The organism is Saccharothrix sabaoui (assembly GCF_051756985.1).
In the GTDB taxonomy this organism is placed as follows: Bacteria; Actinomycetota; Actinomycetes; order Mycobacteriales; family Pseudonocardiaceae; genus Actinosynnema.
Window position 1 is genome coordinate 1 of the sequence record NZ_JBPKJK010000045.1, and the last position, 57671, is coordinate 57671.

A 57671-nucleotide genomic window follows, 5' to 3' on the forward strand; every position below is an offset into this window, starting at 1 on the left:
GATGCGCAGCTCCTCGTCCCAGATCACGCCGGTGGTCCAGTCGGCGGAGGTCGGGTCGTCCTCGGCCTGGGCCAGGCGCATCCGCCACACGCCCCGCCACTCCTCGCCCGCGAAGGGCGGCGTCAGCGGCACGGGGCTCAGCGCGTTGGCCGCCTCCAGGTCGCCGTCCACGAGGGCGCGGAACACCGGCCCGCTCAGGTGCACGATCCGCACGTCAGCCACCGGACCAGCCTGGCACACCGCGCGCGGTGATCGCCCGACAGCGCCCGGTACCGGGTCGGTGGTACCGGGTCGGTGGTACCGGATCGGCGGTGTCGGATCGGCGGTGTCGGGTCAGCGGTACAGCCGGACGTCCGCGACGCTCCACCAGCTGCCGGACGCGGCGGTCGCGGTGACGCGCAGGTACCGGGCCCGGGTGGTCGGCACGTCCGCGGTCGTCAGCTGCCCGACGCCGGTCCCGGTGGCCAGGGTGCGCCACCTCGTGCCGTCGTCGCTGACCGACAGCTCGTAGCCGCGCGCGTAGTCGCCGAGGTTGCCGCCGCTGTCGATCGCCACCCGGCGGAACCTCTCCCGCTCCCCCAGGTCCACCTGGAGGTACTGGCCCGGGACCTGCGCGGCGCCGGTGCTCCAGCGGGTCGAGGCGTCGTCGTCCACCGCGAGGCGGGCGTCCGCGCCGGTCGACGCGGTGGCGGTGGCGCCGTCCAGCGGCACGGGGTCGTACCGGCCCGTGAGCGCGGGGCTGCGCGGCCAGGTGAAGGTCGCCAGCGCGCCGCCGGGCAGGGTGTGCTCGAACGTGCGGTCGCCGACGTTGACCGCGAACGTGCGCGGGTCGTCGTTCTGGTTGTGCACGACCAGGGCGGTGGAGCCGTCGGGGTTGCGGAAGGCCACGTCCATGACCTGCCCGTTCCAGCCGGTGGTGCCGAACGACGTGCTCGCGACGCGCTTCGCGCCGGGCTTCACGAACTTCGACAGGTGGCCGATCGTGTAGTACTCGGCGTCGGTGGTGACGCTGCCGTCCGGCTGGACCGTGACCAGGCCGGTGCAGGTGGCGCAGCCGCCGTTGTGCGGGCCGCCCGTGCTGTCCAGGGCGATGTTCCAGTTGACCGCGCTGCGCGCCCAGTTGCGGGTGGTGCCGAGCACGACGTTGCGGGCGTGCCAGGTGAGCGTGTCGCGGAAGACCTTGGCGGGCGGGTCGGTCTCGCCCTTCGAGCCGGAGCACTCGGTGAACCAGATGCCCTTGTCCGGGAACGCGTCGTGCAGCGCGGTCTGGGCGCTCGGGTCACCGTAGTAGCAGTGGTACGCGGTGCCGGCGACCCAGCGCGCGGCCCGGCTGCCCAGCACCTGGTACGGGTAGTCGGTCTCCGGGTCGGAGCCGGGTGGGGTGGTCGCGGCGTCGTTCGGATGGGTGGCCCAGTTGTGGTCGTAGGCCAGGATCTTCGTGCGCGGGCTGGCGAGCCTGAGCTTGGGCCCCAGCGCCTCGATCACCTCGAGCTGCTGCGCGACGGGCATGTCCGTGCCGGGGTAGGCGTCGGGCGTGCGGTTCTGCGGCTCGTTCTGCACGGACAGGAAGTCGATCGGCACGCCGGCCGCGGTGTACGCCTGGACGAACTTCACCAGGTACCGGGCGTAGGCGTCGTAGACGCGCGGGTCGTCCTTGAGCCGGCCGCCGACGAGCGAGTCGGTGGTCTTCATCCACGCGGGCGGGCTCCACGGGGTCGCCATGACCTTGAGCGCCGGGTTGAGGCGCTTGGCCTCGCGCAGCAGCGGCAGGACCACCGCCCGGTCGCGGTCGACGCTGAAGCGGCGCAGCCCGAAGTCCGTCTCGCCGGGCGGCACGTCGTCGTAGGTGTAGTGCTCGGCCTCGGCGGTGAAGTCCGAGGAGCCGACCGGCTGGCGCAGGAAGCTCACGCCGATGCCGTGCACCGGGTCGAACAGCTTGCGCATCGTCCCGGCCCGCACGTCGGGCGCGAGGCCGTGCAGCACGGCGGCGGACGAGTCGGTGATGGACGCGCCGAAGCCGTCCACGGCCTGGTACGTCCGGTCCGGGTCGACCACGATCGTCGGGTGGGTGGACGGCGTCGTGCCGAACGGGACGCGCGGGCGTTCGGCGAGCAGCTCGGCGCGGTCCGGCGTGGTCACCCACACCCGCGCCGCCACCCCGCGCTCACCGCCCTCCCGGTCCGCCTGCCCTGCCCGGTCCGCCCCGGCCGCCCGATCCGCCACGCCGGCCACGCCCGCCTGGCCGGACTGCGCCCCGGTCGCGGTCGCGGTCCCGGTCGCGGCCCCGGACGCCGCTCCGGTCGCGGTCGGCGTGATCGCCAGCGCAATCGTCAGCGCGACCGCCGCGACCCCGCGCACGGTTGTTCCCATAGCCACCCACCTCGGTGTGTAACACGTGATCAATCAGGGTGAAACACGTTGTTCCGGGATGGAACACGGTTGCCCGGTTCGACGTCAAGAGGCAGGTCACGCGTAGGGTGAGGGCGTGGAGACCGACCGGCGGCGCACCAGGGTCCGCGACATCGCCGCGGAGACCGGCGTCTCGATCGCCACGGTGTCCCGCGTGCTCAACGACCACGCCAACGTGTCGCCGCGGACCCGTGAGCTGGTGCTCCGGGCCGTCGAGCGCCGCAAGTCCCGCGAGGTCGGCCCGCGCACGGTCGCCGTGCGGTGCCCGTACGAGCTGACCGACTACTTCGGCCTGATCGTGTCGGCCGTCGCCGAGGCGCTGCGCCTGCACGGCTGCCGCGTGCTGCTCGACGCGGGCGAGGCGTCCCAGCACGACGCCGTGCTGCCCGGCCTGCCGGATGAACCGGGCGTGGGCGCGGCCGTCCTGGTCCTGCCGCCCGAGGACGGCGACGAGCTGGTGGCGCTGGCGCGGACGGGTTTCCCGTTCGTCGTGGTCGACCCCCGCACGCCCCCGCCGCCGGACGTCGCCGCCGTGTCGGCCGCGCACTTCTCCGGCGCCCGCGCCCTGGCCGCCCACCTGGTCGACCTCGGGCACCGGGACATCGGCGTCATCGCCGGCCCGGAGGAGTGGCTGGCGGGCGACGCGCGCACGGCGGGCCACCACGCCGCGCTCGCCAGGGTCGGCGTGCTGCCCGCCCCGCACCGCGTCCACCACGTGGAGCCGACCGCCGCGGAGGGCCTGCGCGCGGCGGGCGAGCTGCTCGACGGCCCCACCCGGCCGACCGCGATCGTCTGCTTCAACGACAAGCTGGCCGTGGGCGCCCTGCACGCAGCCCTGGACCGCGGGCTGCGGGTGCCGGAGGACCTGTCGGTCGCCGGTTTCGACGACATCGACCTCAGCCGCGCCACCCGCCCCGCCCTGACCACGGTCCGCCAGCCGCTGCGCGAGATGGGGCGCATCGCGGTGACCCAGCTCATGCGGGTCCTGGACGGCCAGCGTCCCGAGGCGCTGCACCTGGAGCTGTCGACCACCCTGGTGGTCCGCGACTCGACCGGCCCGGCGCCGGGCCGCTAGAAGGCGTACCGGACGCGCAGGTAGGGGGCGTGCTCGGCCACCACGGCGAGGAAGTCGTCCAGCAGGCGGCGCTTGAGGCCCGCGCGGTAGCGGACGTTGACGCCGCCGCCCTCGCTGCGCTTGGCCTCCTGGAGGTCGGGCCGCCACAGCAGCTCCTCGGCCTTCGGGTGCCAGCCCAGGTTGACCTCGTGCAGCGCCCGGTTGTGCGTGAGCATGATGACCTCGGCCGCCAGGCGGTCGCGGGTGGCCGGGCTGGTCGCGTCGCCCAGGGACACCAGCAGCTCGCGCCAGTCCTCCAGCCAGCCGTCGTGGACGACGACCGGGCTGAGGTTGACGTGCACCTCGTACCCGGCGGCGGCGAAGTCGTCCAGGGCGGCCAGCCGCTCGGCCACCGGGCTGGTGCGGATGTCGAGCAGCTTCGCGGTGCGCTCGGGCATGAGCGAGAACCGCACCCGGGTCCGCCCGCGCGGGTCCCAGGTGAGCAGGTCGCGGTTGACGTGCTTGGTGGCGAAGGACGCCTTGGCGGTCGGCAGGTCGCGGAACAGCTCGACCAGGTCGCGCACGTTGTCGCTGACCAGCGCGTCGACGGAGCAGTCCGAGTTCTCGCCGATGTCGTAGACCCACGCCGCGTCGTCGACCTGGTCCGGCGTGGTCATCGGCCCCTGCCGCCGCACGTGCCGGGCCAGGTAGCCGGTGATCTGCTCGATGTTGGCGAACACCGTGATCGGGTTGGAGTAGCCCTTGCGGCGGGGCACGTAGCAGTAGGCGCAGGCCATCGCGCAGCCGTTGGCGGTGGAGGGGGCGATGAAGTGCGCCGACCGGCCGTTGGGCCGCGCCGACAGGGACTTCTTCACGCCCAGGACCAGCGCCTCCCGCTTGATCCGCACCCACCGGCGCACGTTGGCCTCGTCACCGTGCAGCTCGGGGATCTGCCAGTGGCTCGCCACCTCGACCCGTTCCGCGTCCGGGAAGCGCTCCAGCACGGCCCGGCCGCGCGGCAGTTCGGCGGCGGCGGGCTCGACGTAGATGCGGGTGGGCCGCAGGAGCGGGAGGGTCTCGGCGTTCACCCCTCCAGTGTCCGGACGGGACCGACAAAACGCCGGACGAGCGCCCGCCCGGTCCACGTGCGTCGTCAGCGCGTGGGTGGGGTCCGCCGAGCACGTGAAGGCGTTCAGCCCAGGTGGACGATGTCGGGTGACGTCTGCCACCAGAACGCCCAGCCGCCGACCTTCGTCGCCTGGACGTCGGTCTGCCACCCGTTGGCGACCTCGTCCGTGACGTCACCGGGATCGACGACGGCCTCCGGCACCTCGCGCGGGCTCGGGTGCTGGACCACCTCGCACGGCACGAGCACGCACGGCCGCGGGGCGAACGCCGAGTCCGCCGGGCCGGGACGGCGAGCACGTCGACCGCGGTTCGCCGGCGGGCCACAGGAACGGGCCGCCGACGTGGCTGTCGCGCACCCCGGGCGCACCGGGCCGCGGTGGAGCGGGGTGGTGACGCGGGCCACCTCCCCGATGCCGGGGACGGCGCGCCCCGCGACCGTCGGCGGGGGTGTGCCGGTGAACCTCATGGCGCACAAGGAATCCGGGCCCACTGACAGCTCCGGTCCGAAGCGGACGGACGACGCCCCCGTCCGTTCCCGGTCACCGGCGCGGACCCCGTCGACCGCGGTCCGGGCGCGACGGCGCGCGGCCCGCCGGCCCCGCGGGCTCGGGCCGGCGGAACCACCGCACGCACCGCCCGGGGGCGATCCGCGGCTCGGGGACCGACGCGTGCGGGACCGGCGCGTGCGGGACCGGCGCGTGCGGGACCGCTTCGCCGGTGGTCGGGTGGTTCGGGTGGGCGTCCTGTGACCTCATGGCGGCAACGTATCGGCGACCACCGACAATCCCGATCTACGTCAACGTCCAACCAACTACCACGCCATGCTGTCAAGCATTGCCAAGGGCGGCGGGTTCGCGCTTGACTGGCCGCGTTGTCGTCCGGACGTCGAACTGGGGTGGGCATGGGGTCGTTCACGACGGGGCCGTTGAAGGTCGTGCTGACGATGGCGCTCGCGGTGGGGCTGGCGTCCCCCGCGAACGCCGCCCAGCAGGTCGGACAGGCAGGACAGGACGAACGGGGCGCACGGGTCGCGGCGGCGTCGGTCGACATGGAGGCCGTGCTGAAGGCCGCGCAGATCGACCCGAGGCGGGCGGACTCGGCGATCACGCCGGGCGCCGGGGCCGGCGTGCTGCTGGTCGAACGGGCGCTGGTCGCGAAGGGGCTGCTGGCCCCGACGTACGCCGACGGGCACTTCGGCACCAGGACGGTCGACGCCTACGCGGCCTACCAGCGGTCGCTCGGCTACACCGGGATCGACGCCTCCGGGTTCCCCGGCCCCACCTCGTTGCGCCTGCTCGGCGAGGTCGGGCCGACCTACACCGTGACGCGGTCGGTGTCCGCCGGGTCCCGGGTGACCTACCGGGGCGCCACGATGAACACGCGCACGAAGGCCATGCTGGTCGAGGCGGAACGGCTGCTCGGCCGCGCGCTCGGCATCACGCAGGGCTCGTACAACCCGGGCGGCGTGGGCGGGTCGGCCGGCACGCACGACGGCGGCGGCGCGCTCGACATCTCGGTGTCCGGCATGACCGCGACCACCCGCACGGCGGTGGCGAGGGCGTTGCGGCAGGTCGGTTTCGCGGCGTGGGTCCGCACCCCGGAGCAGGGCGACTGGGGTTATCACGTCCACGCCATCGCGATCAGCGACCCGGACCTGTCGAGCGGCGCGCAGCACCAGGCCGGCGACTACTACCTGGGCCTCAACGGCCTGGCCAACCGCGGCGCGGACGACGGCCCGGCCGTCCCCAAGGTGACGTGGGAGGAGTACCGGCGCGCCCTGTGAGGCCCCCTCGCACGACGCCTACCATGGGTCCCATGGTGGCCACCGCATGAGCAACGTCGAGGCCGACCCCGCCGCGCTGGTGTGCACCACCACGTCCGGCGGGGTCGAGGTGCTCCCGGCCCGGGAGGTCCCCCTGGGCGGCCCGCGCGCGATGACCGTGCGCCGCACGCTGCCCCAGCGGTCCCGGACCATGATCGGCGCGTGGTGCTTCGCCGACCACTACGGGCCCGACGACGTGTCGGTCAGCGGCGGCATGGACGTCGCGCCGCACCCGCACACCGGCCTCCAGACGGCGAGCTGGCTGTTCAGCGGCGAGATCGAGCACCGCGACAGCCTCGGCGTGCACGCGCTGGTGCGGCCGGGCGAGCTGAACCTGATGACGGCGGGCCGCGGCATCTGCCACTCCGAGGTGTCGACGCCGACGACGACCGTCCTGCACGGCGTCCAGCTGTGGGTGGCGCTGCCCGACGCGGACCGCGACGCGCCGCGCGACTTCCAGCACCACGTGCCCGAGCCGGTCGCGGTGGCCGGCGCCGTGGCGCGGGTGTTCCTCGGCACGCTGCTCGGCCGCACGTCCCCCGTGCGCACGTTCACCCCGCTGCTGGGCGCGGAACTCGTCCTGGAGCCGGGCGCGCGGCTGGAGCTCGACGTCGACCCGGGGCACGAGCACGGCGTGCTGGTCGACCTGGGCGCGGTGGAGGTGGCGGGCGCGGCGGTCGCGCGCGGCGACCTGGGCTACGTCGGCCCCGGTCCGCGCTCGCTGGTCGTGGCCAACCCGGGCGACGCCCCGGCCCGCGTCGTCCTGCTGGGCGGCGAGCCGTTCGGCGAGGAGCTGGTGATGTGGTGGAACTTCGTGGGCCGCACCCACGACGAGGTGGTCGCGTACCGCGAGGAGTGGCAGCGGGGCACCGAGCGGTTCGGCGAGGTCGTCGGCTACCCGGGCGACCGCCTGCCCGCGCCGCCGATGCCGACGGGCCGCCTCCGCCCCCGCGCCAACCCCCGCTAGCGCCCGCCCGCGCCCGGTCGAGGTCCAGGGCGCACGGGCGGCACGAGCCCCGCCGTGCCGCTGCCGGGCGGCCCGTCCTCCGTCGACGACCACCGCTCGACCTGCGCGGCGACCGGCCCGGGCAGGGCGGCGAGCCAGGACAACCCCGGTTCCCGCCGGTACGACGCCCGCAACCGCTCGGGCGCCTCCACCCGCGTCAGCCGCGCGGGGCGTACATGATCACGGCCACGCCGACCAGGCAGATCGCCGCGCCCAGGTAGTCCCAGCGATCCGGCCGGAACCGGTCCACCGCCACCGCCCAGGCGAGCGAACCGGCCACGAACACCCCGCCGTACGCGGCCAGGATGCGCCCGAAGTGCGCGTCGGGCTGGAGGGTCGCCACGAACCCGTACAGGCCGAGCGACACCACCCCCGCGCCGATCCACAACAACCCCCGGTGCTCGCGGACCCCCTGCCACACCAGCCAGGCCCCACCGATCTCCGCCAGCGCGGCCAGTGCGAACAGCGCCAACGAGCGAACCACCGACATGGCGACGACCCTACTGGCCGACCCGCGGGGACACCGGTGCCGGCACCTCAGTGGTGGGTCGCCAGGGCGCGGCCGATGAAGTGGGCGCTCAGGGTCGCGAAGATGTACGCCTGGAGCACCTGGATCAGGGCCTCCAGGCCGGTGAGCGCGATCGCCGGCGCGAACCCGAGCAGTGACAGCGGCTTCAGCAGCGGTGGGGCTTCGAGGAGCAGGTACTCGCCGCCCAGGGTGAACACCATCAGCAGCAGGTGGCCCGCGAACATCGCGGCGAACACCCGGATCGCCAGGTTCACGGGGTCGAAGAAGAACTTCAGGATCACCTCGGTGGGGATGAGCAGGCCCCACAGGACGGGTTTCGGCACGTCCGGGATGATGAACTGGTTGCGCAGGTACCCGCGCAGGCCGTGCCGCCGGATGCCGACGACGTGGTAGAGCGGGAACACCAGCAGCGCCAGGGCCGCCGGGAACCCGATGTGCGCCATGGTCGGGAACTGCACGAACGGCACGATGCCGAAGATGTTGTTCACCAGCACGAAGGTGAACAACGACAGGATGAACGGCACGAACGGTCGGAAGTCGGCCGCGCCGATCTGCTCGCGGGCGATCGTGTCGCGGCCCAGGTCGTACACCGACTCGGCGGCGAACTGGAGCCTGCTCGGCACGAGCTTGAGGTTCCGGGTCGCGACGAGGAAGAACGCCGCGATCACCACCACCGACAGCACGAGCACGACCATCGGTTTGGTGACCCACCCGATGATCGGCGGCGGGAACAGGTCCGCACCGCCCGGTGGAATGAACGTGTCGTCGGCCATGGGCGCCCCCCGTCCAAGGTCTTGGCCCGACCGTAGCGGAGCGGGGGGCGTCGGCGGAAAGCCTTATGCCGAAAGCGGAACGACACGCCGCCCGGTGCGCCCTCAGCCGGCCGGCTTGTCCAGTTCCCGGCGAACAGCGGCCATCAGCTGCGACTTGATCCTCTCCGGGCCGTACCAGGTGCCGTCCAGGTCGGCGGCGGAGACGGGCACGACCTGGTCGAGCAGGATCCAGTAGTCGCCCCAGAAGGTCCTCGCCTCGACGTGCCGGGTGCCGCGCCGCGGCCTGCTCCCGCTGAGCGGAGCGATGAGGAGGCCGTCGGCGTTCTCGCGAACGATCACGACCTTGGTGTTCTTGTGCTTCCGGACGGATCCGACGATCGCTGAAGACATCGGTGCGTGCTCCACGTGGTGGGACCGGAGGGGACGGCACCAGCCTCTCCGACACCCGCCCACCGGCGAAGGCCGCATCGGCGACCGGCCCACCACAGTCGCCGAGCGGCGACGCCCGGCGTTCAGGACCGCAGGGCCGCGCGCACCCCGCGCGCGATCTCCAGGTCCTCCCGGGCCGTGACCACGAGGGTCCGGGCGGACGCCGAGGGTGCCGTCAGCTCCTCGTCACCGCCCACCGGACCACCGCCCACCGGACCACCGCCCACCGACGCGTTGCGGTCCGCGTCGACCACCACGCCGAGGAACGCCAGCCGCGAGGCCGCGCGCCACCGCACCGTCGCCGAGTTCTCGCCCACCCCGCCGGTGAAGACCAGGGCGTCCAGGCCGCCCAGGGACGCGGTCATCGCCGCCACCCCCGCCACCAGCCGGTGCACGTAGACGTCCAGGGCGAGCGCCGCGTCCGGGTCGCCCGAGGCCGCGGCGGCGTCGATCTCGCGCAGGTCGCCGGTACCGGCGAGGGCGGTGAGGCCGGAGCGCTCCTCCAGCGCGCTGGCGACCTCGTGCGGCGACAGCCCCTCGTGCTCCTCCAGCCACAGCACCAGCCCGGGGTCCACGGTGCCCGACCGGGTGGCCATGACCAGGCCCTCCAGCGGGGTGAAGCCCATCGTGGTGTCGACGCCGCGCCCGTCGGCGACGGCGGCCAGGGACGCGCCCGCGCCCAGGTGGCACGTCACCACGCGCAGCCCCGGCCCGAACCGCTCGGCGACCCGGCGGGCGCTGTGGGCGTGCGACAGGCCGTGGAAGCCGTAGCGGCGGATCGCGTACCGCTCGCGCCACTCGCGGGGCACGGCGTAGGTCGACGCGGCGGCGGGGAGGCCGGCGTGGAACGCCGTGTCGAAGCACGCCACGGCGGGCACGTCGGGGTGCAGCTCCCCCACCGCGTCCAGGGCCGCCAGCGACTTCGGCTGGTGCAGGGGCGCGAGGGCGGTCAGCTCCCCCAGCTCCGCGCGCACGCCGCCGTCCACCACGACCGGCCCGGTGAACCGCGTGCCGCCGTGCACGACGCGGTGACCGACGGCGTCCGGCGCCGGCCAGCCCGCCAGCGCGGCAGCCAGCCGGGACGCGTCCGGCGGCACGTCCGCGGTCCGCTCGACCTCGTCACCGGGGCCGAGCAGCCGCAGCTTCAGGCTCGACGAGCCCGCGTTGACGACCAGGACCCGCACGTCAGCCCCACGTCCAGCCGGCGATGGCCGGGTCGTCCTCACCGTGCTCGCGGGTGTGCTCGCGGGCGGCCAGCCGGGCGTCGGCCATGCGCTGCCGCAGCACCGCCGCCCCGCCGCCCAGCGCCGGCACGCGGTCGATCACGTCCATCACCAGGTGGAAGCGGTCGAGGTCGTTGAGCATCACCATGTCGAACGGCGTGGTGGTGGTGCCCTCCTCCTTGAACCCCCGCACGTGCAGGTTGCGGTGGTTGGTGCGGCGGTAGGTGAGCCGGTGGATGAGCGCCGGGTAGCCGTGGAACGCGAAGACCACCGGCTTGTCGACGGTGAACAGGGCGTCGAACGCGCGGTCGGACAGGCCGTGCGGGTGCTCGGTGTCGGGTTGCAGCCGCATGAGGTCGACCACGTTGACCACGCGCACCTTCAGCTCCGGCAGGTGCTCGCGCAGCAGCTTGGCCGCGGCCAGCGCCTCCAGGGTCGGGATGTCGCCCGCGCAGGCCAGCACGACGTCCGGTTCGCCGTCGGTGGTGCCCGCCCAGTCCCAGATGCCCAGGCCGCGGGCGCAGTGCGCGACGGCCTCGTCCATGCTCAGGTAGGTCAGCGCGGGCTGCTTCCCGGCGACGACCACGTTCACGTAGTGCCTGCTGCGCAGGCAGTGGTCGGCCACCGACAGCAGCGTGTTGGTGTCCGGCGGCAGGTAGACGCGGACGATCTCGGCCTTCTTGTTCACCACGTGGTCGAGGAAACCCGGGTCCTGGTGCGAGAAGCCGTTGTGGTCCTGCCGCCACACGTGCGAGGACAGCAGGTAGTTGAGCGAGGCGATCGGCGCGCGCCACGGGATGCCGCGGGTGGTCTTGAGCCACTTGGCGTGCTGGTTGAGCATCGAGTCGACGATGTGGATGAACGCCTCGTAGCTGGTGAACAGGCCGTGCCGGCCGGTCAGCAGGTAGCCCTCCAGCCAGCCCTGGCACAGGTGCTCGGACAGCACCTCGAACACCCGGCCGTCCGGGGCGAGGTGCTCGTCGCCGGGTTCGGTGGCCGCGTTCCACGACCGGTCGGTGACGTCGAACAGCGCCTGCAACCGGTTGGACGCCACCTCGTCCGGGCCCATGACGAGGAAGTTCGTCGGGTTGCGGCGGGTGACCTCGCGGAGGAACTCCCCCAGCACCTTCGTCGCCTCGCTGCTGCCGACGCCGGGCCGGTCGACGGCGACGGCGTGGTCGCGGAAGTCGGGCATCCGCAGGTCGCGCAGCAGCCGGCCGCCGTTGGTGTGCGGGTTGGCGCTCATCCGCCGGTCGCCGACGGGCGCGAGCGCGCGCAGCTCGGGCACCAGCCGGCCGTTCTCGTCGAACAGCTCCTCGGGCCGGTAGGAGCGCATCCACTCCTCCAGCCGCGCCCGGTGGTCGGCGTTCTCGCGGGTGCCCGACAGCGGCACCTGGTGCGCGTGGAACGTGCCCTCGACGCGCACGCCGTCCACCTCGCGCGGCCCCGTCCAACCCTTGGGGGTGCGCAGCACGATCATCGGCCACGCGGGGCGCGTGCGGCTCTCCTTGCACTCGGCGATCCGGTCGAGCACGGTGTCCAGGGTGGCGGCGAGCTGCTCGTGCACGGCCTTCGGCTCGTCGCCCACGACGAAGTGCGGCTCGTGCCCGTACCCGCGCAGCAGCGAGGTCAGCTCGTCGTCCGGGATGCGCGCCAGCACGGTCGGGTTGGCGATCTTGTAGCCGTTGAGGTGCAGCACGGGCAGCACGACGCCGTCGCGCCGGGGGTCGAGGAACTTGTTCGAGTGCCAGCTCGCGGCCAGCGGGCCGGTCTCCGCCTCGCCGTCGCCGACCACGCACACCGCGAGCAGGTCCGGGTTGTCGAACACCGCGCCGTAGGCGTGCAGCAGCGCGTAGCCCAGCTCGCCGCCCTCGTGGATCGACCCGGGCGTCTCGGGCGCCACGTGGCTCGGGATGCCGCCCGGGAACGAGAACTGGCGGAACAGCGCGCGCAGGCCGTCCACGTCCTCGCCGACGTGCGAGTACACCTCGCTGTAGGTGCCCTCCAGGTAGGCGTTGGCGACGAGGCCGGGCCCGCCGTGCCCCGGACCGGTGACGTGGAGCGCGTTGAGGTCGCGCTGCCTGATCACCCGGTTCACGTGCGCGTAGACGAGGTTCAGGCCGGGCGTGGTGCCCCAGTGGCCGAGCAGCCTCGGCTTGACGTGCTCGGGGCGCAGCGGTTCGCGCAGCAGCGGGTTGTCGAGCAGGTAGATCTGCCCGACGGACAGGTAGTTGGCCGCACGCCAGTAGGCGTCCAGCAGGGTGAGGTCGTCATCCTCGGACGGCATGCGCCCGACGCTAGCCGCGATCACCCCGGCCCGAAACTCGAACGGCGGGAGCCTGCTCGCGGCCGGGGGCGGCCGGCCGCCGGCTCGGTGCGCCGGGAGTGCCGGACCAGCCTGAGCAGGGGCGGGTCGATCGGCTCGGTGGTCGCCCCGTCCTCACCCCGACGCGGGAGCCCGACCCCCGGGCCGGGAGTCGCGACTCCCGGGAGCCGGGCTCCCGGCTCAGGAGGCGGCGGACAGCGCTTCGTCGAGCGTGTCGTGCAGGTCCAGCACGTGCGCCAGGCCGACCGAGGTCAGGGTGCGGCGGATCAGGCGGGGCACGACCACGCGCAGCGCGCCGCCGCCCCGGCGGGTCGCCTCGTGCGCCCGGAGCAGCACGTCGATGCCGACCGACGCGAAGAAGTCGACGTCGCTGAGGTCCAGCACCACGGTGCCGTCGCCGTCGCCCACGGCGGCCGTCACGGGGTCACGCAACAGGTGCACGGTGGCGATGTCGAGCTGTCCTCGCGCGGACAGCACGACGGTGCCGCCGTCGGCGTCGCGCCGGGTCGTGGTCTCGAACGCTTCGGGAGGCATCGGTGTCCGTTCGTCACTTCGGGGCAGGGGTCGACCGCGAGTGCGCTGTGGGCTCAACGGCACCGCCGGACACCAGAAGATCACACCCCGCGCCTCGCGCGCGAACCCCCTCCCGACCTCGGCCGGACGGCGATCGGTGCCCGGTCGCGCGCCCGGCTAGCCTGGGTGCCCCCACCCCGAGGAGCGACGCATGGCGCGAGCGAGCGGACCGGAGCCCGGCGACCTGCCCGGCCTGGTCGGCGACCTGCCCGTCGTGGTGTGGGAGGGCGACCGCGCGACCAGGCGGCTCACGTTCGCCTCCCGCTACGCCGACGTGCTGCTGGGCGGCGTGCCGGACGACTGGGACGCGGTGGTGCACGCCGACGACCGGGCGTGGGTGCACCGCGAGCGCTGGTCGCGCGAGGAGGACTTCGAGCTGGTCTACCGGGTGGTCGCGGCCGACGGCCGGGTGCGGTGGGTGCAGGACCGGGTGCACGTCGGCGAACGGCTGCTGCGCGGCGCGCTGCTCGACGTCACCGAGGTCCGGCTGCGGGAGGAGCGCGAGCGCTTCCTCGGCGAGCTGGACCGCGAGCTGCAGCGGCTGGACGACGCCGAGGTCGTGATGACCGCCGCGACCCGGCTGCTGGGCGAGCACCTGGGCGTGAACCGGTGCGCCTATGCCGAGGCCGAGGCCGACGAGGACCACTTCGTGATGAGCGGCGACTACGCGAACGGCCTGCCGCCGCTGCCGGGCCGGTTCGCGATGTCGGCGTTCGGCGCGGGCGCGCTGCGCGCGATGCGGGCGGGCGAGCCGTGGGTGGTGCACGACAGCGCCGCCGACCCGCGCCTGGAGGACCTGGACGCCTACCTGGTCACCGGCATCCGGGCGGTGATCTGCCTGCCGCTGCTGCGCGGCGGCCGGTTCGTCGCGGCGATGGCCGTGCACCAGGCGACGCCGCGCCGGTGGACCGGCGCCGAGGTGGAGCTGGTGTCGGTGGTGGTGAACCGCTGCTGGGAGTCGGTGCAGCGCACGCACGCCGACCGGGCCGTCCGGGCGGGCGAGGAGCGCTACCGGCAGCTCGTGGAACGCGCCACCGACGCCATCTGGACCGTCGACCGCGACCTGCGGTTCGTCGACGTCAACCCGGCCGCCTGCGCGCTGCTCGGCCACGACCGCGCGGCCCTGGTGGGCACGCCGCTGACCGACCTGGTGGAGGAGGGGGCCGCGCGCCGGCTCGCCGCGCTCGTCGGCTCGACCGCGCCCGCCGTCACCGACGTGTGGGAGCTGCGGCGCGCGGACGGCACCACCGTGCCGGTCGAGCTGAGCGTCCAGGGCACGCCGCACGGCGTGCAGGCCATCGGCCGCGACGTCACCGAGCGGCGGCGCGCCGAGGCCGAGCGGGAGCTGCTGCTCCAGCGCGAGCGCGAGATCGCCGAGACCCTCCAGCGCAGCCTGCTGCCGCCCGAGCTGCCGGAGCTGGCCCGGGTCGCGGTGTCGGCCCGCTACCTGCCCGCGGCGGCGCACGGCCAGATCGGCGGCGACTGGTACGAGGTGCTGCCGGTCGGCGACACGGTCGTCGCGGTGTCCGTGGGCGACGTCGTCGGCAAGGGGCCGACGGCGGCGGCCGTGATGGGGCAGCTGCGCAGCGCCCTCGCCGGCTACCTGCTCGACCGCCACTCCCCCGCCGCGGCCCTGGACCGGCTGGACGCGTTCGCCCGCCGCACGCCCGGCGCGGTCGGCAGCACGTGCGCGTGCGTGACGGTCGACTGGAGCACCGGGCAGCTGTGCTGGGCCTCGGCCGGGCACCCGCCCGTGCTGGTGGTCCTGCCGGACGGCGCGGCGTTCGTCAGCGGCGTCGCGGGGGCCGTGCTGGGCGCCGACGACGGGATGCCGTACCGCGACCACGCCGTGCAGCTGCCGGTGGGCGCGTCCGCCGTGCTCTACACCGACGGCCTGGTGGAACGGCGGTCCGACGTGCTCGACGCGGGGCTGGAGCGGTTGGCCGAGGTGGCCTGGAAGGCGCACGCCGCGCCGCCCGGCGAGCTGGCGGACGAGGTGGTGGGCGCGCTGCTGGCCGACGGGCAGGACGACGACGTGGCGCTGGTCGTGCTGCGCCGCACGCCGGAACCGCTGCGCAGGCGCGGCGTGCCCGCCGTGCCCGAGGCGCTGGGCGGGATGCGCCGCGAAGTCCGCGAGTGGGCGGCGCTGGCCGGCCTCCCGCTGGACGCGCTGTGCGACCTCCAGCTCACGCTGGGCGAGGCCGCCGCGAACGCGGTCGACCACGCCTACCCCGAGGGGCCGGGTGACTTCGACTACGAGCTGGAGCGCACGGCGGCGGGCGACGTGCGCGTGGTGGTGCGCGACCGGGGCCGCTGGCGGCCGGCGCCGGCCGACAAGGGCAACCGCGGCCGGGGCATCGACATCATCCGCGAGCTGGGCGCCGACGTGGTCTTCGACCGCGGCGAGGGCGGGACGGTCGTCGACTTCCGCGTGCCGCTCGTCCCGGCACCGGTCGGCGAGCCGCCGGCCCGCGGACCCGCCGACGAGGCCGCCCCGCCCCACGACGACGGGGCGCACGTGGTGCGGCTGACCGGTGACCTCGACGCCACCGGGGCCGACGCGGTCCGGGCCGACCTGATGGCGCGGGTGGGCACGCGGCCGGTGGACCTCGACCTGACCGACGTGGACTACCTCAGCAGCTCGGGTGTCGCGCTGCTGCTCACGGCCGCGCTCGCGGCCCGCCGCGCGGGCCTGCCGATGACGTGGACGCTGCGCGCCGGGTCCGCGCCCGCCCGGATCGTGGCGCTGTCCGGCCTCGCGACCACGCCCGGGCTCACGATCCGCTCGACGTGAGCCCCCGGCCCGGCTCCAGGTGGTCGCGGCGGAACGCGAACAGCGCGATGTCGTCCTTCTTGTCCCGCCCGAACTCGTCGAGCAGGCGGTCGCACAGCTCGTCCATGTCGTCGTCGTGCGACACGGCGGCCCGCAGGCTCTCCATGCCCTCGTCGAGGTCCGCGCCGGAGTGCTCGACCAGGCCGTCCGTGGTGAGCAGCACCATCGAGCCCACCGGCAGGGCGAACCGGGTCGCCGGGGGCCGGTTCAGGCCGATGCCCAGCAGCGGGCCGCGCACGTCCAGGTAGCGGGCGCCGTCGGCGTCGGCGATCAGCGGCGGGATGTGCCCGCCGTTGGCCACCAGCACCGTCTCCTCGGCCGGGTCGACCAGCATCAGGCACATCGTGGTGAGCCCCCGCACGCCGTGGAACTTCTCGATCATGGCGTCGATGCGCCGCAGGATCACCACCGGGTCGGTCTCGTCCACCGCGTAGGCGCGCAGGGCGTGCCGCACCTCGCCCATGACGATCGCCGCCGCCAGCGAGTGCCCGGTGACGTCGCCGATCGCGATCAGCAGCTGGTCGCCCAGCTCGGTGACTTCGTAGAAGTCGCCGCCGATCTCGGCGTGCGCGGACGCGGGCTCGTAGCGGGCGGTCATCGGCAGGCAGGGCAGCGTCGGCAGCCGGCGCGGCAGCAGGCTGTTCTGGAGCGTGAGGGCCAGCGTGTGCTCCTCGGCGTAGGCGCGCAGGCCCTCCGCGGCGAGGGCGGTCGTCTGCGCCAGCTGGAGCAGCAGGTTGCGGTCCTCGTCGGTGGCGACCGCCTCGGGCGGCACGGCCACCCGGATCGGGGCGCTGCGCGGGTTGCCGCGCGCCACCACGACCGCCGCCGGCACGCCCGGCGCCCACGGCGGGTCGAGCACGCTGGCGGTGTTCCCGGGCAGGCCGTCGAGCAGCGACGTCGGCTCGCTGCGCACCGGGGTGCCCGTGCGGCCGACCAGCAGCGGGCCGCCCGGCGGTGCGAGGAGCACGGTCGCGGGCGAGCCGCACACCGACGCCGCGCCCTCCGCGGCGGCCTCGGCCAGGGCGTGGAACGTGGTGGCCGAGTTGATGCGCAGCGTGGCGGAGGTGAGCTTGGCGAGCCGGTCGGCCAGCCGCTCGGCCAGCGCGCGGGCCCGGTAGTAGCGCAGCGCCGCCTCGACGGTGGCCAGCAGCTCGCGCGGCTCGATCGGCTCGGTCAGGTAGGCGTCCGCGCCCCGGTTGAGGCCGGTGATGCGGTCCTCGGTCTCCCGGAACGCCGCCGAGACGTGCACCACGGGCACGGCGGCGGTGCGCGGGTCGCTCTTGATCCGCTCCGCGACGTCGTAGCCGCTCATGTCGGGCAGGTCCACGTCGAGCAGCACGAGGTCGAACTCGTGCTCGGCGAGCATGGTCAGCGCCTCGCCGCCGGTGACGGCCTCGGACACGTCGTGCCCGCCGCGGCGCAGCCAGCTCACCCGCACGTAGCGGCTGGCCACGGTGTCGTCCACGACGAGGATGCGCGCCTCCGCGGTGGTGGGGGTGGTCATCCGTTCTCCCTGGTGCGGGCCGCGGTGCGGGCGCTGCGGACCGAGTCGCGCACCGTGCCGGGGGCGATCGCGGCGATCGGCATGACGGCGGCGCCGAGGGTCGCGGCGGTGCGCTCCAGGCCGCTGTCCACGTCGTGGCTCACCACCAGCACCGGCACCGACCGCGACTCGTCCGCCGCGCGCAGCACGGACAGGATCTCCGTGCCGCTGACCTGCGGCACGTCCGCGGCCAGCACGACCAGGTCCGGGCGGTCGCGGCGGGCGGCCTCCAGCGCCTCGCGGCCGTCGACGACCTGCACCACGGTCCGGGCCAGCCCGTCCAGGGCGGCCACCAGGCGGGCGCGCACGGCGTCGTCGGGCACGACGACCAGCGCGAGCGCGGCCGTCGAGTCGTCGGTCTCCTGGAGCGGCAGGGTCACGGTCACCTCGGTGCCCTCGCCGGGCGTGCTGCGCAGCACGAGGTCGCCGCCGAGGAGGACGGCGAGCCGCCGCGCGTAGGGCAGGCCGAGGCCGGTGCCGCCCGCGCCGATCTGGAGCCGGCCCGGCACCTGGTAGAAGTCCTCGAACACGCGGGCCTGCTCGTCGGGCGGGATGCCGATGCCGGTGTCGGTGACGACGAACCGCAGCAGCGGGCCCTCGACCCGCACGTCGAGCCGCACGCTGCCGCGCTCGGTGAACTTCAGCGCGTTGGACAGCAGGTTGCGCAGGACCCGCAGCAGCATCACCTCGTCGGTGACCGGGGTCGGCAGGTCCGGCCGGTGCGCCACGACCAGCTCCACGTCCGCGCTGCGCGCCAGCGCGTCGACCGTGCCGTGCAGCCGGGCCAGCAGCAGCGGCAGGTCGACCGGCGCGAACCGGGGCCGAAGGCTGCCCGACTCGGCCTTGGCGGTGTCCAGCAGCTCGTTGATCAGCGCCAGCAGGATCGAGCCCGCGTCGTTGATCAGCTCCACCTGGTGGCGCTGCTCGGCGGTCAGCGGGTCGCCGTTCGGGTCGGCGAGCAGGCGGGCCAGGCCCACCACGGAGTTCACCGGGGACCGCAGCTCGTGGCTGATGTTGGACCAGAACCGGGTGCGCGCCTCGCCGGCCTCGCGCAGCTGGGTGGTCTTCTCCTCCAGCTCGGCGTAGAGCGCGACGACGCCCTGGTTGGTCTGCTCCAGCTCGTCGGACAGCTCCTTGTGCAGGGCGATGATGCCCTGGTTGGTCTCCTCCAGCTCGTCGTTGAGGCGCAGCAGCTCGCGCTGCTTGGCCTCCAGGTCCTCCAGCGTCTGCACGAGGTCCTGGTTCTGCGCCCGCAGCTCGTCCACCGAGTCGGACGGGTTCGCGGCGGTGGACGCGCGGCGGCGCAGCCGGGCCACCTCGTCGGCCGTCGGCGGCACCTGGCTGGCGGGGAGCGCCTTGGTCACGACGACCGCGCCGCCGTCGACCGCGACCTCGTCCATCAGCCTGCGCGCGGTCGCCCAGCCGGGTCCGGAGGTGTCGGTGGTGTAGACGCGGATCAGCAGGGCGGGCGACGGGTCGCGGCGCAGCAGGAACGCCACCGTGGTCGGCCCCGGAAGGCGGACCAGCTCGCGGCCGAGGTCGCTCAGCGTGGTGGCGACCCGGATCTGGTTCTGCCCGTCCAGGCCGACGACGGTCGCCGCGTCCCGGCCGTGCTGGCGCAGCGGGAAGACGTCGGCCTCCCGCTGCACCGTCACGTGCAGCAGCACCAGCGGCGCGGTCACCGCGCCACCGCCACGAGCACCCCCGCGTCGTCGCGGCGCACGCCCGCGTCGCGCACCAGCCTGGCCGCGATCACCGGGGGCGCCTGCTCGGCGAGGTCCTCGTCGGGCGACCAGCGCTCGGTCAGGCCGTCGGAGTGCAGCACGACCAGCGCGCCCGGCGGCAGGTCGTAGTCGAACGCGCGGATGGTCCGCGCCTGGAACCCGGCGACCCCCGGCACGGACACCATGCCGCGCTTGCGGCCGTCCGCGACCACCGAGGCGCCGATGTTGCCGACCCCGGCGAAGCGGACCCGGCGGGTGACCAGGTCGAGGTCGGCGACCGCCACCGCGCCGCCGCGGGTGCCGCGCAGGGCCTGGTGCAGGCGGGCCACGACCTCCTCCGGCGGGAGGCCCGGCAGGTCGCAGAACACCCGCACCGCCTCCCGCGACGCCGAGGCCGCCAGCGGGCCGTGCCCGGAGCCGTCGCACACCAGCAGGGTGAGCCGGCCCGGCGACCGGCGCACGGCGTGGGCGTCGCCGCACACGTCCTCGCCGGCGATCGGCCTGGTCAGCCCGGCGGTCATGCCGTCGTCGAGGTCGGAGTCACCGCGGTGCGCCTGGAACCGGGCGGCCAGCACGGTGCCCCGGCCGGGGGTCGAGGACAGCTCGAACCCGTCCGCCGCCCTGGCCACCGCGCCCAGGCCGAGCCCGAGGGTGCCGGTGGTCGACTTGCCGTCGGACATGGCCCACCGGACGTCGGGGATGCCGGGCCCCCGGTCGATCGCCAGCACCTCGACCGCGGCCCGCTGCTCGCCGCGCACCGAGCGCAGCACCACCTGGCCCTCGACGGCGTGCTTGACCAGGTTGGTGCCGATCTCGGTGACCGCCAGCCCGATCTCGGCGACCCGCGAACCGGGGAACGCGAGCCGCTCGGCGAGGCCGGTCGCGGCGCGGCGCACCCGGCCGACCTCGGCCGCCTCGTCGACCCGCAGCCAGGCGACGTCCTCGGTCACGGGCAGGCAGGTGCTCACCTCTTCCACTTCACCACCGTCACCGTGGTGCCCCGACCGACCTCGGTGTCCAGGTCGAAGTCGTCCACCAGGCGCCGCGAGCCGCTCAGGCCGAGGCCCATGCCCTTGCCGCTGCTCCAGCCGTCGGCCAGGGCCAGCGCGATGTCCGGGATGCCCGGACCCTCGTCCTGGAACGAGGCCCGCACGCCCTGCCTCCGGCCGTCCCCGACCACCTCGACGTGAGCCGTGCCGCCGCCGCCGTAGATCAACGTGTTGCGGGCCAGCTCGCTGGTCGCGGTCACCAGCTTGGTCTGGTCCACGAGCGAGAGCTTGACGCGCTGGGCGTACACGCGCACCAGCTGCCGGACCCGCACCACGTCGTCGTCGCCGGCGATGGGGAGGACCTCGTGCTCACCGCCGGCGGCGGTCACAGGGCCCCTCGTCGCCGTTCGCCCAGCTCGCGGAGGATCTTCATGCCGCGCTCCAGGTTGAGGGCGGTGCGCACACCGCCCAGGGTCAGGCCCAGCTCGACCAGCGTGATCGCGACCGCGGGCCGCATGCCGACCACGACGGTGTCGGCGTCGAACAGCTTCGACAGCGAGGCGATCGTGGCGAACATCCGGCCGATGAACGAGTCGACGATCTCCACCGCGGAGATGTCGATCACCACGCCGTGCGCGCCGCTGCTGGAGATCCGCTCCGCCAGGTCCTCCTGGAGCGCGAGCACGCTCTGGTCCTGGAGGTCGATCTGGATGGACACCAGCAGGATGCCCTCGATCTGGAGGATCGGCACCCGCTCCATCAACGCCCCACCCGCACGATGTCGGCACCCTCCTTGCGCAGGGCGTGCCGCAGCGCGTCGGCCAGCGAAGCCTTGGTGGTGATGTCGCCGAACTCGATGCCCAGCTCCACGATCGTCTGGGCGATCTGCGGCCGGATGCCCGAAATGGTGCACTCGGCGCCCATCAGGCGGGCCGCGACGACGGTCTTGAGCAGGTGCTGGGCGACCTGGGTGTCCACCGCGAGCACACCGGTGATGTCGATGATGGCCTGCTCGGAACCGGTCTCGACCAGGGTCTCCAGCAGCTTCTCCATCACGACCTGGGTGCGCGCCGAGTCCAGCGTGCCCACCAGCGGCACGGCCAGCACGCCCTCCCAGAGCTTGACCACCGGCGTGGTCAGCTCCAGCAGCTGCTCCGACTGCTCCTTGATGATCTCCTCGCGGGCGCGGGCGTAGGTCTCGAACGTGACCAGGCCCAGCGCGTCCACCAGCTCGGAGAACCTCAGGATCTGCTTGAACAGCTCCGGGTCCTCGTCGGCCTCGGTGAACTCGAACACCACGCGCTTGAGCGCGAAGATGCTCGCCGCGGTCTCCGACGGCGTGTAGCCGGTGCGGGCCCGGCCGCGGGACGTCTCCTCCAGCACGGACCGCAGCTCCGCGTACCGCCCGGAGGCCAGGTCGCGCCCGTCGCCGTCCGCCACGGGCAGCAGCGCGCCCAGGAGGTCGCGGAAGTCGCGCTCCAGCTCGGCGGCGGTCGCCCGACCGCGCACGGTCGACGCCACGGCCGCGACCCACCGCTCCACCAGGAGCTCCGCGTTGTCGCGCAGCAACCCGGTCAGGCGGTGTTCGTGCCCAGCTTCCCCAACCACTCGTGCCTCCTCGTGAACCTGCTCCCTTCGAGACAGTAGACCGCTCGCCCCGGTCGTTCAGAACGCGACTCTCCCGGCGGCGCGCGGATCAGTCGTGCGTAGACCCGGCGGTGGGTCGTTCGGCCTATGGTGACCGGCTGTGGACCCGGTGGTGCCCCGGTACGGGGCCGGCTCGTTGGCGGACGTGGTGCCCTCCCTGCTGGCCGGCCTGGGCGTGCCCGGCGCGGTGGACGTGCTGGGCCTGGCCGGCCCGCCGCGGGTGTGCGTGCTGCTGGTCGACGGGCTCGGCTGGGAGCTGCTGCGCGAGCACGAGGCCGACGCGCCGTTCCTCGCGTCCCTGCCCGGACCGCCGATCACGGCCGGTTTCCCCGCGACCACGGCCACCGGCCTCGCCTCGCTGGGCACGGGGCTGCCGGCCGGCGAGCACGGGTTCGTGGGGTACTCGTTCGAGGCGGGCGGCGAGGTGCTCAACGCGCTGCGCTGGAGCCGCTGCGGGGTGCCCGACCACGTCGACCTGCGGTCCTCGCTGGTGCCGGAGGAGGTGCAGCCCCGGACGACGGTGTTCGAGCGGGCCGCGGCGGCCGGGGTGGCGGTGCACCAGGTGCTGCCGCGCGACCAGCGGGGCAGCGGGCTGTCGCGCGCGGTGCTGCGCGGCGGGTCGTTCGACGGCGTGCTCGGGTTCGGCGACCTCGTGGCGCGGGTGTCGGCGGCGCTGTGGTCGGCCGACCGGGTGCTCTGCTACGCCTACCACGGGAACCTGGACGCGCTGGGCCACGTGTACGGGCCGGGCAGCGCGCCCTGGCGGTGGCAGCTGCGGTTCGTGGACCAGGTGGCCGCGGGCATCGCGGACGGCCTGCCGCCCGGCGGCGCGCTGGTGGTGACCGCCGACCACGGCATGGTGCCCGTCACGGACCCGGTGGACCTGGACGAGGTGGCCGCCCTGCGCGAGGGGGTGCGGGCGTTCGGCGGCGAGGCCAGGGTGCGGCACGTCTACACGGCGTCGGCGGGGGCGGTGCGGTCGCGCTGGGAGTCCGTGCTCGGCGACCGGGCGTGGGTCGTGACGAGGGACGAGGCGGTGGCCGCGGGCTGGTTCGGGCCCCGGGTGGACGACCGGGTGCTGCCGCGCGTCGGCGACCTGGTGGTGGCCGCGCGGGGGTCGCTCGGCCTGGTGCGGACCCGGGCGGAACCGGTGGTGAGCGGGTTCACCGGGCAGCACGGCTCGCTGACGGCGGCCGAGCAGCACGTCCCGCTGCTGGTGGCGTCCGGCGGCGGCTGAGCGTTCTCGCATAGCATCGCTTGTCGGCCGCGGGGCCGGGACGGAGGCGGTGGGTGGAGAGCGCGGTGGACACGTCGGTCCCCGGGGTCGTGCAGGCCCGGTGGGGCGTCCGGCCGGAGCCCGCCATCGCCCGGTACGCCGAGCCCGGCTGGCAGCTCTCGCCCCTGCCGGTCGACCGCCGGTGCCCCCGCTGCGGCGGCGAGCTGCACGGCCTGTACCGCGCCCACCCCGACCGGGGGCGGCAGCAGTTGCAGGCGGCGGTGGCGTGCCCCGCGTGCCCCGCGACGTTCACGCTGCGCGAGCTGAAGCTGGCGCAGAAGTCGGTGCTGGGCGAGCTGCGGCCGGAGGCCGTGACGCGCCGCCTGGCGGAGGACGCGCAGCTCGAAGCCCTGGCCCGCACCACCCGGCGGCCCGAGCCCCGGCCGGCCGCCGAACCGGGACCGCCGGCACCCCGACGGCCGGCGGCGGTCCCGGCCGCGGTCCCGGCGGCCGAGGACGGGCCCCCGGACGACGCCGAGCTGCCGAACGTGGACTTCGCCGCCCTGGCCAGGGCGGAGGCCGCGGGCGCGGTCGACCCGGAACCTCCGGGCGAGGCGGAACCCGAGGGCGAGGCGGACCGCGAGGCCGCCGGGGCGGGACCGGCGGTCGCTCCCGGGACGGGCGGGGCGGAGCCCGGCGCGGACCCGGTCCGCCCCGCCCGGCGCGTGTCGACCGTCGCCATGGCGGCCCGCATCCGGTCCATCCTCAGCGGCTCGGACGTGGCGCCCACCGCCCGCTCCGGCGAGGTCCCCGTGCTGCCGACGACGGCGGCCGAGGTCCGGCGGCCGGTGTGGTGGGTCAAGACGGTCGACCCGGCGATGGAGGTGCCCCGCGTGCCGCCCGGCGTGGACACCCGCGTCGTGCTGCCCGACCGGCCCGAGTTCGCCGGCCTGCGCGCCCGCCTGGCCGACGCCGGCGTGCCGTTCCGCGCGGTCGGGCACTGGCTGGAGCAGGAGGACGTGACGACCGGGTCGGCGTCCGCGTGGCTGTCCGAGGTCGGCGGCGTGGTGCCGGAGCGGTGCGAACCGGTGACCGGCGAGGCGGCGCGGGCCGCGCGGCTGGCCTTCGAGGTGCTGTGGGACCTGCACGAACCGGCGGGCGAGGTGCCCGACCCGGTGCCGGCGGACAGCCTGGTGCCCGCCGAGTGGACGAAGTTCCTGCCGTTCCCGGTGCTCAACCCCGCCCAGACGCAGGCCGCGCCCCACTTGGTGGACAGCGACTCCCACCTGCTGATCGCCGCGCCGACCGGGGCGGGCAAGACGGCGATGGGCATGCTCGCCGCGCTCAAGGCCATCCTGGAGGAGGGCCGCAAGGCCGCCTGGCTCGTGCCGCAGCGCTCGCTGACCGACGAGCTGGACCGCGAGCTGGAGACGTGGCGGGCGCAGGGCCTGCGGGTCGAGCGCCTGTCCGGCGAGTACGCGGTGGACGTGGAGGCGGTCAAGGCCGCCGACCTGTGGGTGGCGACGACGGAGAAGTTCGAGGCGATCTGCCGGGCCGGGTCGCTCCAGGCGGCGCTCGGCGAGGTCGGCTGCCTGGTCGTGGACGAGATCCACCTGCTGGGCAGCCCGGGGCGCGGGGCGCTGCTGGAGGCGCTGCTGGCCCGGGTGCGCGGCGCGGACTCGCCGGTCCGCATCGTGGGCCTGTCGGCGACCGTGTCCAACGCGGCCGAGGTCGCCGAGTGGCTCGAAGCGGAGCTGGTGGCCACCACCTGGCGGCCGTCCCGGGTGACGTGGCAGCTGCCGACCATCCCCGCCGCGTCCGGGTTCGCCGCGAACAACCGGCTGCGCGAGCAGGTCGTGCTCGACCTGACGCACCGGCACACCGCCGAGGGCGGCAGCGTGCTGGTGTTCTGCGGCTCCAAGCGCAACGTCCGCTCGACCGCCATGGCCATCGCCGCCGACCGGGGCGCGCCCGTGCACACCGTGGCCGCCGACGACGTCGACGGCCTCACGGCGGTGTGCGCGCAGGTCGGCGTGCGGATGCACTACTCGGACCACGAGCACAAGCACGCGGCCGAGCGGGCGTTCCGGGCGCGCGAGGCGGACGTGCTGGTGGCGACCTCGACGGTGGCGGCGGGCGTGAACCTGCCCGCGCGGGCGGTCGTGGTGCGGGACGTGTCGATCGGCGGCGAGCCGATGGACACCTCGACGGTGCTCCAGATGTTCGGCCGGGCCGGGCGGATCGGCGCCGGGGAGACCGAGGGCTGGTCGTACCTGGTGGTGGACGAGACGCAGCGCGCCGACTGGCAGACCAGGCTGGTGGCCGGGTACTCGGTGTACTCGCGCATCCGCGAGTCGCTGCCCGACCACGTGCTGGCCGAGGTGCTCCAGGGCCGCATCCAGACCGCGGACGACGCGCGGGCGTGGTGGGTGGAGACGCTGGCGCACGCGCAGGGCGACGACGACGACGAACCGGTGCGGGAGGCCGTCCGCTTCCTGGTCGACGAGGGGCACCTGACCTCGGACGACGGCCGGTTGGCGATCACCGAGCTGGGCCGGCTGACCGCGCGGATGATGGTGTCCACGCACACCGGGCACCGGCTGCGCCGCACGCTGGGCCTGCTGCCCGTGCCGCGCGACGCGGACTCGGCCGAGCTGGCGCTGAGCCTGGTGCTGTCGGTGGCGGTGCGGGACCTGGCGGGCATCCCGGTGCCGGAGCCGGTGCGCCCGGCCGTGGCGACGGTGATCAAGGCGGGCGGCCGGACGTCGCAGATCACCAACACCACGTCGGTCAAGGGCCTGGGCTCGCAGACCACCACCGCGCCCGGCGACCTGGCGTGGGCGGGCCTGCTGCTGGTGTCCCGCTCACCGCACCTGTTCGACGCCTCCCGCCCCGCGCGCCGGGTCGCGGGCGGCATCCCGCTGGTGTCGCTGCACGCGGTGTTCGAGCAGGCACCGAGGTTCCTGGCGTGGCTCGCCGCGCAGGGCGTGCTGGGCACCGTGCACCCGTGGATCGCGATCGTCGCGGCGGACCTGGACCACCGCGTCCGCTGGCGGTCGCTGGCCCCGGCGCGCGGCGCGGGCCGCCTGCTGTGGATGTGCGAGGAGATGGCGACCAGGCCGCACCTGCGCGAGGTCGTCCCCGACCTGTTCCGCACGGCGGTGGCGCGCGGCGTGCGCTCGCCGGACTGGCCGCCCGGCCGCTCCCCCGCGGGCTGCGTCCTGGACCACGCGGGCTACACCGCGCTGCTGCGCGAGCGCACCACGACCTACGCCCTGGCCGCGCACGCCACCGGGGCGACGGTGACCGGGGGCACGGGCGGCACGGCCATCGCCTGGCGCGGTCGCTCCTGCACCCCGCCCACGACGTCCGCCTCGACCCTCGCCTACCCGGACTCCGACGACGACACCCCGGACACGGGCGTGGCCGTCTTCACCCGCCGGGGCGACCACCGGGCGACCGGCTGGTTGGCCGCGTACAGCGCGATCACCCCGCCGGAGGACACCCCGGAACCCCCGCGCGCCCGCCGCACCCGGGGCCTCGGCAAGCTCTGACCCACCCACCACTGCTGCGATTGGCCGTCGTTGTTACACGTTTTCCTCAGCTACAGCCGCAGGCAGCGGTCGTACGCCCGCGAGCTGGCCCGCCACCTCGACGAGCAGGGCGTGCCCGTGTGGATGGACGACGAGATCCTCACGGGCGAACGCTGGGAGCACGTGATCCGCACGAGGATCGACACGTGCGCGGCGGTCGTCGTGGTGATGAGCCCCGACGCGGAGGCGTCCGCGTGGGTGACCCGCGAACTCGCGCGGGCGGAGAGCCGGGGCAAGCCGGTGTTCCCGGTGCTGCACGACGGCGAGGTGTTCTTCCGGCTGGCCGACGTCCACTACGAGGACGTGCGCGGCGGCCGGTTGCCGGGCGAGCGGTTCACCGCCGCCCTGCGGGCGCTGACGAACGCCCCGCCGCCGACGCCGGCGGTCCCCATCCCGCCGGCCCCCATCCCGCCGACCCCGACCCCGGCGGCCCCGATCCTGGCGCCTCCGCCGGCCGGGAAGCCCGGCGCGCGGCTGCGCCGCCTCGTGCCGGCCCTCGTCGCGGCGGCGGTCCTGGTGCCGGTCGGCATCAGCGCGGCGGACTGGCTGACCCCCGACGACACCGGCGCGGCCCCGTCAGGGGGGTCGACCACGTCCACGACCTCGACCACCGCGGCGAGCACCGCGACGTCAACCACCACGGCCCCGCCCACCACGACGTCGACACCGACCACCGGGGCCACGACCACGTCGCAGCGCCGCCACACCGTCCGGGTCTACAACAACACCACGATCGCCGACCTGAACGCCGCGGTGGTGGACGACGTGCGCGAACTCGGGTGGACGGTGACCGAGAGCGGGAACTACTCACAGGGCTTGATCCCCACGAGCACGGTGTACTTCCACCCCGACCTGGACGAGGAGGCCGAGGCCCGTGCCCTGGCCGCGGCGCTCGGGATGCGGGCCGAGCCGGGGTTCGAGGGCATCCGGTCCGCCCCGGCGGGTCTGATCGTCATCATCGCGCGGGACTACCGCGCCCCGGCGTGAGACCGGGGCGCGGTCAGCCGGCGTCGATCGCCCGACCCAGCACCGGCGCGAGGCTGCGGCTGAACTCCGAGTTCATGTGGTCGGCGTCGTAGTACACGGCCAGCCCGCCCACCGCGGCGTAGCACCGGTCGGCGTCGCAGAAGTGCTCGGTGAGGTCGACCAGCGACACGTCCGGGTTGGGGCTGGTGCGCGCCACCTCGGCCAGCGGGTCCGGCGGCTGGGCCGTGGTCCGGTCGACGGCGCACGCGGTCGGGTCGCCCTGGTTGAGCACCACGCAGTTCGGGTCGCGCACCTCGCCGTTGAGCGGCGGGTCGCCGAGGACGACCACCCGCGCGCCCACCTCGGTGAAGCGCTCCCACCGGGGCTCCAGGCCGTCGCGGTACTGCTCGACCTCCGACCGGCCGGTGCCGTCGTCCACCTTCTCGCGCCGCGAGAAGAACGAGGTGAGCACGACGTCCGGGGCGTCCCCGACGATCGTCCGGGTGGTGCGCTCGTTCCAGTCGGCGCACGACGCCGCGCGGTCCGGGGTGACGGGGCCCTGGTAGTCCTTGAACCGCACCTGCGCGAACGGGCAGCCGCCGACGTAGACGTACTTGAGCACCCAGCCCCGCTCACGGGCCAGGTCGGCGACGGGCGGCTGCCAGTGCTGGGCGTGCGAGTCGCCGACCAGCCACACCACCTGCGGCGACTCGGCGCCGTCGCTGAAGTCGCAGACCACCACGTCGTCCTGCGGCACCCGGTGGCGCTCGGCGGCGACGCAGTCGGACGGCTTCTTCCAGTACTCGTTGGCCGGGCCCATGAGGACGTTGCGCGCCGGGCCCAGCGGGTCGCGGCACCCGTTCTCGGGCAGCAGGGCCGAGCCGCCGACGCACGGCCCGACCACCGGGGTGGCGGCGACGTCCCGCTCGGCCTGGGCGACGTGCCGGTCGTAGGTCCAGTTCAGCCCGTAGGCCGCCGCGGACACCACGAGCATCCCCGCGACCATCCCGGTGAACGACAGGCCCGTGCTCCGGGTGATCCGGATACCCCGGTCCTCCACCAGCAGCTTGGTCAGCCAGGACAGCAGCACCGCCACCGCGAGCACGCCCAGCAGGTGGAGCGTCCCGGGCTTGTCGCCGGCGAGGACGCCGCTCAGCGCGAAGGGCGCGATCATGATCAGCGGCCAGTGCCACAGGTACAGCGAGTAGCTGATGCCGCCGAGGAACTGCACGGGCGCGGACGCCGTGACGGGCCGGTGCCAGCGGCTGCCCTCGGAGGCGATGACCAGCACCGTGCCGACGGTCGGGACCAGCGCGAGGTAGCCGGGGAACTGCGTGTCGTGGTCGAAGGCGAACGCCGACCACGCGATGAGGGCCAGACCGGCGAACGACGCCGCCTCCACCACCCGCGCGGGCAGCCGGACGGCGGTGAGCGCCACGAGGGCGCCCAGCCCGAACTCCCAGACGCGGACCGGGGTGACGAAGTACGCCTGGTTCGGCTCGACCTGCGTGTAGTAGACGCTGAAGGCGAGCGAGGCGGCGCTGACGGCCGCGACGCCGACGACCTGCGCCGTCCGCCGCCGGATCGCGAACAGCAGCACCATCAGCAGCGGCCACACGAGGTAGAACTGCTCCTCGACCGACAGCGACCAGTAGTGCTGCACGAGGCTCGCCGCGGCGCTGGACGCCGAGTAGTCCACCGACTTGGCCGCGAGCAGCCAGTTCTCCCAGTAGGTGGCGGACGCGAACGCCTCGGTGGCGGTCGCCTTCCAGCGCGGGTAGGGCAGCAGGAGGTACGCGGCGACCAGGCTCACACCGAGCACGAGGAACGCGGCGGGCAGCAGGCGGCGCACGCGGCGGGCGTAGAAGCGGCCGAGCCGGACGCGGCCGGTGGTGTCGATCTCGCGCGCGAGGTGCGAGCTGATCAGGAAGCCGGAGATCACGAAGAAGACGTCGACGCCGACGTACCCGCCGGTGAGGCTGTGCGGCCAGAGGTGGTTGACGACCACGGCGGACACGGCGATCGCGCGCAGCGCCTGGATGTCGGCGCGGAACTTGCGCCCGTCCCCGGCGGGGGCGGCGGTGGCGCGTTGTTCGACGACAGCACTCACGGCAATCCCCCCATCGTGGTCGCTCGACCGGCGGGACAGTACCGGATGCGAACGACACCGCCGGGAGACGCCTCTCCCGGCGGGAGTCGCGGATCACGGTGCCGGGCGGGCTCCCGCACGCCGATCGGCGGTCCTCCCGGTGAGGGGTGTCACAACCGGGGCCGCTGCCTCGTCACTGTCGGTGTGGACCGGGACGAGGCGGGGGACGTGGGCATGACCGATCGGGAACGACTGCTCGACGAGCTGCGGCCGAGGGCGTTCGCGATCGCCTACCGGATGCTCGGCAGCTCCTCCGAGGCCGAGGACGTGGTGCAGGAGGCGCTGCTGCGGGTGCACCAGGCGCTGGAGGCGGGCGAGCGCATCGAGTCGCCGCGCGCGTTCACCACCACGGTGACCACCAGGTTGGCGATCAACGAGCTGCGCTCCGCCCGCGCCCGCCGCGAGCGCTACGTCGGCGAGTGGCTGCCGGAGCCGATCATCACCGACGGCCGCGACGACCCGGCCCGGCGCGCCGAGACGTCCGACTCGCTGTCGCTGGCGGTGCTGGTGCTGCTGGAGAGCCTCTCGCCGGAGCAGCGGGCCGTGCTGCTGCTGCACGACGTGTTCGCCTACGGCTACCCGGAGATCGCGGGGATCGTCGGCAAGAGCGAGGACAACGTGCGCCAGCTCGCCACCCGCGCCCGGCGGCACGTCCGGGAGCGCCGACCCCGCTTCCGCACGACGCGCGAGCAGCGCGACGAGCTGGCCCGGCGGTTCTTCGCGGCCGTCGAGCGGGGCGACCTGGCCGGGCTCGAAGCGCTGCTCGCCCACGACGTGGAGCTGACCGGCGACGGCGGCGGCAAGGCGCCGGCCCTGGCGCGGGTGCTGCGCGGGCGCTCCCGCGTGGCGAACACGCTGATCAGGGGCCTGCGGGTGATCGACCGCATCCCCGGCGCGACACTGCGCCCGGTGGAGGTCAACGGCGAGCCGGGGGCGCTGCTCCTCGACGCGGGGCAGCGGCTGATCGGCGTGCTCGCGCTCGACATCGCGGGTGAGCACGTCATCGGCGTCAGCTCGGTCGTCAACCCCGACAAGCTGGCGCACCTCGGGCCGGTGGCCGACGCCGCCGCGCTGCTGCGGTCCCTCGGGGAACCGCAGGCCGGCCGCTGACGTCCGACGAACAGGCAGGGGTCAGGTGGACGGGCAGGCGCGCAGCTCAGGCCCGACCTGAGCCGGGAATCGCTCGGCGTCGGGCCCGCCTTCCCGGGCGTCGCCCCGAACCCGCTCCTGAGCGGTGACGCGCGGAAGCGCAACGCGGAACTGCGCACGGGGGCGCTCGCGCTCGGCGTTCTCGTCGACTGGCGGGAGGTCAACAGCGGCGGCAGTCCACGCGTGGTCCTGGTGTTCGACGTGGAGACCGCCGACGGCATCTCGTTCCGCGGTGTCGCGGACGAAGACCTCACGATCACCGAGCTCACCCGACTCGCCCCGGGGCAGACGTCGCCCGTGCGCTACCGGCCGGCCGTCATGGACCACTACGTCTCCCTCGCCCGGGACGCGGACCCCGCCCACGTGCGGCGGCTCTCCGACGAGATCGCGCGCCGCAAGCGGACCTGACCCGCGCGGTCGATGGTCGAGCAGATCATCCACCGCTGTCGGCGCGGGACCGCGTGGCGTGGTCTTCCCGGGTCGTCCGGGCCGCGGCCCACGCGGCGCCAGGACCGTTCCGACCTCGACCACCACCGGGCTACACCGCACGCCGGCGGCGGCCGTAGTCGCCGGGGGTCGTGCCGCGCCAGCGCCGGAACGCGTGGATGAAGCTCGCCGACTCGGCGTAGCCCAGCTCCCGCGCGATCCGCTCGACGGACAGCGCCGTGGTGGTCAGCAGCACGTCGGCGCGCGCGGCGCGGGCCTCGTCGAGCAGCTCGTGGAAGCTCGTGCCCGACGCGGCGAGCCTGCGGCGCAGGGTGCGCGGGCTGACCGCCAGCTCCTCGGCGACCTCGGTGAGGGACGCGGCCGACCGCTCCAGCCTGGCCCGCACGGTGCGCGCGGTGCCGTCCCGGTCGCGGCGGCGGCCGGCCAGGTCGCGGCACTGCGCCTGGCACACCGCGCCTGCCTCCGGGCTCGCCAGCGGCAGGGCCCGGCCGAGGAAGGCGGCGTCGAACGACGAGCCGGTGCGGTCCGCGCCGAACACCGGCCGCACGCCGAAGTCGTGGCCCGAGGTGTCGGCGGGCTCCGGGAAGCGGAAGTCCACGCCCAGCACGGGGACGCCGCCGGGCAGCAGCTCGTCGATCACGGCGTGGATCGCGGCGAGGTCGCGCTCGGCGAGGAACCGGGCGACGTCGGCGGGCAGCGACCCGTCGTCCAGGGTGATCACCACCCGGTCGCCCTCCACCGCCGCCGTCGGGTCGGTGAACGCGAAGCTCAGGTCGAGGTAGCGCAGCGCGGTGTCGACGGCGTCGCGCACGGTCGCGCAGCTGAGGAACGCGAACCCGAGCACGCCGAACGTCGTGGCCCGGTAGCGGCGGCCGACCTCGGCGCCGCTGTCCGGCAGCACGGCCGCGAGGTTGCGCACCACCCGCAGCTCCTGGCGCGCCTCGACCTCGGCGCCCGGTTCGGCCAGGTGCGCGGCGGTCAGGCCGCTGCCCGCGAGCAGCCGGTCCGGGGGCACGCCGCGGTCCGCGCCGAAGCGCACCAGCAGGGCCGCGCTCGCGACGCCGCGCCGGAAGTCCCACGGTTGCGCCATGGCCACGATTGTCAACTACGCGGCCCGTGATGTCCTGGTGCGTTCGGGGGGTCCTCCCTAGCGTCGGACGGCATGAGGGTGGTCGTCGTCGGGGCCGGGTTCAGCGGGATCGGGGTGGCGCTCGCGCTGCGGCGCGCGGGCGTCGGCGACGTCGTCGTGCTGGAGCGCGCCGACGACGTGGGCGGGGTGTGGCGGGACAACACCTACCCGGGGGCCGCGTGCGACGTGCCGTCGTCGCTGTACTCGTTCTCCTTCGCGCGGCAGCGGTGGTGGCCGCGCAGGTACGCCGGGCAGCCGGACCTCCTGGCGCACCTGCGGCGGCTGGCAGGACCGGTGCGCCACCTCGTCCGGACCGGCTGCGAGGTGGTCGGCGCGGCGCACGGCCCCGGCGGGTGGCGGGTGCGGCTGGCGGACGGCTCGGTCGTCGAGGCCGACGCGCTGATCAGCGCGGTGGGCCAGCTCTCGCGGCCGGCGCTGCCCGACCTGCCCGGCCGGTTCGGCGGGGTCGCGTTCCACAGCGCGCGCTGGCGGCACGACGTGGACCTGACCGGGCGGCGGGTCGCGGTCATCGGCACGGGCGCGAGCGCGGTGCAGTTCGTGCCGCACCTGCGGCGGGTCGCGGCGCACGTCGCGGTGTTCCAGCGGACCGCGCCGCACGTGCTGCCGAAACCGGACGCGGTGAAGCGCCGGGCCGGGCCGCTGGGCGGGCGCGCGGGGCGGCTCGGCACCTGGCTGGCGGGCGAGGCGCTGACGTTCGCGCTGACCCGCGGCCCGTGGACGCGGTCGGTGGTGGCGGCGGCGACCGCGCTGCACCGGTTCTGGCGGGTGCGCGACCCCGCGCTGCGGCGGAAGCTCGCGCCGGACGCGCCGGCGGGCTGCCGGCGGCTGCTGTTCTCCAACGACTGGTACCCGGCGCTGGCCTCGCCGAACGTGGACGTGGTGACCGAGCGCGTCACCGGGCTCGCCGAACGCGGCGTGCGCACCGCGGACGGCGTCGTGCACGAGGCGGACGTGCTGGTCTACGGCACGGGGTTCGCCGCGACGGACTTCCTGGCCCCGGTGGAGGTCCGGGGCCGGGACGGGCGGCTGCTGTCCGACGAGTGGGCGGGCGGCGCGCGGGCGCACCTGGGCATCACCGTGCCCGGCTTCCCGCACCTGTACCTGCTCTACGGGCCGAACACGAACCTGGGCGGCAACTCGGTGCTCACCATGGTCGAGGCGCAGATCCGGTACGTGGTGCGGGTGCTGCGGCACTTCGGCGCGCGGCCGGTGGAGGTGCGGCGCGAGGTGGCGGAGGCGTTCGACGCGGAGGTGCAGCGGCGGTTGCGGCACAGCGTGTGGAGCCTGTGCCGCAGCTGGTACCGCGACGGCGAGCGGGTGACGACGAACTGGCCGGGCCAGGTCGCCGAGTACCGGTCGCGCACCGCGCGGGCGGACCTGGACGACCTGCGACCGGTGGAGGGGTGAGCGTGGACCGCGGGGGGTTCGACCACGACGTGCTGGTGATCGGCTCGGGGTTCGGCGGCGCCACGACCGCGCTGCGGCTGACCGAGAAGGGCTACCGGGTGGGCGTGCTGGAGGCCGGGCGGCGGTTCGCCGACGAGGACTTCGCGCGCACCTCGTGGCGGCTGCGCCGGTACCTGTTCGCGCCGTGGCTGCGCTGCTTCGGCGTCCAGCGGGTCGACCTGCTGCGCGACGTGCTGGTGCTCAGCGGCGCGGGCGTCGGCGGCGGGTCCCTGGTGTACGCCAACACGCTGTGGGAGCCGCCGGAGGCGTTCTACCGCGACCGGCAGTGGGCGCACGTCACCGACTGGCGGGCCGAGCTGGCGCCGCACTACGACCAGGCGTCGCGGATGCTCGGCGTGGTGCCGAACCCGCGCACGTCGGCCGCCGACCGCGTGCTGCGGGACGTGGCCCGGGACATGGGCGTCGGCGGCACGTACCGGACCTCGCACGTGGGCGTCCACTTCGGACCGCCGGGCGACCCGTCGTTCGGCGGGCTCGGGCCGGTGCGGTCGCCGTGCACGCACTGCGGCCAGTGCATGGTCGGCTGCCGGGTGGGCGCGAAGAACACCCTGGTGAAGAACTACCTGCACCTGGCCGAACGGGCGGGCGCGGTCGTGCACCCGCTGACCACGGTGGTGGACGTGCGGCCGTGCGGCGACGGGTACGAGGTGACGGCGCGGCGCACCGGCTCGTGGCGGCGCCGGCGGTTCACCGCGCGGCAGGTGGTGTTCGCGGCGGCGTCGCTGGGCACCCAGCGGCTGCTGCACCGGCTGCGGCGCGGCAGCCTGCCCGGCGTCTCACCGCGCCTGGGGTCGTTGTGCCGCACCAACTCCGAGGCCGTGCTGGGCGTTCGGGTGCGGTCGGCGGAGGTGGACCACTCGGTCGGCGTGGCGATCACCTCGTCGTTCCACCCCGACCCGGACACGCACGTCGAACCGGTCCGCTACGGGCGCGGCAGCAACCTGATGGGGCTGCTGATGACCGTGCTCGTGGACGGCGGCCCGCGGCGGCTGCGGCGGGGCCTCGCCGAGCTGGCGCGCGGGTGGCGCGACCAGGGGTGGCTGCACGACCCGCGCCGGTGGTCCGAGCGCACGATCGCGCTGCTCGTGATGCAGGGCCTGGACAACTCGCTGACCACGGTGGAGCGGCGCGGGCCGTTCGGGCGGCGGGTGACGACCCGGCAGGGCGAGGGCGAGCCCAACCCGACGTGGGTGCCGGTCGGGCACGAGGTCGCGCGGCGGGTCGCGGACCGGGCAGGCGGGGTGGCGCGCGGCTCGTGGGCGGACCTCGCGGACGTGCCGCTGACGGGTCACCTGATCGGCGGGTGCGTGATCGGCGACGCGCCGTCCACCGGCGTGGTCGACCCCTACCACCGGCTGTACGGTCATCCCGGGCTGCACGTGGTGGACGGCTCGACGATCCCGGCGAACCTCGGCGTGAACCCGGCGCTGACCATCACCGCGCTCGCCGAGCGGGCGATGTCGCTGTGGCCCAACAACGGCGACCGCGACCCGCGGCCCCCGGTCGGCGACGGGTACGAGCGGCTGGCGCCCGTGCCGCCGAGGTCGCCCGTCGTGCCGCCCGACGCGCCCGGCGCGCTGCGCTGGGCCCACCGGAAGTGAGGACCTGACGTGGTGGACTACCCCCCGGAGCCGTGGCTGCTGCACGGCCGGGCGTGCGTGACGACGTGGCTGGTGCCCGCCCCGGCGCTGCCGGACCTCCCCGTGCCGCCGCTGGTGGTGGGCGGGCGCGCGGTGGTCGGCACGGCGTTCGTCGAGTACACCCCGCCGGGTATGGCGTACCGGGAGCTGCTGGCGGCCGTGGTGGTGCGCCGCCCCGGCGTGTCGATCACGCACATCTGGGTCGACAGCGAGGCGTCCCGCGCGGGCGGCCGGGAGCTGTGGGGCATCCCGAAGGAGATGGCCGAGTTCCCGGCCCGGTCGAGGGCGCGGACCGCCGACGGCCCGATCGCCTCGGTGACCTGCTCCCCCGCCGGTGTCGGCCTGCGCCTGCCCGCCGCCGCGACGGCGTGGCAGTTCCTGGACGGCGCGGTGGCCCGGACCCCGCTGCGCGCCGCGGCCCGCGTCACCCCGGCGCGGGCCGCGTGGGACATCGCCCCGGACGGGCCGCTGGGCTGGTTGGCGCCGCACCGGGCCGTGGCGAGCGTCGTGGTGAGCGGGCTGCGGCTGCGCTTCGGGCCGCGGCGGCGGTAGCCCCGTCAGTTGCTCCAGGTGTAGCCGTTCGTGCCGACACCCGCGTCGGCGTCGGCGAGCACGGTGGAGTTGCTCCAGGTGAAGCCGTCGGTGGCGGACGGGCCGAGGGCGAGCGTGCCGAGCGCGAGGGCGAGGACGGGCAGCAACCGCGCGATGCGGGTCATGGCGTTCCTTCCGGTGCGGCGGGCGGGAAACGTCCAGTGTGCCGGCGGACGGGCATGATCGGCGGGTTCCGGGTCACCCCAGCCCGCTTCCCCCAGCCCGCTTCCCCCGGCCCGCCTCCCTCAGCCCACCTCCCGCAGCGCTGCCGCGCTCGCCCGCACGATCGCCACCTGCGCCGCCGCGCGGGAGGTCGTCGGCGTGCCGTCGCCCGGCTGGTCGCCGTAGTCGCCGAAGTGGGCGTGCACCGCGCCCGGCACCACCTCGTACCGCGTGCCGGGCGGCAGCAGCGACCGCGACGCCTCGACGTCGGCCGGGGTGGTGAAGCCGTCGCGCTCGCCCGAGACCGACCACGCGGCGAGGCCGGTCCGCGCCGACAGGTCGTCCACCGGGTACGACGCCCACAGCAGCAGGCCGCGCACCCGGTCGTCCGACAGCGCGTACCGGGCCGCCGCGACGCCGCCCAGCGAGTGACCGCCCACGGCCCACGCGGGCACGTCCGGGTGGGCGTCGAGCACGTCCCGCGCCGCGTCGACCGACAGCAGCGGCACGTCCAGCAGCGGTTTCACGACCACGACGAGGGTCCCGTCGCGCGCCAGCGGTGCCAGCAGCGGCAGGTAGGCGCGGTGGTCGACGCGCGCGCCGGGCCAGAAGACGAGTCCCGCGCGCGGCGTCCCCGGCGGCACGAGGGCGACCGACGTGGTGCCGTCCACCACGTCCGCCGGCACCCGTCCGGCCGGGAACGGGTGCAGGTACGCCAACGGCGCCACCAGCAGCACGGCCAGCGGGACGCTCACCCACGCCCGCCGCCGCGCCCGCGCGACCAGCGGCGCGCCCGCCACCGCCACCGCGCAGGCGAGGACCAGGTAGGCGGGGTGCGCGGCCGACACCGCCGACCAGCGCGACGCCACCAGCCACACCGGCACCGCCAGGCAGGCGAGCACGGGCAGGTACCGGATCGCGGGCAGGTACCGGATCACCGGCGGACCGCGCGCGCCAGCCGCAGCGGCGCCCAGACGAGCAGCGCCAGCACCGCCACCAGCAGGTACTCGATCGCGGGGATGCGCACCACCTCGTCGACCCGGTCGAACCCGCGCCACGAGTAGACCCCGAGGACCGCCACGAGGACCACGCCGCCGATCCACCACCGGGCCGCCGCGCTCAGCCCGACGCCGTGCGCCTGGGTGATCACGAAGATGCCGACGAAGCCGAACAGGAACATCGGCCAGATGCCGTCCGGCCCGGAGTTCATCACGGCCACCAGCGTGCCGTGCAGGGCGACCATGACCTCCAGCCCGAGCGTCCACCACCTGTTGGTGTGGGCCGCGGTGAACATCAGGCTGCTCTGGAACAGCAGCAGGAACATGTAGAAGAACCCGATCAGGTGGCCGCTGGTGCTCTCCATCGGGTGGTACCAGAACGTGTAGACGGCGGCCCAGCTGAACAGGTAGCCGTGGTAGCGCCGCACGAACGCCACGACGTCGGCCGCGATCGGCGCCGGCCGCCCGAAGAACAGGCCGCGCCTGCGGTTCTCCATCAGCAGCACGGCCACGAGCAGCAGCACGACCGAGCCCTGCGAGCTGAAGATCGACACGTCCTGCGCGGTGCCGTCGTAGAACACCTGCGTCTGCACGGCGTGCAGGCCGATGAACCCGGCGTTGGCGGCGAGCGCGACGACGTTCACCGGGTGCAGGCCGGCGGTGTACCGGCGCACGCGGGTCTGCGCGTAGTAGATGAGGCCCCACGACACGACCTGGTGCGCGGCGTACCCGACCCACGCCGACGCGCGGGTCCACCACGTCGGGTCGGGCAGCTGCCAGTAGTACCAGGAGGCGCCCTGGTCGGGCAGCAGCTCGACCCCGTGCAGCCGTTGCCCGAGCAGCCACACCACCCCGGTCAGCACCGCGCTCGCGGCCACCCCGACCACCGGCAGGCGGTTCCGTCCCCGCACGTCGTTCAGCACGCTGAGCATCATGCCAAACGTTCAGCTTGCTGAACAATCGGCCACCGACCCCCGCTCTGCGAAGATGGCGCAATGGGCCGAGGGGACGAGCGGGAGGTGGCGCACCAGCCTGACCGGGTGCGCGCCGACGTCGACTCCTGGCCGACCGGCCGCCTGCTGTCGGTGGCCGCGCGGGTCGTGGAGAGCCGGTTCGACGAGGTGCTGGCCGGGCTCGACCTGACCCACGCGGGCCTGATCGCCCTGCACCACCTCGCCGACGGCCCGATGGCGCAGCGCGAGCTGGCGGGCCTGTGCCGGGTCACCGACCAGACCATGAGCCGCACCATCGAGCGCCTGGACCGCTCCGGCCACGTGGCCCGCGCCGCCGACGCCCGCGACCGCCGCCGCGTGCTGGTCGAGATCACCCCCACCGGCCGCGAGGTCCTGACCGCAGCCCGCCGCGAGGAGCAGGAGTCCGAGTCGCTGCTGGGCGCGGTGGACGACTACGACCACTTCCGCCGCCAGCTGATCACCCTGATCGCCGCAGCGGCCCGCCCCCGCTGACCCGCGCCGGGCTCAGCCCGGTTCGCAGGTCGCGAACCGCTCCAGCCCCTCGGGCCGGTCGCCCACCCGGTCGATGGCGATGGCGATCCGGTCCAGCGCCGCCGCCCGCTTGCTCGCCAACGGCCCCAGGATCGCGTTCCGCACGAAGTCCGGACCGCCCTGGCCGCGCGTGCCGACCAGCCGCTCGGTGGCCTCCGCGACCTGCTCGTCGAGGTTCGCCAGCTCCTTCGCCACCTCGGCCCGAGCCGCCTCGGGCACCTCGACCAGGGCCACGACCGGTGACGGGCACTCGATCACCCGCTCCGGGTCCGAGCCGGACGCGGCCAGCGCCGCGACCGCCGTGACGACCATCGCCGCCACGCCGACCGAGCCGACCACGACCGCCCGTCTCCTGCCCGGCTGAGCGTCCTTGTGCCTCATGAGCCACCTTCCTGTCGTCGTGACGCGAGTGCACCCGCACGGCGGTGGTGACCCGTCCTCGACCGGGGTTACGGGCGCCAGCGGGTGCGGTGTTCACCGACCCGCCCGACATTGCGCCGTACGCGCCACGACAGAGGGGTTCCGCTACGCCGTCCGGACGAACCGGTCCAGCCCGTCGAGCAGGCGGGCCACGTCGTCGTCGGTCGAGTACGGCGCCAGGCCGACGCGCAGCCCGCCGACGTCGCCCAGGCCGAGCCACCGGGACGTCTCGATCGCGTAGAACGACCCGGCGGGCGCGTTGACGCCCAGCCCGGCCAGGAACCGGTACGCGTCGGCGGCGGGCCGGTCGGCGAACGTGACGAGCAGGGTGGGCGTGCGGTGCCCGGCGCGCGAGCGCACGGTCACGCCCGGCAGCGCGGCCAGGCCCTCCTCCGCGACGGCGCGCAGCCGGTCCTCGTGCGCCTCGACGGCCGCGAACGACCGCGCGATCCGCGTGCGGCGGTCCCCACCGGACGGCACCAGCCCGGCGATCACGTCGACCGCCGCCGTGCAGCCGACCAGCAGCTCGTAGGGCAGCGTGCCCAGCTCGAACCGCTCGGGCACGGAGTCCGACGACGGCAGCAGCTTGTCCGGCCGCAGCCCCGACAGCAGTTCCGGGTCCGCCGCCAGCACGCCGACGTGCGGCCCGAAGAACTTGTACGGCGAGCAGGTGAAGAAGTCCGCGCCGATGTCGACGACGTCGACGAACGCGTGCGCGGCCAGGTGCACACCGTCCACGGCGAACAGCGCGCCGCCGTCGTGCGCCAGCGCGCCGATCGCCTTGAGGTCCGGCCGGGTGCCGATCAGGTTGGACGCGCCGGTCACCGCGACCAGCCGGGTGCGCGGCGACAGCACGGCGGCGACGTCGTCGGGGGTCAACTCGCCGGTGCGCGGGTCGAACGCGGCGAACCGGGCGTGCGCGCCGACCGCCTCGGCCGCCTGCACCCACGGCCGCACGTTGGCGTCGTGGTCCAGGCGCGTCACCACCACCTCGTCGCCCGGTCCCCAGCCCTTGGCGAGGGTGCGGGCGAGGTCGTAGGTCAGCTGGGTCGTCGAGCGCCCGAAGACGACGCCCCGGGGCGTCGCGCCCAGCAGGTCGGCCAGCGCCCGCCGGGCGTCGAGCACGACGGCGTCGGCCGCCCGCTCGGCGTCGGTGACCACGCCGCGGTTGGCCAGCGGCGAGGTCAGGAAGGCGTGCACCGCGTCGGCCACGGCGGCGGGCACCTGGGAGCCGCCGGGGCCGTCGAAGTGGGCGGTCCCGGCGGCGAGCGAGGGGAACTGGGCGCGCACGGCGTCGACGTCGTAGGTCATGCCGCCCACTCTGCCCCGCGCCTCCCGCTATTGACAGGGCTCACATTCGCGCACAACCATGGAAGCGCTCTCACGAATCGGTCTGGACCAGTTCACACACCGGTCCGCGCCGGTTCGCGGGGGCGGAGACCGCCCCACCGCCCTGAAACCGGTCGGGCGTCTGCCGACAGCACCCTGCACGAGGAGTCAACGATGCGCACTCGAACGAAGTGGTTGAGCGCGCTCGCCGCACTGGCGGCGACCGCGTCGGCGGCTATCGCGATCACACCGGCACAGGCGATCGGCCCCGACCTGCTGCCGCTGACCGTCACCAACAACAGCGGCCGGTCCGAGGCGGTGCACCTGTACGTCCTGGGCACCGACATCCGCAGCGGGCGGCTCGGGTACGTCAACCAGGCGGGCGGGTTCACCCCCTGGTCGCCGGGCGGGAACCCGCCCACGCCGGCCCCCGACGTGTCCATCGCGGGCCCCGGGCTCGGCGGCAGCACGACGTTGCGCGTGCCGCGCTTCATCTCCGGCCGCGTCTACATGTCGTTCGGCGAGAAGCTGAAGTTCTTCCTGACGCCCGACGGCCTGGTGCAGCCCGCGCCGTGGGCGTCCGGCGACCCCAACAGCGGCATCCTGTTCGACTGGAGCGAGTTCACCTACAACGACGCCGGCCTGTGGCTGAACAGCTCCCAGGTGGACATGTTCGCCGTGCCGCACGCGGTGTCGGTGACGGGCGCGAGCGGCGTCACCAAGAAGACCGGTGAGCTGAAGCCCGGCGGGCGGGACGCCATCATCAACGGCATCCGCAACCAGGCCGGCTGGGCGGGGTCGATCATGTCCCGTTCGGACGGCACGGTGCTGCGCGTGCTCGCGCCGGGCAAGGCCGCCGACGTCGGCCAGTTCGACCGCAACTACCTGGACTCGTACATCACCCAGGCGTGGAACGCGTACACGACCAAGACGCTGACCGTGCAGCCGTTCGGCGACCGGCCGGACGTGAAGTACTTCGGCCGCACCTCCGGCACCACGATGAACTTCACCAACCCCGCCGGTCAGCAGGTGGCGTCGTTCGCGAAGCCCTCGACGTCGAACGTGTGGGGCTGCGACGGGGCGCTGGGCGCGCCCAACGACCAGGTGGTCGGCCCGATCGCGCGCACCCTGTGCGCCGCGCTGCACCGCTCCACCCTCGGTCGGATCGACGTCCAGCCCGGCGGCGGCCCGGCCGACTTCTACCAGGGCGCGATCACCAACCACTACTCCCGGTTGGTGCACGCGAACATGGTGGACGGCAAGGCGTACGGCTTCGCGTTCGACGACGTGCAGGCGCAGGAGTCCCTGGTGCACGACGGCGACCCGCGCTCGGCCGGGATCGCGCTGACCCCGTTCACCGGCGGCGGCGTCACTCCCCCGCCCGCCGGCAGCAGCATCGTCAGCAACTGGCACGGCAAGTGCGTCGACGTGCCGAACGGCAACTTCGCCGACGGCCAGCGCCTGGTCGTGCGGGACTGCACGGGTGGCACGAGCCAGAAGTTCGAGTTCGTCGGCGGCACGTTGCGCTCGCAGAACAACAAGTGCGTGGACGTGGCGTGGGGTTCGACGGCCAACGGCGCGGCCGTGCAGCTCGCGACCTGCTCCGGCAACCCGGCCCAGCAGTTCGTCCTGTCCGCCGCGGGCGACCTGGTGAACCCGCAGGCGAACAAGTGCGTGGACATCGCGGAGTGGAACCCGAACAACGACGCGGTCCTGCACACCTGGGACTGCGTCGGCGGCGCGAACCAGAAGTGGCGCCGCGCCTGACGCACGACGACCGACCGACGCCGGGGTGCCTCGCGCACCCCGGCGTCTTCGCGTCGTGACGCCGTCGCGTCCGGCGTCCGGGCGTCGCGGCGTGCCCGTCCACCGGGTGATCAACACCCGGCCGGGGGATGCTCGATCGTGGGGGGCACCGGCTCCCTACCCTGCGCGCCATGGCGGAGAAACCCGACACGGCGGTCGCGCTCACGCACCGGGCCATCGCACTGCGCACCGACGACCCGGAGGGCGCGCGGGCACTGCTCGGCGCGGCGCTGGCGACGGACGCCGAGTACGAACCGGCGTGGCGCTGGCTCGCCGAGCTCGCCACCGACGACGGCGAACGCCTCTTCTGCCTCGACCGGGCGTTCGCGCTCAAGCCCGACCCCGGCACGGACCGGGCTCGGCGGGCGCTGCGCGGCGCGGCGGCCACCGCGCCGCACGAGGTGCACGACGTCGTCGAGCCGCCCCGCCCCGCCGACCCCGAACACCGCCGCTCCCGGACCGCGTGGGTGGCGGCGGGCGCGGTGGTCGCCGTGCTGCTGACCGCGGTCGGCGTGTGGACGGCCACCGGAACCACGGCGAACGACCCGGTGCGCGTCGCCCTCGTCGTCGGCCTCACCGGGGGCGACCCGGCGGCCGCGGCGGACGTCGAACGCGGCGTGCGCCTGCACCTGGACTCGGTCAACGACGCGGGCGGCGTGGCCGGCCACCCGGTCGAGCTGACCGTCCACGACGACGCCGACCGGCCCGAGCGGGCGCGGGAGATCGCCGAGGGGATCGTGCGCGAGGGCCGCGTGCACTACGTCGTCGGGCACGGCGTGAGCGAGACCGCGCTGGCCGCCTCGCCGGTGTACCGCGCGGCGGGCGTCCCGGCCATCACGCCGACCGCCAGTTCCAGCCGCGTCACCGACGAGAGCGACTGGTACTTCCGCAGCACCTACGGCGACCGCACGCAGGGCGACTTCCTCGCCGGGTACGCCGCCGAGGTGCTCGGCGCGCGGGAGGTCGCGGTCGTGCACGACGAGGACGAGAGCGGCCGGTCCGCGAACGCCGCGTTCGCCGACTCGTTCGGCCGGTTCGGCTCGGTCACCTCCCACCCGCTCGACGACGTGGACGCGGTCGTGGCCGCGGTGGCCGCGCGGGACCGGCCGGTCGTGCTGGCCACCGGTCCGGCCAACGGCGCGGAGGTCGTGAAGCGGTTGCGCGCCGGCGGTTTCGAGGCCCCGGTCCTGGGCACCGCCGGACTGGGCACGAAGGCGTTCCACGACTCGCTCGGCGGCGCGACCCGCAACCTCTACCTGGGCACGCCGCTGGCGCACGACGCGCTGCCCGGCCCCGCGCTGGCGTGGGCGGAGGACTTCGAGCAGCGGTACGGGCAGCGGCCGGGGTGGCACGCGGCCACCGGCAGGCAGGCGTTCAACGTGGGCCTGCACGCGATGACCGCCGGCGGCGCGGACTTCCGGCCCGAGCACGTCACCGAGGACCGCAAGCGGTTGCGCGACGCGCTCGCGTCGTTGAAGGACCGGCGCAACGCGTTCCCGGCGCTGCTCGGACCGCTGTACTTCACCGGGAGCGGTTCGGCGCAGATGTCCGTGTCGTTCGTGACGAGCGACGGCACGCGCCTGGTGTCCGCGCCCGTGCAGCTCACGATCTACGAGCCGCCGTCGGCGGACGCGCTGCGCGCCGGGCTGGCGGCCGGGTCGGTCATCGCGGTCGGCGACCGGTACCTGGCGCGGCGGCAGGTGGTGGCCACCGGCATCAACCTCAACGAGGTCCGCGACCTCGACACCCGGGACGGCACCTACTTCGTCGACTTCTTCCTGTGGCTCAAGTACACCGGCGAGCACGCCGCGTCGGACGTGCAGTTCGTCAACTCCGTCAAGCCGGACCTGGGGCTCGGGAAGCCGTTGCGCGACGCCACCGGGCCGGACGGGGCCACCTACCGGCTCTACCGGGTGGCCGACCGGTTCAAGAACGGCTTCGAGTTCCGCAGCTTCCCGTTCGACCGGCAGCAGCTCAGGGTCGTGCTCCAGAACCGCACGCAGACCGCCGACCAGGTGGTGTACGTGACCGACAAGGAGATCCTCGACCAGCCGGCGGAGCACCACCTGCGCAGCGGCGCGGACGCGGACGCCACCATCAACCAGGTGCCGAACTGGGTGGCGCTGTCGGCGCGGTTCTTCCAGCGCACGGTCGGCAGCAGCGACGCCCTCGGCGACGCGTCGGCGGGCGCCGGGGCCAACGGCATCTACTACAGCCAGTACGCGGGGGAGGTCGTGATCGCCCGCGACACCCTGCCGTTCCTGGTGAAGAACCTGCTGCCGCTCGTGCTGCTGGTGTGCGTGACGTACCTGTCGCTGTACTTCAAGGCGTCCGACGGCGCGGCGCCGGTGTCGATGGGCGTCACCGCGATCCTGAGCACCGCCGTGCTGCTGAACAACGTCACGTCCCAGCTGCCGTCGGTCAGCTACACGGTGGCGCTGGAGTGGGGCTACTACGCGTTCATCCTGCTGGCGGCCGGGTGCGTGCTGGTGGCCATGCTGCGCAAGCGCCTGGCCACCCTGAAGCGCGACGACGACGAGCGCCGCCTCACCCGTGCCGCGAGGATCGGCTACCCCACCTACCTCCTGGCCACCGTCCTCGCCTACACCCTCCTCTACGCCTGACCCCGCGAGAGTCCAACCCCCAGGCCCCGAGAGTCCAACCCCCAGGTCGCGAGAGTCGTACCTCCAGGACCCCTGAGTTCTACGTCCGGAACGTAGAACTCAGGAGTCCTGAGCGTTGGACTCTCGAGGCCCGAGCGTTGGACTCTCGCGGTCAGGCGGACTTGTGGAGGGGGACCTCGGGGAAGTCGAGCGGGACGGAGAGGGCGACGTTGACGTAGTTGGTGAAGAGGTTGAGCGCGACGTGCGCCACCAGCTCCACCACCTCCTCGTCGTCGAAACCGGCCTCGCGCAATGCCTCCACGTCGGCGTCGGTCACCTGCGCGCGGTCCTCCACCAGCTTGGCCGCGAAGGTGAGCGCGGCGGCGGCGCGCGGGTCGTGCGAGTGGCCCGCCTGGGCCTGCCCCATGTCCTCGGCGGACACACCCGCCTTGCGCCCCAGGGCGGTGTGGGCGGCCAGGCAGTACTCGCAACTGTTGCGGTCGGCGACGAGCACCGCGACCTGCTCGCCGAGCTTCGCCCCCAGCCGCCCGCCGCCGAGGGCCCCGAAGCCGGCCCACATCATCTTCAGCGCGGCGGGCGAGTTCGCGACGGCCTTGAACATGGCCGGCGTGGCGCCGAACGCGGCGGTGATCTCGTCCAGCAGGGGCTTGGCCTCGCCGGTGGCCGCCTGGGCGTCGATCAGTTCGACTCGGGACATCAGGTGGTGCTCCTGTCATGCGTCGGAAGAACCGTTAGTACTACTATCAATAACGCTAGTAGTACTATCAATGTCACAGGTCCACGTCAAGAGATCGCTAGGAGTGCGAACAGTGGATGTGAGCTTCGACGCGATCAGCGAGCCGGTCCCCAACCGGGTCACCAGCGGGCTCGCCAAGATCGGCGCGGTGCTCCAGAGCCGGGCGTGGAAGGGTGCCGGCCCCGCCGGGGTGACCCCGACGCAGGCGCGGGCACTGGAGCTGCTGCGCGGGCGACCGGCGAGCCTGGGCGGCCTCGCGGCCCTCCTCGGCGTCTCGACCGCGACCGCGAGCACCGCCGTGGGCACCCTGGTCACCAAGGGGCTCGTGGTGAAGGAACCCGGGCCGGACAAGCGGTCCGTGACGCTGCGCCTCACCGGGGCGGGCGAGGCGGTGGCGGACCGCGCGAGCGCGTGGCCCGACTTCCTGAGCCGGGCCGTCGACACCTTCGGCGACGCCGAGCAGGCCGACCTGCTGCTCCTGCTGGTCAAGCTGATCCGCACGTTGCAGCTCAACGGCGACATCCCGCCGCAGCGCACCTGCGTGACCTGCCGCTACTTCCGGCCGCGCGTCCACGAGGGCACCGAGAACCCCCACCACTGCGCCTACCTGGACGCGCCGTTCGGCGACCGGCACCTGCGCCTGGACTGCCCCGAGCAGGCCGACGCCGCGCCCGAGGAGCAGCAACGCGCCTGGGAGCGCTTCGTGGGCGCCTGACCCGGCTGCCCGGGGCCCAGCTGTCCGGGACCTAGCTGTCCGGGGTCCAGCGACCGGGGCTCAGCTGTCCGGGGCGTCGTCCTCCGGGGCGGTCCGGGCCAGCGAGGCCAGCACGTCGAGTGCCTGCACGAGGGTGTCCCGGTCGGTCGAGGCGAGGGCCAGCCGGACGGCGTTCGGGGCGTGCCCGGGCACCACGGCGAACGCGGCGGCCGGGGTGACGGCGATGCCGCGCCGGCTCGCGGCGGCCGTGAAGGTCTCGGCGCGCCAGCGGTCCGGCAGGCGCCACCAGCAGTGGAACGCGCCGGGGTCACCGCGCACGTCGAACCCGGCCAGGTGGGCGCGGGCCAGGGCCTGCCGCTCACGGGCCAGGGCGCGCTTGCGCTCCACGACGGTGTGCACGGTACCGTCGGCGAGCCAGCGGCCGGCGGCGGCGAGCGCGAAGCGGCCCGCCGCCCACCCGCCGGACCGCGCGGTGGCCGCCACCCGGTCCACCAGCTCCGCGGGCGGTACGACGAACCCCAGGGTCAGGCCCGGGGCGAGGCGCTTGGACAGGCTGTCCACGACGGTGGTGCGCTCCGGCGCGAGCGGCGGCACGTCGGGGCCGAGGAACGCGTAGACGGCGTCCTCCACCACCTGCGCGTCCAGCTCGCGCACGACGGACGCCAGCTCGGCGCGCCGCTCGGGCGGCGCGGTCGTGCCGAGCGGGTTGTGCAGGACCGGCTGGAGGTAGAGCGCCCGCACGCCGGCGGCCCGCAGCGCGCCCGGCACGACACCCGCCTCGTCCACGGCCAGCGGCACGAGCGTGATGCCCAGGCGGGTCGCGAGCGCCTTCACCACGGGGTAGGTGACGGCCTCCACGCCGAGCCGCCCGCCCACCGGCACCAGCGCGGCGAGGGCGGCGGCGAGGGCCTGGCGGCCGTTGCCGGTGAACAGCACCCGCCGCGGGTCCGGCGCCCACCCGCCGCGGGCGAGCAGGGCGGCGGTCGCGGCCCGGACCGCGGGCGTGCCGGTGACGCCGGCCGGGGTCATCGCCCCGGCCAGGTCGTCGTCGACGAGCCCGCGCAGGGCGGGCGCCAGCAGCTCGGCCTGGTCGGGCAGCAGGCAGAAGTTGAACTCCAGGTCGACGCGCGCGCCGCCGGGTTCGGCGAGCGCCGGTTCGGCCGGGCGGGTGCGGACGAACGTGCCGCGCCCGACCTCGCCCGTGGTCAGGCCGCGCCGGGCCAGCTCGCCGTAGGCGCGGGCCGCGGTGGACGCGGCGATGCCGTGCCGCCGGGCGAGGCGGCGCTGCGGCGGCAGCCGGTCACCCGGCTTGAGCCTGCCCGCCGCGATGTCGGCGGCGATCCGGTCGGCGATCACCCGGTGGTCCACGCGCACCCCGATTGCACCGAGAGCATTGTCGTCATTGCACCGAGATGGTGCCGCTTCCTAGGCTCGTCGTCAAAGGGGGTGCGCATGAGGAACGCGTACGACGACGAGGGTGACGGCCCGCCGCTGCTGCTGGTGCACGGGCACCCGTTCGACCGGTCGATGTGGCGACCGCAGTTCGAGCACTTCCGCTCCCGGTACCGGGTGGTCGTCCCCGACCTGCGCGGGTACGGCGACGCGCCGGCGGCGACCGGCACCACGCCGCTGAGCGCGTTCGCGGCCGACCTGGTCGCGCTGCTCGACGACCTCGGCATCGACCGGGCCGTGGTGTGCGGGCTGTCGATGGGCGGTCAGATCACCATGGAACTGCACCGGTCGCACCCGGAGCGCGTCCGGGCGCTGGTGCTCGCCGACACCACCCCGGAGCCGGACGACCCCGCCGCCGCGCGGGCCCGGCACGAGGCGGCGGACCGCGTCGAGCGCGAGGGCATCGGCCCCTACGCCGACGAGCTGATGCGGCGGATGATCTCCCCGCGCACGGTGGCCGAACGGCCCGACGTGGCCGACCACGTGCGGCGGATGATGCACGGCGCGCCGCCGTCCGGTGCCGCCGCGGCCCTGCGCGGCCGGGCCGCCCGCCCCGACTACGCGCCCTCGCTGGCCGCGGCCCGGGTGCCCGCCCTGGTCGTCGTCGGCGAGGAGGACGAGTACACGCCGGTCGCCACGGCCCGGCGGCTGCACGAGACCCTCCCCGGCTCGGCGTTCGCCGTGGTGCCGGGCGCCGGGCACCTGCCGAACCTGGAACGGCCGGCGCTGTTCGACGAGGTCGTCGGGCGGTTCCTGGACGAGCTGCCGGACCGCTAGGGGGTGGCCCGGATGGCGTCGATCGGCACCGCGCCACCGGGCCCCACCGGCTGCTCGACCTGCCGGTCCACCCGCTGGTCGGCGCCCGGCCCCTCGACCCGGTCGGCCGCCACCCACGCCCCGCCGACCGCGCACGCCACGGCGGCGGTGGCGATCAGCAGCTTGGTCCGGCCCTTCGGCACGACCGGGAGCACCTCGGTGCGCGCCTCGTCGTCGCGCGGCGGGGGCACCGGCGCGGGCCGGGGCCGCCTGCGCAGCCGCGCCGCGCACTGGGCCGCGGTCGGCCGGCGCTCCGGCGACGTCGACGTCATCGCGGTGAGCAGGCGGTGCAGCTCCGGGGGCAGGGCGGGCGGCACGGCGGGCGGGCGGCGCAGCCTCGCGACCGCCGCCTCCACCCGGCTGCCCTGGTACTCGCGCCGGCCGGTCAGGCACTCCAGCAGCACCAGCCCGAGCGCGTAGACGTCCGCCGCCGGTCCCACCGCCTCGCCGCGCACCTGCTCGGGGGCCAGGTAGGCGGCGGTGCCGATGACCTGGCCGTGGTTCGTGAGCTGCGGCGACCAGGCCGACCTGGCCAGGCCGAAGTCGGCGAGGTGGGGCGCGCCGGACGCGTCGAGCAGGATGTTCGACGGCTTGACGTCCCTGTGCACGACGCCCTGCTCGTGCACGTGCGCCAGCGCGTCGGCCAGCCGCAGGCCCAGCCGCCGGACCTGCGGCAGCGGCAGCGGGCCCCCGGCCAGCCGGTCGCGCAGCGTCGGGCCCTCGACCAGCTGGAGCACCACGAACGAGGTGCGCCCGCAGCGACCGACGTCGTAGACCGACACCAGGCCGGGGTGCGACAGCGCGGCCATCGTCCGCACCTCGTGGTCGAACCGGGTGCTCGCGACCGCGCCGGCGGCGTCGTCGGGGGCGTCGAACAGCTTCACCGCCACGTGGCGGCGCAGCAGCAGGTCCCACCCGCGGTGCACCTCGGCCATGCCGCCGGAGCCGAGCTTGCCCACCAACCGGTAACGGCCGGCGAGCACCCGGTCCTGGGTGGTCAGCGACACGGCTCAGCCCTTCCCGTCGTGGTGCGATCGGCACCGGGTTCCCGGTATCCCGGGGGGCAAACCGGGACGGGGCCGCGGACCGCGCGCCGGTACCCGACCGTGACCACGAAGGGCCCGGCGGTCACCGGGCGCCGGCACAGCGCTCCTGCCCCGGGCAGCTGCGCAGCACCCTGACCAGCGGCGGGGCGGTGACCACGGCGGGTGCCCGGTCGGCGCCGCCCGGCCAGCGCAGCGAGATCGCCATCGAGGAGGCGTTGTTGCCGTAGGACTCCTCGACCAGCGTGCGGTCGCTGTTGACCACGTTGACGACGTCGTAGGTGCCCGACGGCACGCCGGTCAGGTCGAGCCACTGGAAGTCGACGGTGTGCTTGTAGTCGTCGCCGAAGCCCACCGAGATGCCCTCGGCGACCTCCAGCGCCTCCGGGGCGTGGTGGCCGCAGCGGTTCAGCCTCAGGTAGGCGGCGAGCCTGCCCTCCGGCGACGCCCGGTCGACCGGGCGGCGGGCCAGCTCGTCGTCGAGCTCGTAGCGGTCGCCGAGGCAGAAGCCGGTCTTGCGGTCGAGCACGACGGCGTCGCCGGCCGGCGTGCGGAGCTGGAAGTGCTCGAAGCCGAGCAGGTGCCAGTGCGTGTGCGCCGGCGCGGGCTCGTAGTACAGGGTCGCGGGCACGTCGTGCTGCGCCTCGGCGTACGAGCCGGGGATCGAACCGTCCACAGCGGACTGGAACGCCTGCCGCGCGGTCATCGTCGGTTGCGCCGCACTACCGCGGTTGCCGTAGATCAGCAACGGGCCGTCACCCACGTTGTCCGCCGATGTGGTGAACCTGAGCCGCACGGCGCGGCCCGGTTCGCCGAGTCCGAGGCACCTCCCGTTCGGGGCGTCGGGGTCGGCGACCACGCACACGTCCCAGTCGGCGCACCACGCCGGGTTGCCGGCGAACCCGCCGGCGCAGCCGATGGGCGCCTGTCTCAGGTCCGGCAGCAGGACCGAGTCGACGGCCTGCGCGTCCGACGGCCCGACGGCAGCCGCCACCAGCACCGCGGTGGCGGCCAGGGCCGCATACCTGCGCACGTTCTTCTCCCGGGTTGTCGGTCGGGCACGAGTGGTCCACGCGAAACCTAATGAGGTACCCGACCGGAAACCGAACCACACCCGGGAAGTTCACTCGATCGACTGAGGCACAAGGAAAAGCGGCCACCGGGACCCTAACCTTCTCCGCGTTCGCGCGCCGGGTGCGCGCGAGGACGTCCGCGAACCGGAGGTGGGTCAGATCGACGCAGGAGCTCTCGGCACGGTGACGATGGTGTGCGGCACGAGGCCGGAGCTGATCAAGCTGGCCCCGTTGATCCGCCTGATCGGCACCCGCGCCACCGTCGTCTACACCGGCCAGCACTACGACGCCTCGATGTACCACCGCATCCGGCGCGACATCGGCAGCCCCGGCCGGTTCCACGAGCTGGCGGTCGGCGGCGCGCGGCGCGGCACGCAGCTCGGCTCGGCCGTGGCCGCGGTGGACGAACTGCTGGCCGAGCACCCGACCGCGGCGGTGATCGTGCAGGGCGACACGACGTCCGCGCTCGCCGGCGCGCTGGCGGCCAACGCCAACGACGTGCCGCTGGTGCACGTCGAGGCGGGGTTGCGCAGCTACGACCGGGCGATGCCCGAGGAGCACAACCGGGTGGCGATCGACCACCTCGCCGACCTGTGCTGCGCGCCGACCGAGCTGAACCGCGCCAACCTGCTGCACGAGGGCGTGCCGGACGAGCGCATCGCGATCACCGGCAACACCGTGGTGGAGGCGCTGGCGACCGCGCTGCCCGGCCACGACGAGGAGGCCGTGGTGCTGGCCTCGCACGAGCTGCGGCAGGACGGGTACGTGCTGGCCACGATCCACCGGCCGGAGAACGTGGACGACCCGGCGAACCTGGAGTCGATCCTGCGCGAGCTGGCGCGCCTGCCGCTGCCGGTGGTCCTGCCGCTGCACCCGCGCACGGCCAAGCGCGTGGCGGGCTTCGGCCTGACCGGCCTGCTGGCGAACCTGAGGGTGGTGGAACCGCAGGCGTACCCGGCGTTCCTGGCGCTGGCGCGCTGCGCCGCCGTCGTCGTCTCCGACTCGGGCGGCATCCAGGAGGAGGTCAGCGTCCTCAAGCGGCCGGTGGTCGTGGTGCGCCGCAGCACCGAGCGCCCCGAGATCGAGGGCACGTTCGGCACGCTCGTGCCGCCGGGGCAGCGGGTGCGCACCGAGGTGCTGCGCTGGCTGGACGACGTGCCGGGCCACCGGGAGCGGCTGGGGCGCATCCCGTCGCCGTACGGCAGCGGCTCGCCGTCGGCCGTGATCGCCGACGCGCTGCGGCGACTGGTCCGCGGCGAGCCGCCCCTGCTCACCCCGGAACGGGTTGTGGTGCCCCCGCCAGCGTCCCGACCGCTGAGTTCGCCAGGCCCACGCTCGAGTTCCAGCTCGTGACGTCCGGGTAGGCGTGGGCGGTGGTCGCCAGCACCAGCGGGGTGCCGGCGACCACCATCGGCGGCCGGCGCGCCAGGTAGCCCAGCGGGTGCACCGGTTCCACGTACGGGGCCTTGAACACGCGCACGTCGTCCACGTCCGCCCGGTTGAGGTCGGGGTGCAGGCCGAGCAGCTGCGAGGTCCAGCGCGAGGCGATCGAGGCGTCGTCCTCGCGGAACAGCGCCGAGCCCCGGTCGGTGTAGTGCATGGCGTACACCAGGTGCCGGCCGCCGTACGGCTCGACGCCCGCGAGCGGCGTCATCTCGACCACGCCGTCGAACTCCGTGCCGGAGGCGACCACCGGCGTCCAGTAGTGCCCGGACAGCGGTCGCTTGAGGAAGAACAGCGCGTTCACCACGCCCTGGTAGGGCAGGTCGAGGTCGGGCAGGCGCGCGGCCAGGTCGTCGTCGGCGAGCTGCCGCAGCAGCGGCAGGGGCAGCGTGGACACCGCGCGGTCGGCGGTCACCACGTCGTCGGGCAGCTCCAGCCGCACGCCGTCGGCCGTGCCGATCCGCCGCACGGGGGCGTTGAGCCGCACCTCGCCGCCGCCGGCCTCGATCGACGCCCTCAGCGCCTCGATGACCGACCGGTAGCCGCCGTCGGGGTACCCGCGCACCGACACGGCACCCTCGCGCCCCAGCCGCTGCCACAGGTACAGCGCGGGCACGTCGCCGAAGCGCGCGCCGAACTTCGCGCCGAACAGGGGCGCGAGCAGCAGCTCCCACACCCGGTCGCCGTACAGGCCGCGCAACCAGTCCTCGGTGCGCGTGGTGTCCAGCTCCCTGCCCTCGCCGAGCCGGCGCAGCAGCAGCGACACGACGCCGAACCGCACCCGGTCGCGCAGCCCCAACGGGGTGAACCTGAGCAGGTCCAGGGCGTTGTTGAACGGGTAGCCGCGCCCGTTGACGACCATGCCCATCCGGGTGCGCCGCCACCTGACGGAGTCGCGCAGGCCGAGTTCGCCGAGCAGGCCGAGCAGGTGGTCGTCGGACGGCATCACGCAGTGGTAGAAGCGCTCCACCCACCGGTCGCGCCACGGGAAGAACGTGCCGAGGCCGCCGAGCTGGTCGCCGCCCTCCAGCAGGGTGACCCGCGCGCCGGAGCGCACCAGGCGGTGCGCGGTGGCCAGGCCGCAGATGCCGCCGCCGACCACGGCGACGTGCCGCCCGCCCAGGCCCGGTGCCGCGGGGCGGGGCGCCCCCGGGGCCGGCGCCGCCATCACAGCGCCCGGTGCGGCGCGGGCGAGAGCCGGTCGCGGACCAGCAGCTTCGCGTACTGGCCGACCGTCCGCGCGATCCGGATCTTGCTCGGGCTGCCCTTGCGGTCGTAGCGCAGCACCAGCGGCACCTCGGTGACGACCGGCCGGCAGTGGCGCAGCTTCATCAGCAGCTCGACCATGCAGGCGAAGCCGCGCTCCTCGATCAGCCGCTCGCCCCAGTGGTCGGAGGCGCGCGCGAGCAGGCTCACCCGGTAGGCGCGGAACCCGCTGGTGAAGTCGCGGACGCCGTCGACCCGCAGCACCCGGCGGAACAGCACCGCCGCGCCGCGCGAGAGCAGCCGGCGCGCGGCGGGCGCGGTCGCGTCGTCGCCGCCCGCGACGAACCGGGAGCAGATCACGACGTCCGCGCCGGCCGCGACCTCGCGCTCCAGCAGCCGGATCAGGTCCGGGTCGTGCGTGTCGTCGGCGTCCATCACGACCACCACGTCGGAGTCGTCGGCCTCGGCGAGCACGGCGCGCAGGCCGGACTGGACGGCCTGGCCGAGGCCGAGGTTGACCTCGTGGCGGACGAGCCGGACGTCGAGCCCCGGCACACCGGCCTCGGCGATCTCGGCGGTGGCGTCGGACGAGCCGTCGTCGACGACCCACGCGGTGAGTCGTCCGGTGCGGGCGACGTCCGCGAGCCGGGTCAGCAGCGGCGGGAGCGAGGCCGCCTCGTTGTAGGCGGGCAGCACCACGTGGGCCCGGGCGCGCTCGGCGGACGAGGCTGGTCCGCCCCGTTCCCGCACGGCTCGCGCGCCACCTTCGTCGACGGTCAAGAGGCCCCATTTCACTGGATCGCGGATGTCGGGCCAGAATTATTCGCCTGGGCACCCCGGCGGGATTCATCCACCCCGCTCCCCGCGGGTGCGCAGCAGGATGAATCAGACCGGATATACCGCCCAGACGATCACCGATAAGGGGAACAGCATTGACCGGAAGAGTGAAATAACCCGAGCAGTCGGCACTGGATATGCACCGAGTGAGATGAATTCCCCGTTCGGATGTTCTCGATCGGGTGACAGGTATCGACTTCATGGTGGAGAGGACGTCGTCCTGATGTGGTGTGGCGTGGACGGGACGCCCTCGGGGCCCCGCAAGGGCGGTCCGAGGTGAACGGGGTGGGCTCGGCGACCACCTCGCCGCCGGTGTCGCGGTGGCGGCACTCGAAGCCCCGCGAGGCGTGGTGGCGCGACGCGCTGCGGCGGGTCAACGCGGTGGCCGTGCTGCTGGTCGCGGTGGACGTGGCGGCGGTGGCGCTGGTGTGCGCCCGGCACGCGCCGCCGGGGTGGCGGGCGACCGCGCTGGTGGCGGTGGCGCTGCTCGGCGCGCGCGGGGCGTGCAGGCTCTACCGGCGGCGGCTGTGGCTGTCCTGGTTCCACGACCTGCCGCGCTCGGTGGGGGCGACGGCACTGGCGTTCGCCCTGGTCACGTGCGTCGACCTGGTCGCGGGCACGCCGCCGGCCGACACCCGGGCCGCGCAGTGGTCGGTGCTCGCGTTCGCCGCCGCGAGCGAACCGGCCCGGCTCGCCGTGTTCGCCTTCGGCCGCTGGGCCCGCCGCCGGTTCCACCGGTGCGACCGCACGATCGTGGTGGGCGCGGGCAAGGTCGGCGTCGACCTGGTCGGCTCGATGCTGGCGCACCCCGAGTTCGGCCTGCGCCCGGTCGGGTTCATCGACCCCGAACCCGTGCTCGACCCGGCCGCGCTGCCCGTGGACCTGCTCGACGAGGACCTCGCCGACGCGATCACCCGGCTCGGCGTGGGCACCGTGGTCCTCGCGTTCTCCCGGACCCGCGAGTCGTCCGTGGTCGACTCCGCCATCACCGCCCACCGGCTCGGCTGCACCACGCTCGTCGTGCCCCGGATGTTCGAGCTGTACCAGGACGGGCCCGACATCGAGCGGCTGCGCAGCTACCCCCTGATGCGGCTGGGCACCGCGCCGACCAGCCGGCCCACCTGGTGGGTCAAGCGCGCGATGGACGTGCTGCTGGCGGCGGTGGCGCTGGTCGTGCTGTCGCCGGTCATCGCGGCGTGCGCGCTCGCCGTGCTGCTGGAGAGCGGGCGGCCGGTGATCTTCCGCCAGGTCCGGGTCGGCATGGATGATCACCCATTCGTGCTTTACAAACTGCGCAGCGTGAGAATGAACGGCAGTGACGATTCACAAGTCACCTGGTCGGTTGTCGGAGATCGCCGGGTCGGACCAGTCGGACGATTCCTGCGCAGCAGTTCCCTGGACGAACTACCGCAGTTGTGGAACATCATCCGGGGCGACATGTCCATCGTCGGACCGCGCCCCGAGAGGCCGGGTTTCGTGCGCGAGTTCTCCGCGATCCACGAGTTGTACTGGGCCCGACACCGGGTGCCCACCGGGTTGACCGGATTGGCGCAGGTGCACGGGCTGAGGGGTGACACCTCGATCGTCGACCGGTCGCGCTACGACAACTACTACATAGCGAACTGGTCGTTGTGGCTCGACGTCAAGATCCTGTTGCAGACGGTGGGTGAGTTGTTGTGCCGAAGGGACCGCTGACCCCGCGCCCGCGCCGGGCGCTCGGCCTGCTGTGCGCCGCGCTCCTGCTGCTCGCCCCGGCGGGGTGCACGTTCGGGTCGGCCACGGGCCAGCCCGGCACGAGGGGCGACGTGCCCGGTGACGCGCTGGCGCCGCCGCCCAAGCCCCTGGCGCCGTGCGCCTGGTGGTACGGCATCGGCGAGCCGCCGTCCTCCATGGAGATCAAGTTCGCCGCGCTGCACTACGACCTCGTGGTGCTCAACGCGACCGAGACGGTCGCCCTGCGCCGGCTGAAGAAGCTGAACCCGAAGGTGAAGGTGCTGGTCTACAAGGACTTCTCCAGCACCCGCAACTACCCGGGCGCGGTGATCGGCGACGTCGACGCGCCGCTGCTGCCCAGCGGGCTCGGGTACATGAAGACCCAGCGCGAGCACCCGCAGTGGTTCGCGGTGGACACGGAGGGCCAACGCATCGAGTGGAAGGGCTACCCGAAGCACTGGCAGATGACCGTGTGGGACCCGGCCTACCAGAAGGCGTGGACCGACGCCGTCACCGCCGAGGTGGTGCGCGAGGGCTGGGACGGCGTGCTGGCGGACAACGACTTCGCCTCGCTGAGGTACTACTCGACGGCCCTGCTGAAGGACACCACGACCGCCGTCGAGACCGACCGGACGATCCGCGAGGGCCTCGACGTGTTCCTGACGACGGCGGGCGAGTCGCTGCGCAAGGCCGGGAAGATGCTCATCCCCAACGTGTCCGAGTCGCACCTGACGGCGGGCCGGTGGTCGGCGCACTCCCGGTACGACGGGGCGATGGAGGAGAACTTCGGGCTGCGCGACACCGGCACCGGCGAGCTGCTCACGTTCAAGGGCAACGAGTTCAAGGAGCTGCGCGCCCAGGCCGCGCTCGGCGAGTCGTGGTTGCTGCTGGTCACCCACGTGAAGGGCGCGCGCGAGGAGCGGGTCGGCTACGCCACGGCGGCGCTGCTCGCGAGCCCGCACACGTGCTGGAACGGCGCGTCCACCGCGGACTACCGGCACCCGGACTGGTCGCCCTACCAGGAGACCCCGCTGGGCGAGGCGGTGGAGACGGCGAACCGCCTGCTCAACGGCGCGTGGGACCGCCGGTTCTCGGGCGGGTACGTGGCGGTCAACCCGACGGCGGCGCCGGCGGAGGTCAACCCGCCGGAGGGCTACCTGAACGTCGACACGGACCGGCCGGTGCCGAGCACGCTGGAGCTGGGGCCGGGCGACGCCGTGGTGCTGGTCAAGCCGCCGGCCGACGACACGTCCGCGCCGGCCACGACCCCCACTCCGACCACGTTCACCCCGACCGCCACACCCCCGGCGGCCACCCCCGACCCGACCACGCCGGACCCGACCGCCACCGAGCCGACCGCACCCGACCCCACCGACCCCGACCCCACCGCTGTCGACCCCACCGACCCCGGCACCGC

General features: G+C 74.6%; 49 protein-coding genes and 1 pseudogene (1 of these 50 running past the window's edge). 20 read left to right on the top strand and 30 right to left on the bottom strand.

Annotation, left to right across the window (positions count from 1 at the left end):
* Both ACR807_RS16215 and ACR807_RS16220 read right to left on the bottom strand, forming a co-directional pair.
* Positions 1-222: pseudogene (locus ACR807_RS16215) on the bottom strand (GNAT family N-acetyltransferase); the annotation flags it as partial.
* Positions 223-333: 111 nt separating this feature from the next.
* Positions 334-2370: a discoidin domain-containing protein gene (locus tag ACR807_RS16220; RefSeq protein ID WP_438922146.1), complete on the bottom strand. Its 2037-nt coding sequence runs from the start codon at positions 2368-2370 to the stop codon at positions 334-336.
* A 115-nt stretch (positions 2371-2485) separates the two neighbouring features.
* Between ACR807_RS16220 and ACR807_RS16225 the strand changes: the two genes are divergently transcribed.
* Positions 2486-3484: a LacI family DNA-binding transcriptional regulator gene (locus ACR807_RS16225; RefSeq protein ID WP_438922147.1), complete on the top strand. Its 999-nt coding sequence runs from the start codon at positions 2486-2488 to the stop codon at positions 3482-3484.
* On the opposite strand, the gene ACR807_RS16230 is transcribed toward ACR807_RS16225, so the two are convergent.
* Both ACR807_RS16230 and ACR807_RS16235 read right to left on the bottom strand, forming a co-directional pair.
* Entirely contained in the window at positions 3481-4551 is a 1071-nt protein-coding gene (locus ACR807_RS16230) for a spore photoproduct lyase family protein (protein ID WP_438922148.1), read from the bottom strand. The two genes, ACR807_RS16225 and ACR807_RS16230, sit on opposite strands and share 4 nt — an antisense overlap.
* A 104-nt stretch (positions 4552-4655) precedes the next feature.
* Positions 4656-5057: a hypothetical protein gene (locus ACR807_RS16235; protein ID WP_438922149.1), complete on the bottom strand. Its 402-nt coding sequence runs from the start codon at positions 5055-5057 to the stop codon at positions 4656-4658.
* Between the two features lie 435 nt (positions 5058-5492).
* Between ACR807_RS16235 and ACR807_RS16240 the strand changes: the two genes are divergently transcribed.
* Both ACR807_RS16240 and ACR807_RS16245 read left to right on the top strand, forming a co-directional pair.
* Positions 5493-6374 (top strand): peptidoglycan-binding domain-containing protein, encoded by an 882-nt coding sequence (locus ACR807_RS16240; RefSeq protein WP_438922150.1) that lies wholly within the window; start codon positions 5493-5495, stop codon positions 6372-6374.
* A gap of 46 nt (positions 6375-6420) precedes the next feature.
* Positions 6421-7380, top strand: a complete 960-nt coding sequence (locus ACR807_RS16245) for a pirin family protein (protein WP_438922151.1) — start codon at positions 6421-6423, stop codon at positions 7378-7380.
* Here the strand turns inward: ACR807_RS16245 and ACR807_RS16250 are convergent.
* The 7 genes from ACR807_RS16250 to ACR807_RS16280 form a co-directional block, all read right to left on the bottom strand.
* Positions 7377-7571 carry a hypothetical protein gene (locus ACR807_RS16250; protein WP_438922152.1) on the bottom strand — a complete coding sequence of 65 codons (195 nt, stop codon included), beginning with the start codon at positions 7569-7571 and terminating at the stop codon, positions 7377-7379. The genes ACR807_RS16245 and ACR807_RS16250 overlap by 4 nt on opposite strands.
* Positions 7572-7576: 5 nt before the next feature.
* Positions 7577-7909: a YnfA family protein gene (locus ACR807_RS16255; RefSeq protein WP_438922153.1), complete on the bottom strand. Its 333-nt coding sequence runs from the start codon at positions 7907-7909 to the stop codon at positions 7577-7579.
* 47 nt (positions 7910-7956) lie between these two features.
* Entirely contained in the window at positions 7957-8721 is a 765-nt protein-coding gene (gene atpB, locus ACR807_RS16260) for a F0F1 ATP synthase subunit A (RefSeq protein WP_438922154.1), read from the bottom strand.
* A gap of 102 nt (positions 8722-8823) precedes the next feature.
* Positions 8824-9060, bottom strand: a complete 237-nt coding sequence (locus ACR807_RS16265; RefSeq protein WP_438922155.1) for a hypothetical protein — start codon at positions 9058-9060, stop codon at positions 8824-8826.
* A gap of 173 nt (positions 9061-9233) precedes the next feature.
* Positions 9234-10334 carry an acetate/propionate family kinase gene (locus tag ACR807_RS16270; protein WP_438922156.1) on the bottom strand — a complete coding sequence of 367 codons (1101 nt, stop codon included), beginning with the start codon at positions 10332-10334 and terminating at the stop codon, positions 9234-9236.
* A gap of 1 nt (position 10335) precedes the next feature.
* Positions 10336-12684 carry a phosphoketolase family protein gene (locus ACR807_RS16275; RefSeq protein WP_438922157.1) on the bottom strand — a complete coding sequence of 783 codons (2349 nt, stop codon included), beginning with the start codon at positions 12682-12684 and terminating at the stop codon, positions 10336-10338.
* Between the two features lie 195 nt (positions 12685-12879).
* Positions 12880-13233, bottom strand: a complete 354-nt coding sequence (locus ACR807_RS16280) for an anti-sigma factor antagonist (protein WP_438922158.1) — start codon at positions 13231-13233, stop codon at positions 12880-12882.
* Positions 13234-13423: 190 nt separating this feature from the next.
* Here ACR807_RS16280 and ACR807_RS16285 point away from each other — a divergent pair, with 190 nt between their 5' ends.
* Positions 13424-16066, top strand: coding sequence for a SpoIIE family protein phosphatase (locus ACR807_RS16285; RefSeq protein WP_438922159.1), 2643 nt, complete (start codon positions 13424-13426; stop codon positions 16064-16066).
* Here the strand turns inward: ACR807_RS16285 and ACR807_RS16290 are convergent.
* From ACR807_RS16290 to ACR807_RS16315, 6 genes are read right to left on the bottom strand one after another with little or no spacing between them, the layout of a single operon-like run.
* Complete coding sequence (locus ACR807_RS16290) at positions 16047-17609, bottom strand: SpoIIE family protein phosphatase (protein ID WP_438922160.1); 1563 nt, start codon at positions 17607-17609, stop codon at positions 16047-16049. The two genes, ACR807_RS16285 and ACR807_RS16290, sit on opposite strands and share 20 nt — an antisense overlap.
* On the bottom strand, positions 17606-19330 hold the full coding sequence (locus tag ACR807_RS16295) for an ATP-binding response regulator (protein ID WP_438922161.1): 1725 nt from the start codon (positions 19328-19330) through the stop codon (positions 17606-17608). The genes ACR807_RS16290 and ACR807_RS16295 overlap by 4 nt, the downstream gene beginning before the upstream one ends.
* Positions 19327-20349 carry an ATP-binding SpoIIE family protein phosphatase gene (locus tag ACR807_RS16300; protein WP_438922162.1) on the bottom strand — a complete coding sequence of 341 codons (1023 nt, stop codon included), beginning with the start codon at positions 20347-20349 and terminating at the stop codon, positions 19327-19329. The genes ACR807_RS16295 and ACR807_RS16300 overlap by 4 nt, the downstream gene beginning before the upstream one ends.
* A complete protein-coding gene (locus tag ACR807_RS16305) occupies positions 20337-20750 on the bottom strand; it encodes an anti-sigma regulatory factor (RefSeq protein ID WP_438922163.1) in 414 nt (137 codons plus the stop codon). The genes ACR807_RS16300 and ACR807_RS16305 overlap by 13 nt, the downstream gene beginning before the upstream one ends.
* Positions 20747-21121, bottom strand: coding sequence for an STAS domain-containing protein (locus ACR807_RS16310; protein ID WP_438922164.1), 375 nt, complete (start codon positions 21119-21121; stop codon positions 20747-20749). The genes ACR807_RS16305 and ACR807_RS16310 overlap by 4 nt, the downstream gene beginning before the upstream one ends.
* Complete coding sequence (locus ACR807_RS16315) at positions 21121-21969, bottom strand: STAS domain-containing protein (RefSeq protein ID WP_438922165.1); 849 nt, start codon at positions 21967-21969, stop codon at positions 21121-21123. The genes ACR807_RS16310 and ACR807_RS16315 overlap by 1 nt, the downstream gene beginning before the upstream one ends.
* Before the next feature lie 139 nt (positions 21970-22108).
* Between ACR807_RS16315 and ACR807_RS16320 the strand changes: the two genes are divergently transcribed.
* The 3 genes from ACR807_RS16320 (at position 22109) to ACR807_RS16330 (ending at position 27804) form a co-directional block, all read left to right on the top strand.
* The gene (locus ACR807_RS16320) at positions 22109-23245 is read left to right on the top strand and encodes an alkaline phosphatase family protein (protein WP_438922166.1); all 1137 of its coding nucleotides are present in this window, start codon (positions 22109-22111) and stop codon (positions 23243-23245) included.
* 65 nt (positions 23246-23310) lie between these two features.
* Complete coding sequence (locus ACR807_RS16325; RefSeq protein ID WP_438922167.1) at positions 23311-26778, top strand: DEAD/DEAH box helicase; 3468 nt, start codon at positions 23311-23313, stop codon at positions 26776-26778.
* 30 nt (positions 26779-26808) lie between these two features.
* Entirely contained in the window at positions 26809-27804 is a 996-nt protein-coding gene (locus ACR807_RS16330; RefSeq protein WP_438922168.1) for a TIR domain-containing protein, read from the top strand.
* 13 nt (positions 27805-27817) lie between these two features.
* Here ACR807_RS16330 and ACR807_RS16335 read toward each other — a convergent pair whose 3' ends face one another.
* Positions 27818-29893 (bottom strand): acyltransferase family protein, encoded by a 2076-nt coding sequence (locus tag ACR807_RS16335; protein WP_438922169.1) that lies wholly within the window; start codon positions 29891-29893, stop codon positions 27818-27820.
* Between the two features lie 213 nt (positions 29894-30106).
* On the opposite strand from ACR807_RS16335, the gene sigJ reads away from it, so the two are divergent.
* Together sigJ and ACR807_RS16345 are read left to right on the top strand one after the other, a co-directional pair.
* The gene (gene sigJ / locus ACR807_RS16340; protein ID WP_438922170.1) at positions 30107-31042 is read left to right on the top strand and encodes an RNA polymerase sigma factor SigJ; all 936 of its coding nucleotides are present in this window, start codon (positions 30107-30109) and stop codon (positions 31040-31042) included.
* A 222-nt stretch (positions 31043-31264) separates the two neighbouring features.
* Entirely contained in the window at positions 31265-31489 is a 225-nt protein-coding gene (locus ACR807_RS16345) for a hypothetical protein (protein WP_438922171.1), read from the top strand.
* Between the two features lie 130 nt (positions 31490-31619).
* On the opposite strand, the gene ACR807_RS16350 is transcribed toward ACR807_RS16345, so the two are convergent.
* A complete protein-coding gene (locus ACR807_RS16350; RefSeq protein ID WP_438922172.1) occupies positions 31620-32618 on the bottom strand; it encodes an AraC family transcriptional regulator in 999 nt (332 codons plus the stop codon).
* Between the two features lie 72 nt (positions 32619-32690).
* Between ACR807_RS16350 and ACR807_RS16355 the strand changes: the two genes are divergently transcribed.
* Genes ACR807_RS16355 through ACR807_RS16365 form a run of 3 tightly spaced genes read left to right on the top strand, consistent with a single transcriptional unit; the run spans position 32691 to position 36337 of the window.
* Positions 32691-34085, top strand: coding sequence for a flavin-containing monooxygenase (locus ACR807_RS16355; protein WP_438922173.1), 1395 nt, complete (start codon positions 32691-32693; stop codon positions 34083-34085).
* A gap of 2 nt (positions 34086-34087) precedes the next feature.
* Entirely contained in the window at positions 34088-35746 is a 1659-nt protein-coding gene (locus ACR807_RS16360; RefSeq protein WP_438922174.1) for an FAD-dependent oxidoreductase, read from the top strand.
* A 9-nt stretch (positions 35747-35755) separates the two neighbouring features.
* Positions 35756-36337, top strand: coding sequence for an acetoacetate decarboxylase family protein (locus ACR807_RS16365; RefSeq protein ID WP_438922175.1), 582 nt, complete (start codon positions 35756-35758; stop codon positions 36335-36337).
* Positions 36338-36342: 5 nt separating this feature from the next.
* On the opposite strand, the gene ACR807_RS16370 is transcribed toward ACR807_RS16365, so the two are convergent.
* From ACR807_RS16370 to ACR807_RS16380, 3 genes are all read right to left on the bottom strand, one after another.
* On the bottom strand, positions 36343-36501 hold the full coding sequence (locus ACR807_RS16370; protein ID WP_438922176.1) for a hypothetical protein: 159 nt from the start codon (positions 36499-36501) through the stop codon (positions 36343-36345).
* Positions 36502-36621: 120 nt separating this feature from the next.
* A complete protein-coding gene (locus ACR807_RS16375) occupies positions 36622-37476 on the bottom strand; it encodes an alpha/beta hydrolase (RefSeq protein WP_438922177.1) in 855 nt (284 codons plus the stop codon).
* A complete protein-coding gene (locus ACR807_RS16380) occupies positions 37473-38459 on the bottom strand; it encodes a hypothetical protein (protein ID WP_438922178.1) in 987 nt (328 codons plus the stop codon). Before ACR807_RS16380 ends, ACR807_RS16375 begins: the two co-directional genes overlap by 4 nt.
* Positions 38460-38531: 72 nt before the next feature.
* Between ACR807_RS16380 and ACR807_RS16385 the strand changes: the two genes are divergently transcribed.
* Positions 38532-39002 (top strand): MarR family winged helix-turn-helix transcriptional regulator, encoded by a 471-nt coding sequence (locus ACR807_RS16385; protein ID WP_438922179.1) that lies wholly within the window; start codon positions 38532-38534, stop codon positions 39000-39002.
* A 12-nt stretch (positions 39003-39014) separates the two neighbouring features.
* Here the strand turns inward: ACR807_RS16385 and ACR807_RS16390 are convergent, their stop codons facing one another.
* Together ACR807_RS16390 and ACR807_RS16395 are read right to left on the bottom strand one after the other, a co-directional pair.
* Positions 39015-39422 carry a hypothetical protein gene (locus ACR807_RS16390; protein WP_438922180.1) on the bottom strand — a complete coding sequence of 136 codons (408 nt, stop codon included), beginning with the start codon at positions 39420-39422 and terminating at the stop codon, positions 39015-39017.
* 144 nt (positions 39423-39566) lie between these two features.
* Positions 39567-40772, bottom strand: a complete 1206-nt coding sequence (locus ACR807_RS16395) for a cysteine desulfurase-like protein (RefSeq protein WP_438922181.1) — start codon at positions 40770-40772, stop codon at positions 39567-39569.
* Between the two features lie 192 nt (positions 40773-40964).
* On the opposite strand from ACR807_RS16395, the gene ACR807_RS16400 reads away from it, so the two are divergent.
* Entirely contained in the window at positions 40965-42557 is a 1593-nt protein-coding gene (locus ACR807_RS16400; protein WP_438922182.1) for a glycoside hydrolase family 64 protein, read from the top strand.
* Between the two features lie 170 nt (positions 42558-42727).
* Positions 42728-45220 carry an ABC transporter substrate-binding protein gene (locus tag ACR807_RS16405; protein WP_438922183.1) on the top strand — a complete coding sequence of 831 codons (2493 nt, stop codon included), beginning with the start codon at positions 42728-42730 and terminating at the stop codon, positions 45218-45220.
* Between the two features lie 151 nt (positions 45221-45371).
* On the opposite strand, the gene ACR807_RS16410 is transcribed toward ACR807_RS16405, so the two are convergent.
* The gene (locus ACR807_RS16410; protein WP_438922184.1) at positions 45372-45917 is read right to left on the bottom strand and encodes a carboxymuconolactone decarboxylase family protein; all 546 of its coding nucleotides are present in this window, start codon (positions 45915-45917) and stop codon (positions 45372-45374) included.
* Between the two features lie 112 nt (positions 45918-46029).
* Between ACR807_RS16410 and ACR807_RS16415 the strand changes: the two genes are divergently transcribed.
* Positions 46030-46671: a MarR family winged helix-turn-helix transcriptional regulator gene (locus ACR807_RS16415; protein WP_438922185.1), complete on the top strand. Its 642-nt coding sequence runs from the start codon at positions 46030-46032 to the stop codon at positions 46669-46671.
* A 60-nt stretch (positions 46672-46731) separates the two neighbouring features.
* On the opposite strand, the gene ACR807_RS16420 is transcribed toward ACR807_RS16415, so the two are convergent.
* The gene (locus tag ACR807_RS16420; protein ID WP_438922186.1) at positions 46732-48039 is read right to left on the bottom strand and encodes an aminotransferase-like domain-containing protein; all 1308 of its coding nucleotides are present in this window, start codon (positions 48037-48039) and stop codon (positions 46732-46734) included.
* Positions 48040-48123: 84 nt separating this feature from the next.
* Here ACR807_RS16420 and ACR807_RS16425 point away from each other — a divergent pair, with 84 nt between their 5' ends.
* Complete coding sequence (locus ACR807_RS16425) at positions 48124-48900, top strand: alpha/beta fold hydrolase (protein WP_438922187.1); 777 nt, start codon at positions 48124-48126, stop codon at positions 48898-48900.
* On the opposite strand, the gene ACR807_RS16430 is transcribed toward ACR807_RS16425, so the two are convergent.
* Together ACR807_RS16430 and ACR807_RS16435 are read right to left on the bottom strand one after the other, a co-directional pair.
* Positions 48897-49946: a serine/threonine-protein kinase gene (locus ACR807_RS16430; protein WP_438922188.1), complete on the bottom strand. Its 1050-nt coding sequence runs from the start codon at positions 49944-49946 to the stop codon at positions 48897-48899. The genes ACR807_RS16425 and ACR807_RS16430 overlap by 4 nt on opposite strands.
* Positions 49947-50067: 121 nt before the next feature.
* Positions 50068-51015 carry a lysyl oxidase family protein gene (locus ACR807_RS16435; protein WP_438922189.1) on the bottom strand — a complete coding sequence of 316 codons (948 nt, stop codon included), beginning with the start codon at positions 51013-51015 and terminating at the stop codon, positions 50068-50070.
* 229 nt (positions 51016-51244) lie between these two features.
* Between ACR807_RS16435 and wecB the strand changes: the two genes are divergently transcribed.
* Entirely contained in the window at positions 51245-52408 is a 1164-nt protein-coding gene (gene wecB, locus ACR807_RS16440) for a non-hydrolyzing UDP-N-acetylglucosamine 2-epimerase (RefSeq protein WP_438922196.1), read from the top strand.
* Here the strand turns inward: wecB and ACR807_RS16445 are convergent.
* Positions 52326-53666 (bottom strand): NAD(P)/FAD-dependent oxidoreductase, encoded by a 1341-nt coding sequence (locus tag ACR807_RS16445; protein WP_438922190.1) that lies wholly within the window; start codon positions 53664-53666, stop codon positions 52326-52328. The genes wecB and ACR807_RS16445 overlap by 83 nt on opposite strands.
* The gene (locus ACR807_RS16450) at positions 53666-54484 is read right to left on the bottom strand and encodes a glycosyltransferase (protein ID WP_438922191.1); all 819 of its coding nucleotides are present in this window, start codon (positions 54482-54484) and stop codon (positions 53666-53668) included. Before ACR807_RS16450 ends, ACR807_RS16445 begins: the two co-directional genes overlap by 1 nt.
* A gap of 342 nt (positions 54485-54826) precedes the next feature.
* Between ACR807_RS16450 and ACR807_RS16455 the strand changes: the two genes are divergently transcribed.
* Together ACR807_RS16455 and ACR807_RS16460 are read left to right on the top strand one after the other, a co-directional pair.
* Positions 54827-56236 (top strand): sugar transferase, encoded by a 1410-nt coding sequence (locus ACR807_RS16455; RefSeq protein WP_438922192.1) that lies wholly within the window; start codon positions 54827-54829, stop codon positions 56234-56236.
* Positions 56218-57671: the 5' portion of a putative glycoside hydrolase family 15 protein gene (locus tag ACR807_RS16460; protein WP_438922193.1), read on the top strand. It continues 70 nt past the right edge of the window; only the first 1454 of its 1524 coding nucleotides appear in the window; the start codon lies at positions 56218-56220; the stop codon falls past the right edge of the window. Before ACR807_RS16455 ends, ACR807_RS16460 begins: the two co-directional genes overlap by 19 nt.

Coding starts and splice junctions, on each gene's coding strand:
- ACR807_RS16220 (WP_438922146.1), bottom strand. CDS start 2,370: ATGGGAACAACCGTGCGCGGGGTCGCGGCGGTCGCGCTGACGATTGCG.
- ACR807_RS16235 (WP_438922149.1), bottom strand. CDS start 5,057: ATGAGGTTCACCGGCACACCCCCGCCGACGGTCGCGGGGCGCGCCGTC.
- ACR807_RS16240 (WP_438922150.1), top strand. CDS start 5,493: ATGGGGTCGTTCACGACGGGGCCGTTGAAGGTCGTGCTGACGATGGCG.
- ACR807_RS16245 (WP_438922151.1), top strand. CDS start 6,421: ATGAGCAACGTCGAGGCCGACCCCGCCGCGCTGGTGTGCACCACCACG.
- ACR807_RS16255 (WP_438922153.1), bottom strand. CDS start 7,909: ATGTCGGTGGTTCGCTCGTTGGCGCTGTTCGCACTGGCCGCGCTGGCG.
- atpB (WP_438922154.1), bottom strand. CDS start 8,721: ATGGCCGACGACACGTTCATTCCACCGGGCGGTGCGGACCTGTTCCCG.
- ACR807_RS16280 (WP_438922158.1), bottom strand. CDS start 13,233: ATGCCTCCCGAAGCGTTCGAGACCACGACCCGGCGCGACGCCGACGGC.
- ACR807_RS16285 (WP_438922159.1), top strand. CDS start 13,424: ATGGCGCGAGCGAGCGGACCGGAGCCCGGCGACCTGCCCGGCCTGGTC.
- ACR807_RS16290 (WP_438922160.1), bottom strand. CDS start 17,609: ATGACCACCCCCACCACCGCGGAGGCGCGCATCCTCGTCGTGGACGAC.
- ACR807_RS16310 (WP_438922164.1), bottom strand. CDS start 21,121: ATGGAGCGGGTGCCGATCCTCCAGATCGAGGGCATCCTGCTGGTGTCC.
- sigJ (WP_438922170.1), top strand. CDS start 30,107: ATGACCGATCGGGAACGACTGCTCGACGAGCTGCGGCCGAGGGCGTTC.
- ACR807_RS16350 (WP_438922172.1), bottom strand. CDS start 32,618: ATGGCGCAACCGTGGGACTTCCGGCGCGGCGTCGCGAGCGCGGCCCTG.
- ACR807_RS16355 (WP_438922173.1), top strand. CDS start 32,691: ATGAGGGTGGTCGTCGTCGGGGCCGGGTTCAGCGGGATCGGGGTGGCG.
- ACR807_RS16370 (WP_438922176.1), bottom strand. CDS start 36,501: ATGACCCGCATCGCGCGGTTGCTGCCCGTCCTCGCCCTCGCGCTCGGC.
- ACR807_RS16385 (WP_438922179.1), top strand. CDS start 38,532: ATGGGCCGAGGGGACGAGCGGGAGGTGGCGCACCAGCCTGACCGGGTG.
- ACR807_RS16390 (WP_438922180.1), bottom strand. CDS start 39,422: ATGAGGCACAAGGACGCTCAGCCGGGCAGGAGACGGGCGGTCGTGGTC.
- ACR807_RS16395 (WP_438922181.1), bottom strand. CDS start 40,772: ATGACCTACGACGTCGACGCCGTGCGCGCCCAGTTCCCCTCGCTCGCC.
- ACR807_RS16400 (WP_438922182.1), top strand. CDS start 40,965: ATGCGCACTCGAACGAAGTGGTTGAGCGCGCTCGCCGCACTGGCGGCG.
- ACR807_RS16405 (WP_438922183.1), top strand. CDS start 42,728: ATGGCGGAGAAACCCGACACGGCGGTCGCGCTCACGCACCGGGCCATC.
- ACR807_RS16410 (WP_438922184.1), bottom strand. CDS start 45,917: ATGTCCCGAGTCGAACTGATCGACGCCCAGGCGGCCACCGGCGAGGCC.
- ACR807_RS16425 (WP_438922187.1), top strand. CDS start 48,124: ATGAGGAACGCGTACGACGACGAGGGTGACGGCCCGCCGCTGCTGCTG.
- wecB (WP_438922196.1), top strand. CDS start 51,245: ATGGTGTGCGGCACGAGGCCGGAGCTGATCAAGCTGGCCCCGTTGATC.
- ACR807_RS16445 (WP_438922190.1), bottom strand. CDS start 53,666: ATGGCGGCGCCGGCCCCGGGGGCGCCCCGCCCCGCGGCACCGGGCCTG.